The organism is Curtobacterium sp. AC272 (genome assembly GCF_979258155.1).
This window is the reverse complement of sequence record NZ_OZ409838.1, coordinates 2888553-2946223: the sequence shown is the minus strand read 5'-3', so window position 1 is coordinate 2946223 and position 57671 is coordinate 2888553. Positions and strand designations below refer to the sequence as shown.

Below are 57671 nucleotides of genomic sequence, written 5' to 3'. Positions count from 1 at the left end.
TGCTCAGCGTCGCGCTTGAGCTTGCCGAGAGTGCGGGCCGAGATCTCCTGCGGCGTGTACTTCTTGCCGTCGATCTCGACGGTCCAGTCGGTGCCGACGTGACGCTTGACCGACGCGATGGTGCGGTCGACGTTCGTCACGGCCTGGCGCTTGGCGGTCTCGCCGACCAGGACCTCGCCGTCCTTCGTGAAGGCGACGATCGACGGCGTGGTGCGGAGGCCCTCGGCATTCGCGATGACGGTGGGCTCGCCGCCCTCGAGAACGCTGACGACCGAGTTGGTGGTTCCGAGGTCGATACCTACTGCACGTCCCATGTGTGGTGCTCCTTCTTGCTCGAGGTAAGTCGTTGGACTTGCGTCCGATGGACTCAACTCTACTCACCTGGTGGCAGACCGCAAGTCCGTCGGCCAAAACTTGCGTCGAGCGGACTCAAGCACCGGGATGACAGCGCAGGCCAGTAGGGGCGCTGTGCATGTGATATTCTTATATCAACGGTGTAGGGCTCAGCCTCTCGCCACCCTCCCTTCTCCGCGACTCGACGTCGCTCCTCGTTGTCGAGCCCAGACAGAAAGCATCATCATGCGTACATCCTTCAAGGCGATCGGTGCCGCGGGTATCGCGGCAGCCACCCTCGTCTCCGGCCTCAGCTTCGGCACCGCCGCAAACGCAGCAGCCGACACACCCAAGGCCTCCGCTGCAGATCAGGTTCCGTTCGTATTCTCCACAAAGGCGAACGACTCCTTCTGGGCAATGTCATCGACCGGCACACAGACCGACTTCAAGGAGTACTCGAGCCGAACCGAAGCGATCGCCAACGCCCGGAAAATCGACGTGGCGTACGACTCGTGGTCGCTCTTCAGCTACAAGGCTGGAACCACCACAGAGTGCCTCTACGTGAATCCGAACAAGCTCATTTTGTCCAGCTCGAATTGCTCTGGCGATCACTACCTGTTCAAGATGGTCGGCGGTCACTTGGTGAACAAGCAGAACCCAAATCTGCACATCGACGGCTTCCAATACAACTACGGAAAGCATTACGCGCGTTTCGGTTCGGGGGCGGCGGACTACTCCCTCAGCCCGCTGTGGGCTGAGGTGGCGTCGGTAGATGTTCCTGGGCGGTCTGCGGTGCTGAAGGGCACGGCGGAGCCGGGTGCGGATTTGATCATCAATGACACGATCCCGGCGGAGGCTGATGGTGACGGGAAGTGGTCGAAGCAGCTCACCGGGTTGAAGCTCGGGAAGCAGACCGTGAAGGTCGAGCAGTGGAAGGACGGCGAACGACTCGGGGAGCCGATCACCGTCGTCGTGGACCTCGCGATCGCGCCGTTGACGGTGAAGAACACCTTCACCGGCAACACGAACGAGCGTGTCCAGCTGTCCGGGACCGCAGACAAGGCCGCTGACGTCGTGGTCCGCACCCCGGATGAGCAGACCCACGTGGCCCCGGTCGGCACGAACGGCACGTGGAACCTGGACCTGCCGGCACCGAACAAGGCCGGCGACTACACGGTCACGGTCGCGCAGCGGCTGGCGAAGACCGGTGGCGGTTCGGATGAGACCACCCCGGTGGAGCACACCATCAACTACGGCGCCGGGGTGAGCATCTCGTCCCCGGAGCAGGACTCCGACTTCCCCGGCGGCCCGCTTGAGATGAGCGGCCGCGGCCAGATCGGTGCGACGGTGTCGGTGACGGAGAAGGGTTCCACGAAGGAACTCGCCACGGGTTCGGTCCTGGGCAACAACATCTGGTCCGTCACGACCGAAGACCTCGCCCCGGGCAAGCACACGCTCGTGGTGTCGCAGCAGTCCAAGGGGCAGAACACCACGACCGCGGAAGTGACCGTGAACCCGGGCGCGTCCACGATCGCCGACCCCACCGGCACCGTCACGTTCGATGAGAACGACATGTCGAAGAAGGCGACGGTGGCTGGGACTGGTGTCGATGGGGCCACGATCACCCTGTTCAACGGCGCCGAGCGGATCGGGACCGCGACCGTCCGCAACGGCACCTGGTCGACCCAGATCGACCCGATCGGTCCGGGTGAGCGGACGATCCGGATCGAGCAGTCCGGGATCGAGGGCGTCCAGACCGCCACGACCACCGCCGACTACGGTCAGGCAGCCACGATCGGTTCCCCGTCCGCGGGGAAGGTCACCCCGGGCATGGTCACCGTCGAGGGCACCGGCCAGACCGGCGCGCAGATCACCGTGAAGGCTGGCGGCAAGACCGCCACGACGACCGTTGTCGATGGGGTGTACTCGACCGAGATCGAGATCCCGGCATCCACCGACGCGACCCGGATCACCGTCGAGCAGCACTCCAAGGGCAACCTGCGCACCACCACGGACGTGCAGGTCACCGGCGACGGCGACCAGCAGCTGCTGCCCGTCGTGATCAACGGCCCCGCCACCTACGCCAACGGCAAGACCATCGAGGTCACCGGCACCGCGACCCCCTACGCCACCGTCGACATCGCCACGCAGTGAACACCATCAAGACCGTCACCGCCGACAAGAACGGCAACTGGTCCTTCTGGCGCGGCTTCGGACCCAACGTCATCTACACCCTCACCGCAACCCAGACCCTCAGCGACCGCCAGACATCCACATCCGAAGCATTCACGCTGAGCCCCGAGGGCAGCGACTTCACCGCACCCGTCGCGATCACCGGCCCCACCGACGGCTTCTACGACCCGACCAGCGGCGGCAACAAGGTCTCCGGCACCGCCGCGTCCAACGCGACCGTCGTGATCAGCACCCAGTGGGGTCCGATCAAGACCGTCACGGCCAACGCGCTCGGCGAGTGGGAGTTCTACCGCGGCTTCGGCCCCGACGCGGTCTACCAGCTCACCGCAACCCAGACCCGCGTCGATGAGAGCACCAGCACCTCGGAGACGTTCACCCTGTCCCCGAAGCCGTCCCAGACCGCACCCGTCGCCATCGCCGGCCCGATCGATGGCTACAACGCCACCGGCGGCACCCGCGTGCACGGCATCGCCAGCCCCGGCGCAACCGTGACCATCAGCTCCCAGTGGGGCACCCTCACCACCGTCACCGCCAACAACAACGGCGTCTGGGAGTTCTACCGCGGCTTCGGACCCAACATCACCTACACCCTCACCGCGGAACAGACCCGCACCGACAACACCACCTCGAAGTCCAGCCCCTTCACCCTCACCCCCAAGCAGTAACACCCACGGACACGGGGACGCCCTCGCGCGACGAGCTGAGGGCGCCCCCGTTGTCCCATATGCTGTCGTGTGATATATTTATGCCAACCAACCCGATCTGCAGCACTCGACCCCGGGAGCCCCCGTGACCCTTCTGGACTTCTTGCACCTCTGCCAGCGCTCCTGGCGAAGTCTCGTACTGATCGCCACCGTCGGCCTCGCCGGCGGGATCGCCGCGACGATCTTCGTCGCCCCGCTCTACCAGGCACAGTCGCAGCTCTTCGTCTCGGTTCGTGCCAGCGGGGACGACACTTCGCAGGTCGTCCAGGGGAACAGTGCCGCGCAGCAGAAGGTGACGTCCTACGTCGAGGTCGTCCGGAGTGCGAGCGTGCTCCAACCCGTGATCGACGAGCTCGGCCTGGACACGGACGTCGAGTCCCTCGCTGACCGGGTCTCCGCCACCTCGCCGGCGAACAGCGTCCTGATCGACGTGTCCGTCCTCGACGAGCAGCCGAAGGACGCGCAACGCATCGCAGCCGCTGTCTCCGAGAGCCTGGCGCACGTCGTCACCGCCGAGCTGGAGCGCTCGACGGAAGGCGGCCCCTCGCTCGTCGGCATCAAGATGATCCAGCCGCCCGCACTCCCCACGACGGCGGCCTCTCCGAGCCTCGTGAAGAACCTCGCGCTCGGCGTGGTCGGGGCGCTTGCCCTGGGCGTCGCCTTCGTGCTCCTGCGCCACCTGCTGGACAACAAGGTCCGGTCGCGAGCCGACGTCGAGTCGGTGACGCCCACGCCGATCCTCGGGGACATCGCGCTCGACGCGACGGCCAAGACGTCGGCGCTGATCGTCCACTCCGACCCCCGCAACCCCGGCGCGGAGGCATTCCGCGCGCTGCGCACGAACGTCCAGTTCGTCGACCTGGGCGGCACGCGACGGGCATTCACGGTCACCTCGGCGCTGCCGTCGGAAGGCAAGTCGACGACCGCCGCCAACCTGGCCCTCGCACTCGCGGAGACCGGAACACGCGTCGCGCTCGTGGACGCCGACCTCCGGCGACCACGCATCGCCGAGATGCTCGGTGTCGAGGGAGCCGTCGGGCTCACCGACCTCCTCATCGGTCGCGCCGAACTCGACGACGTGCTGGTGCCCTGGGGTCGCGGTGAACTCCGAGTGCTCCCGTCCGGCAGCATCCCGCCGAACCCGAGCGAGCTCCTCGCGAGCGAGGCGATGCTCCAGCTGGTCGAGGTGCTGATCCGCGACTACGACGCCGTCATCATCGACGCGCCCCCGCTGCTGCCGGTCACGGATGCCGCGATCCTCAGCCGCCTCACCGATGGCGCGCTCGTCGTCTCGGCAACGGGCCGAGCCACCCGCCCACAGCTCCGGAGCGCGCTCGAGACCCTCGAGAACATCGGGGGCCGAGCGATGGGGATCGTCCTGACGATGCGCCGACGAGAACACCACTCCGCTGCCACCTACTACAGGTACTCGAGCGACGAGAAGAAGGGCAGCGCGACGGTCACGCCCGACCACGGCCGTCGCGCCGCCGACGAACCAGCGTGACCGACCATCCGTCGAACACTGCTCCTGATCCCGACCACCATCCGAACCGAACACCCTGGAGGAAACCATGACCCCCACCGCTCCCCTGAAGGCACTCGCCGTCGTCTGCCTCGGAGCAGCCGCCGCACTCACGCTCGCCGGTTGCTCGACGGCCGATGACGACAAGGCGTCTGCGAAGCCCAGCGCCAGCGCGACCGCTGAGACCGTCGACTACGGCAAGTGCATCGATGGACAGCTGACGGTCCTCGCGTCGCAGGCTGCCGCCGGCAAGACCGTCGAGGTCGCCGACTGCGCGTCCATCGCCATCGTCGACGCCCCGAAGAAGGGCGTGACGTTCACGGTCGGGACCACCGACAAGCTCGTCATCGAGGGCAGCAAGCTCACCGTGAAGGTCCAGTCCGCCAAGTCGATCATCGTCCCGGGCAGTGGCAACTCGATCACCCACGGCGGTGAGTCGGCGGTCGAGGACCTCGGCAGCGACAACACCGTGACGAAGGGCTGACCGCAGCACCCGAACTCCAGGAGGCCGTCCACGATCGTTGGCGGCCTCCGCCGTTCCACGGGCAGCGATCGGGGCGCGGATCGGTATCGTCAAGAGGTGCAATGGAGTCACCTGAACTGGCCGAGTCCCGGTTACGCCTCGATCGAGGACGTCCCCGGTTACCAGGAGCACCTCGCGCGCTTGGTCTCCGACGCGCCGCCGTCGGTCGCGGCCCTCGCGTCCGTCGCCTGGGACGGAGCGCGCTTCGAGTCGTGGGAGATGACGGACCGGCGCGTGTCGTTCGCGGTGATCGTCCGCAACGATGAAGTACTCGACACCGAACACGGACTGTGGCGACGCTGGAACCACGCTCGGATCTCGCTCCGCCTGACAGGTGCCTCGGCCAGCCCGGCGGCGTCCGGACCGCTGGACCTGTTGGGTGGTGACGTCCACGTCGTCCGCGGTGAGATCGGCCACGTCGGGGATTCGCTCTGGGAACTCCGACTCCTCGTCTCACCAACGGGTGAACTCGCGATGTCGTTCGCAGAACTCTCGCTCACGGTCGACCCGGTGGACGAGACCGTGTGGTCCGGGCTCGAGGAACGTCCCACCCACGGCTGGCGCGGGCCCTTCGCCGACGGCTGGGTCGACTGGGCGACGCCGGCGGTCCGCGCAGCTGCTCTCGGCGACATCGGCGGGCTGTCGCTCGCACTCGAGGGCTTCAGCGCCGAGCGTGAGGACCACGACGCCCTCGATCCCCGGTGGGGCTTCGCACCCCTCCACGCCGCTGCATGGTTCGACCAGATCGCCACCGCGGAGGTGCTCGTCGACCGGGGTGCTCGAGTCGACCTGCCCGACGCCGAAGGGCGCACCGCGCTCGAGATCGCGGTCCTCAGGGGCGCGAGACGCATCAGCGCACTCCTCAGCACCCTGCACACGGCGGAAGGGGAGAACGTCAGTTCATCCCCAGAAATCTGAAATACTTTGTGCTGACACGGGGGGTGTGACAGGTTCGCATGGTCGCCCGTCCACCAGCACCGAGGAACCACCATGACGATCAACACCTACCGGGGCGTCCAGGCACTCCGCTTCATCAGTGCGCTGGTCGTCGTGGCCTTCCACGCCTGCTACTGGTTCAACCGCGACTCCGGGTCGAGCGGTGCAGCCCCGGAGATCAAGCTCATCGGCGATCTCTGCGTCTGGACCTTCTTCCTCATCAGCGGGTTCGTCGTCGTCCACGTCGTGGACTCGGGTCGCGAGCCCGACTGGTCGACCTTCGCGCTGCGCCGTGCGATCCGCATCCTCCCCCTGGCGTGGATCATGACGGGCATCAAGGTCGCGGCGGCGCTGCTCGCTCCCCGTGCCATGTTCGACGGCGACATCACCCCCACCCGGATCATCGCATCGCTCCTCCTCGTGCCGTCACGGGACTCCTCGGGCGACTTCCGTGCGCTGTGGGGTGTGGAGTGGACGCTCATCTTCGAAGCCGCGTTCTACCTCCTGGTGACGCTGGCGATCGCGGTCCGGGTCGACCCGCTCCGACTCGTGACACCCGTCTTGATCGTCGTCGCGGTCCTGTCCATCTGGCGACCCGAAGGAGGCAGCGTGCTCTGGTTCTACGCCGACCCCGTGGTCCTCTTCCTCGCTGCCGGGATGTGGATCGGTCGCGCGGCGCGGACCGGACGGATCCGGCCGGCGGTTCTCGCAACGCTGCTCTGCACGGCCTTGTACGGCGTCATCGAGATGGTCCGGCAGGAGTCGTCACCGGTCTTGGCAGTCGTGGTGTTCGGCGCCCTGACGGCCAGCTTCGGCCTCCTCATCGCCTCCGAGCGCCGGTTCGGCGGCCGCATCCCGACTTGGCTGGTCATCGCCGGCAACTCGGCCTTCGCGCTCTACCTGACCCATCCGCTGGTCGCGCAAGCGCTCCCGCGGCTCATGGGAGCGTCGGGCGTGACCGAGATCCACTGGGCACCGGTGGTGTTGATCTCCGTGGTGGTGTCCGTCGTCCTGGGTTGGGCAGTCCACCGATGGGTCGACACCCCGATGGGACGGTTCCTGCGACGTCGCTTGATCGGGCACCGGCCGGTGGCCGATCAAGCGACGTCCAGGCAGGACTCCCCGCGATCCGAGGATCGGGGAGCCGTTGACGCAGTCCTACGCCAGGGGCTGGACGGCAGCGACGTCGAGGGCGTTCGCCTGGGCCACCCCGCCGTACCAGCGGGCCGAGTCCTTCGGCGTGCGCTCGAAGGTCTCCGGGTCCCACGACACCAGGCCGAAGGTCGGACGGAAGCCGGACGCCCACTCGTAGTTGTCCAGGAGTGACCAGTGCTGGTACCCGAGGACCTCGATGCCGTCCTCGATGCAGCGGTGGATCCCCTCGAGAGCACCCTGCGTGTAGGCCTGGCGACGGGTGTCGTCCGCGGTGGCGATGCCGTTCTCGGTGATCATCAGCGGGACGCCGCCGGACAGCTCCCACGCGCTGCGCAGCCCGTCGGCCGAGGCCTCCGGGTAGAACTCCCAGCCGGTGAGGGTCGTCTCGACGTCGTCCGCCACGGGCAACGGGCCGGAAGCGCCGATGAAGGTCCGGGTGTACGCCTGCACGCCGAGGAAGTCGTCGCCAGCGGCGTTCTCGAGGTACCAGTCGTCGCGCGGGTACCCGTACTCGCGGAGCATCGCGTCCGCGCCGGGCTCACCGTTGGACTTGAACGCCTGCGTCGCGACGGTCCAGCCGCTCTGGATGCCACCCACCTGGGAGAGCACCTCCCGCGAACGCTTGTGGGACTCGAGCAGGGCGTCGGCCACGCCCAGGTCCGGGTTCGGCAGGCCGTAGGCCACCAGGTTCGACGCGTCCTCGCCGCCGGCGAGCATCGCCGCGATGTTCGGCTCGTTGATCGTGCAGACGTACCGGACACCGTCGGACACCACCGGGAGCGCGGCTTCGGTGTAGCGGGCGAACAGGTCGGCCGCGTCGGGTGCGCGCCAGAAGCCGTCGCGTTCGAACCAGCGGGGCACCGTGAAGTGCATGAGCGTGACGATCGGCTCGATGCCGAACTCGTGGCAGGCGTCGACCATGCGCCGGTAGTGGTCGACCTCGGCACGGCTGACGAACCCGCGCTCCGGCTCGATGCGCGCCCACTCGATGCTGAACCGGTACGAGTTCAGGCCGAGCTCGGCGGCGATCCGGATGTCCTCGCGGTAGCGGTGGTAGCTGTCCGCGGCGTCGCCGGACGGCTCGACGATGGTGGTGTCCGGCTCGTGCTCGTGCACCCACCAGTTCGAGTTGATGTTGTTGCCCTCGATCTGGTGCGCGGCGGTGGCGGCGCCCCAGAGGAAGCCCTTCGGGAAGTCGAGCGTGCTGATGACGGGGTCCTTTCAGTGGGCGTTCATGAACGCATCGAAGACGGCGACGGTCCCGAGCGGGTTCTCGATCTGCGGGCCGTGGTAGCTCTCGGCGATCACCTCGTACGACGCACCGAGACGCGAGGCCATGTCCGCCTGCCACGGGATCGGCCAGGCGCCGTCCCAGACGCCGTGCGCGACGAGCACCGGCAGTCCGGTCGCGCGGAGTTCCTCGGTGGTGTCGGCACGGTCCTCGAGGATCGCTGCGCCGCCGAGCACGCTGAGGACGCTCGTGTGGTCGAAGCGCTCGCGGACCATCCGGGCGTCGTCGGGGAGCTCGGCGTCGGGGCGGCCGGCCCAGAGCGGGTTCTGCGCGTCGAACAGCGCGCGGTTGGAGCACGTGTCGGCGACGATCGTCTTCTCTGCTGCCTTGCGGTACGACCAGCCGTGCGGGCCGGAGCAGAACATCGTCACGTCGCGGAACGACGTCGGCGAGGCGATCGCTGCGGCGCGGACGATCACGCCGCCGAGCGAGTGGCCGACGAGGTGGACCGGAGCGCCGTCGTAGAGCAGTCCGGCGACGCGGACGACGTCGGCGGCCTCCTGCTCGAGCGTGTACGCCGTGCGGTCGTCGGGCGAGACCGAGTCGGCCTGTCCACGACGGCTGATCGCCACCGCCGACCACCCGGCATCGCGGAGGAGCGGCAGGAACGTGCGCCAGTCCTCCTTCGAGCCGGTGTACCCGGGGACGATGAGCACGACACCCTTCGACACCCCGGACGGCACGATCCGGTAGGCCGTGAGGCGGCCGATCGGCAGGTCGATCCCGACGACGTCGACACCCTCCGGCGTCGGCAGGTGGCCGAACGCCGACACCGCCGGGAAGTCGTGCAGCGTCGTCACAGCCGGCCCTCCGCGAGGGCGCGACGGGGGTTCGGCACGGCGTCGAGCAGGGCGATCGTGTACGGGTCCTGCGGGTTCTGCAGCACCTCGGCCGTGCGTCCCCGCTCGACCACGGCACCCTCGTGGAGCACCATGATGTCGTCGGTGATGAGCCGCGCGCTGAGCAGGTCGTGCGTGATGTAGAGGAGCGAGACGCCCCACTGTTCGCGCAGGTCCTCGAGCAGGGCGAGCACGCCGGCGCGCAACGTCACGTCGAGCATCGAGACCGGCTCGTCGGCGATGATCACCTGCGGGTCGGACGCGAGCGCGCGGGCGATGACGACGCGCTGCCGCTGCCCACCGGACAGCTGGTGCGGGAGCTTCTGCGCGAACTGCTCGACCGGGGTCAGGCCCACGGTCTCGAGGAGCTCGAGCACGCGGCGTCGGGCGTCCTGCCCCTTCAGGTCCGTGTAGTTCGCGATCGGGCGGGAGAGCGTGTACTCCACGGTGTGCAGCGGGTTGAGCGCCGCGTACGGGTCCTGGAACACCATCTGCACCTCGGACCGGAGGTCCCGCAGGCCGCGCTTGCCCAGGCGCGCGACGTCGAGGTCACCGAACCGGACGGTGCCGGTCGTCGGCTTCTCGACCCCGGTCAGGAGCTTCGCGATGGTCGACTTGCCCGAACCGGACTGGCCGACCAGGGCGAGCGACTGCCCCGGCTCGAGGGTGAACGACACGTCGCGCACCGCTTGCACAGGCTGCTCGCCGCGGCGCGGAGCCGGGTAGGTCTTCACGATGTTCGAGACGACGATCGGGTTCTTCGCCGCCGACCGCTCACGCGACCCGACGGTGCTGAACGACGACGTGGCCTCCTGCCGCTTCTCGCCGGACGTCGCGCGCTGCGACCGGTCCGGGAACCCGGGCAGGGACACGATCTCGGCCCGCGGGTCGGCGTAGTGCGACAAGAGCATCTGCGTGTACTCGTCCTGCGGGTTGCGCAGGAGCTCCTTCGAGCCGCCGTCCTCGACGATGCGGCCCTCGTGCATGACGAGCACGCGCTCGGTGGCCTCGAGCACGATGCCGAGGTCGTGGCTGATCAGGATCGCCGTGAAGCCCTCGGCCTGCTGCAGCTCGATGATCGTGTCCATGACGGCGTGCTGCACGAGCACGTCGAGTGCCGTGGTCGGCTCGTCGAACACCATGAGCTGCGGTTCGAGCGACAGGGCCAGGGCGATCGAGACACGCTGCCGCATGCCGCCGGAGAGCTCCCCAGGGAACCGGGCGAGCATCGACGTCGGTAGCTTCACCTTCTCGATGAGCTCCTTCATCCGGGCGTCCCAGCGGTCGCGCGACACGTGGCCGTGCGCCTTGAAGATGTCGATGAAGTGGTTCCGCACGGTGCGCACCGGGTTGAGCGCGTTCATGCCGGACTGCAGCACCATCGCGAAGCCGCCCTGGCGCTGCTGCCGGAGCGCTTCCTCGTCGAGGTCACGGATGTCGTGACCGTTGAAGACGATGCTGCCGCCGTTCGTCCGCGCCGGCGGCTTCTGCAGACGCGTCAGCGCGTAGCCGAGCGTCGACTTGCCCGAACCGGACTCGCCCACCAGGCCGACGAACTCGCCCTTCCGCAAGCTGAACGACACGTGGTCGACCGCCTGCACGGCCGTCTGGCCGGCCGATTCGTACACGACCGACAGGTCGCGGACGTCCAGCAGGACGCCCTGGGCGTCACCACCGTCGGACGGGAGGCCCGTGGCGGCGCCGTCCCGCGCCTCCAGGCCGTCTGCTGGTTGCGTCGTACGCGAGCCGCTCATGCGGTCGCCTCCTTGCGCTTCGGGCGCGCGCCTTCGCGCAGCCGCGGGTTGGACACGGCGTCGACGCCGAAGTTGATCAGGGTGAGGCTCATCGCGAGCAGCGCGATGCAGAGGCCGGGGGCGAAGAGCAGGATCCACTGGCCGGTGAGCAGCGCGTTGGAGTTCTGCGCCCAGTAGAGGATCGTGCCCCAGCTGACGATCGACGAGTCGCCGAGCCCGAGGAACTCGAGGCCCGCCTCGGCCAGGATCGCGCTCGTGGCCGCTCCGAAGAACGAGCCGACGATGAGCGAGGTCATGTTCGGCAGGATCTCGCGGAACACGATGCGGGTCGCACCGTCGCCGGAGAACTGCGCGGCCGTCACGAAGTCGCGACCGCGCAGGGACTGCGTCTGGCTGCGCAGGACGCGTGCGCCCCAGGCCCAGCCGGTGACCACGATCACCGCGATGATGACCGCGATGCCGCCGTTCTGCAGGTACGCCGCGATGACGATCATCAGGGGCAGGCCCGGGATGACCAGGAACAGGTTCACGATGAAGCCGATGACCTCGCCGATCCACCCGCGGACGTAGCCCCAGCTGAGGCCGATCGCGACGGCGACGAGCGTCGACAGGATGCCGGCGACGGCACCCACCATCACGGAGATCCGTGCGCCGTAGATGATCTGGGACAGGACGTCCTCGCCGGCGGCGGTGGTGCCCATCCAATGGTCGGCGGTCGCGTCGGCGGACCGGGCGAAGCCGTTCTGGCTGGCACCGTACGGGGCCAGGAGCGGCGCGAAGATCGCGACCAGCACGAAGACCGCGAGGATGATGATGCCGATCCGGGCCTTCGAGTTCGACCAGACGACGCCGAACTGGCGGGCGATGCTCTTCCACTTGGAAGGTGCCTGTTGTTCGTCGGTGTCCTGGGTCCGTACAGCGACAGTGGCGTTGTTGGTCATCGGCGCGTCCTCGGGTCCAGGACGCCGTACATGACGTCCACGATGAAGTTGGCGATGAGCACCGACACGGTGATCATCAGGAAGAGGGCCTGCATCAGCGGGTAGTCCTGCCCGATGACGGCGTTGAACAGCAGGTAGCCGATGCCGGGGTAGCCGAAGACCTGCTCGACCAGCACCGAACCGCCGACCACGCCACCGAGTGCCAGACCGAAGCCGGTCAGGTTCGGCAGGATCGCGTTCCGCGCCGCGTACCGGACGGCCACGGTGCGGCCACGCAGACCGTTCGCCTCGGCGAAGGTCACGTAGTCGTCACCGAGCGTGTTGATCATCGCGTTGCGCATGCCGATGATCCAGCCGCCGAGGCTCGTCACCAGGATCGTCACCGCTGGCAGCACCGCGTGCTGCAGGGCATCGGCCGCGAACGCTCCGTTGAGCCCCGGGGTGGTGGTCGCCGAGTAGGCACCCGTGGTCGGGAACCAGTGCAGCACGTAACCGAGGAAGAACAGCAGGAGCAGGGCGGTCCAGAAGTACGGGAACGTCGACATGAACGACCCCGACAGCGTCGGGAGCGAGTCCAGCCAGGTGCCGCGCTTCCACGCCGCCGCGACGCCGATCAGGGTGCCGAGGACGAACGCGAGGATCGTCACGACGCCGACCAGGATGAGCGTGTACGGCAGGGCCTTCGACACGAGGTCGCCGACCGGCTGCGGGTAGAACGTGTAGCTCACCCCGAAGTCGAGCGTGACGACCTGGTGCAGGTAGTTGACGTACTGGTCCCACAGGTTGCCCGTGGGGACGCCGAGCTGGGCCTCGATGGCCTTCTTGGTGGCTTCGGTGACGGGGCCGTTCTGGCTGAGCTTCGCCAGCGCGGCGTCCGACGGGCTGCCCGGCATGAGGCGCGGGAGCACGAAGTTCAGCGTGACCGCGGCCCAGAGGGTCAGGACGAAGAGGACGAGTTTCTGGAGGATGTACTTCACTTCTGGTCCTCTTGCTGCTTCAGGATCTCCTGGCCGGCTGCGCTGTCCCGGAGCCGGAGCTTCGAGAAGATGAGCAGCGGTGCGGAGTCGTAGTTCTGCGGGGCCATGTACGGGTCCTCGGCGCTGGGCCAACCGACGAACTTGCCGGTGTTGAACAGCCCCCAGAGCCCGCCGTAGTACATGCCGATCACGGGCAGCTCGTCGTACACGATCTCCTGCAGCTGGTTCAGGATCTCCTGCTGCTTCGCGGTGTCCGTCGTCGCCTTGTACTCGTCGAGGAGCTTCTGGGTGTCGGCGTTCTTGTAGCGCTCGTAGTTGTTCACCGTCGACTTGCCGACCGGCTGGTAGAAGTCGCTGCTGAGCAGGGAGTTGAACGCCTGGTAGACGTCACCGTTGCCCATGCCGCCCATCGCCATGTCGAACGTGCCGTTGTTGATGTTCTGCTGGTACCCGGCGGGCTGCGGTGCCTGGATGGTCACCTTCACGCCGATGGCCGTCAGGTCGCGACGGACCTCCTGCGCGGCGCGGAGCCAGTCCGAGTAGCCGTTCGCGGTCATGATGGTGATGGACAGCTGCTTGCCGTCCTTCATGATCTTGCCGCCCTGCTCGGTCCAGCCGGACTTCGCGAACGCGGCCTTCGCAGCGTCGACGTCCTGCGTGATCATGCCCTGGTCCGGGATGTCCGGGTTGAGGTACTTCTCCTGGTTCGGCAGGATCAGGCCGGTCTGGCCCGCTGCTGCCAGGTTGCCCTCGGACGCGGTCTCGGCGATGTCGTCACGGTTCAGCGCGAGCGAGATGCCCTTGCGGACGTTGACGTCGTTGTACGGGGCCTTCGTCAGGTTCGGGATGAGGCCGATCACGCCACCGGCCGGGAACCACCACTGGTTCGTCTTCGACGCGGCGCCCCAGGTGCCCTTGACGTCCGAGATGAACGAGTACGCCCAGTCGTAGCCCCGGGTGACGGTGTCGAGCTGCGTGTTCGTCGCCGGCAGGATGAGGTGCTTGATGGCGATCTTGTCGGCCTGCCAGTACGTCGGGTTCTTGTCCATCGAGTACTGCTGGTCGGTGTAGTTGCCGAGCACGAACGGACCGGTGCCGACCGGGTTCGGGTCCCGCCAGGTGGTCGGGTCCTTCACGCCGCCCCAGTGCTGCTCACCGAGGATGTACGTCGCGCCGATGATGTTCAGGCTGGGCACGTCGTCGCTCTTGAGGTGGAAGACGACGTGGTCGCCGTCCACCTCGATGCTCTTGATGTGCTGCCAGGCGCCCTTGACGTCCATCGCCGGGAACTTCTTCAGCAGGTCGAACGTGAAGACGACGTCCTTCGCCGAGAACGGCGAGCCGTCGGACCACTCGACGCCCTGGCGGATCGTCATGTCGATCGTGCTGGCGTCCGGCTGGCTCCACTTGCTGGCGAGCCAGGGTGCCCTTGCCGTCGAGGGGGTTGATCTCGATGAGCGGCTCGTACATCCACTTGGAGGCCGTGCGGGCGTTCGCGATGTACGGATTGAAGTTGCGGTCGAACAGCGGGTTGCCGTGGTCCGCGTTGATGAGCATCGTGTCCTTGCCGATCGTGGGATCGGGTTCGGACCGGACCTGGATGCTGCAGCCCGTGGCCATCAGGGCCACGGCCGCGAGCCCGGCGATCGCCGCGACGAGGCGTCCGCGTCGTCGGGTGCTGCCGGGGCGCGTTCCGGGAGCGCGGGTCCCGGGGTCGCGCTTGCCGCGCGTGCGCTGTGGGGGAAGCGTCATTGCTCGGTCGACCTCCGTGTCGAATCGGTACTGCGCCAATGTATGCGCTTGCCATCGCGTCGCGCAACACCGGGGTTCCGTGCCGGGGTGGTACGCAGCTGCGGGCGGCGGCAGCGAGGGGCGGAGTGAGGGGCGGAGCGAGGGTCGCTGCGCACGGTGCGCGTTCCGTCGCCGGGTGCGAGGCTGCCCGCTCCGTGCGCGGTTACAGGCCCGCACCGGGCGGTCAACGTCGCACGGGATGAGCAACGCCGCACGGTGCGGACGCACCGCCGCTCGCCGCGCCGCTCGCGGCACCGCTCGTCACAGCGCCGGCGGGCAGCTCTCGCGCAGCAGCACCTCGACCGGCAGGCGGACGGCGCGCGGCGGTCCCTCGCGGCGGTCCAGCCGGTCGACGATCGCCCGCACCGCTGCACGCCCGAGCTCCCCCATCGGCTGGTGCACGGTGGTGAGCCGGGGCGACGAGAAGCGCCCGGCGTCGATGCCGTCGAACCCGGTGACGACGACGTCCTCGGGCACGCGCAGGCCCCGGGCGGTGGCGGCGTCGAGCACCCCGAGCGCCGACTGGTCGTTCGAGCACACGATGGCCCGGGGCACGTCGTCCGCCAGCAGCGTCGCCGCCAGCTCGCGCGCCCGCGCCCGACCGAAGTCACCGTGCACCACCCGGACCGACGACGCCGGCACCCCGTGGTCCGCCAACGCCGACCGGAAGCCCGTCGAGCGCTCCATGTCGTCCGGCGAGTCGATCGGGCCTGCGACGTACGCGAGCGACCGGATGCCGAGCCGCCCGATCACGTGCGACGCGAGCGTCCGCATGCCAGCGCTGTTGTCCACGCTCACGGAGTCGAACCCGTGCGACCGCCGGTCGTCGGCGAGCACCACGACCGGGATACGACGGGCGACGTGCTCGAGCAGGTCGTCCGGCACGGTCTGCGCGAGCACGGCGAGGCCGTCCACCCGGCCGGCGACGTCGTTGACGATCACGTCGCGCGAGGACCCCCGACCAGCGGCGACCATGAGCGCGAGTCCGCGCTGCCAGGCTTCGGTCTCGGCGCCGCGCAGGACCTCGTCGAAGTACAGGTTCGAGGAGAACGGCTGCGTCACGTGGCGGCGGTCGTCGACCACGCGGACGCCCTCGTCGGTGACCAGGTCCGGCCGTTCGTCGGGCACCACGTCGAACCCGGGCAGCAGCAGTCCGACGACGCCGGTGCGCTTGCCGGCGAGGGCTCGGGCGTTGCCGGAGGGGACGTAGCCGAGGCTGCGGATCGCCGCCTGGACGCGGTCCCGGGTGCCCTCGCGGACGGCGTCCGGCGTGCGGAGCACGCGCGAGACGGTCGCGATCGAGACGTTCGCGGCACTGGCCACGTCGTAGACCGTGGGAGGTGCGGTACGTGGTGCAGCCAAGCCGTGCCTCCCGTCCGACGTCCGCTGGTGCGCACCGGGGCGGCGCGGCCGCACCATCCTAGGCACGGTCCGTGACGGCACTTCTCCACATGTGCCGAAAGCCCTTGCGGCGGCCGGAGCGACCGCGCGACACTGTCACGACCTCAGTACGTCCCGTGAGGAAGCGCACCGGCGGGCAGGATGCCCGCGAACACCACGATGCCCACACGCAGGGGAAGGACACCGACATGTCACAGGCGACACGATCCGGAAGCAAGCTGGCGAACCGCGCGAGCCACGACGAGGCCGAGGTGCGCGACGCGCTGCTCGAGCGCACCGACGGCGATGGTTCGACGTTCGACCAGCTCGACGCGACGAAGGAACGCGCGGACCGCCCGTAGCGGCTCACGTCCGGCGTCGACCGGGCGACGGCCAGGAGGCGCGACCCGGCAGCTGCTGTCGGGTCGCGTCTCCGGGGCGGTCGCGTCCAGGGCGCTGCTCGCGTCACGGCGGACCGGATCACGCGCCGCGCGTCCCGCCAGGCCCGCGGTTCGGGCTCCGTCAGGTCACGCGGTTCGCGTCAGCGCTCGGTGGCCCCGACGATCGTCATGCCCGCGCCGCGCAGTCGGCGGCGCTCCTGTGCGATCCAACTGAGCAGCCGGTCGTTCGTCCCGGCGACGTGCGCTGCGACGAGCCCGGCCGCACGGTCGGCGTCACCGTCGCGCACGGCGTCGATGATGGCGCTGTGCTCGTCCCACGCGGCGTCGCGGGCCTCGGGCGTGCGCACCTCGATCCACCGGGTCCGCTCGAGACGGGTCAGGGCATCGGCGATAGCGTCGGTGATGAACCGGTTGCCGCCGAGCGCCGCCAGGTCGAGGTGGAACGTCGAGCCCATCCGGATGCCGGCCTGCTGGTCGGGTGTCGGGCGCAGTGCGTCGAGGTGCCCGCGGACCTCGGCGAGCTGTTCGGCGCTCGCCCGCTCGACCGCGAGTCGGGTGGCGGCCGGTTCGAGCACGCCGCGGAGTTCGGCGAGCGAGGCGATCTCGTCGAGGTCGATCGGGGTGACCGTCCACGAGCGCCCCTCGTGCAGGATGAGGCCCTCGCGCTCGAGCCGCGACAGTGCGGCACGGACGGGGTCCGCGAGGCGTGGAACCGCGCCTCGAGACCGCGCTCCGAGATGCGCTCGCCCGGCGCGATGTCGAGCGTCAGGATCGCGGCACGCAGGTTGTCGTAGAGCTGGGCCGTCTGCGACACCGGGGTTGCATCGGTCGTGTCGGTCACGGCCAACAACTCTAGCGGGGACATCGTCGGAATGGTATACCGTTGTGGTATACCAATTGCTTCCGACATGAAACGATGCGAGCCACCACGATGACCGCGACCGCCGCACCCCCGACGACCACCACGATCGGCCGCCGAGCGTGGACGATGCTCGCGCTCGGGGTCGCCGCGCAGGCCGCCGGGACCCTCGTGGTGACGGCTCCCGCTCTGCTCATCCCGTACCTGCACGCGAACGGTACGTCGCTGACCATGGCGGGCGTCCTCGCGGCTGCGCCGACGTTCGGCATGGTCCTGACGCTCATCGCCTGGGGCGCGATCACCGACCGGATCGGCGAACGGATCGTGATCGCCGGCGGACTCGTGCTGACGACCCTCGCGGTGGGCGGGGCCTGGCTCGCCGCGGGCGACCCGGTCCTGCTCGGGCTGGCGTTCCTGCTGGGCGGCATGACGAGCGCGTCGACGAACGCCGCGAGCGGCCGGGTCGTCGTCGGGTGGTTCCCGAAGGAGCGGCGCGGGCTCGCGATGGGCATCCGGCAGATGTCGCAGCCGCTCGGGGTGACGCTCGCGGCGGTCACGGTCCCGCAGCTCGCCGAGGGGTCCGGGATCCGCGCGGCCCTCGTCCTGCCGATCGTCCTCTGCGCCGTGCTCGCGGTGCTCTGCGCCGTCGGCATCCAGAACCCGCCCAGGCCGGCCCGGCACGGCGCCGGCCGAGGCGACGGCGAACCCGTACCGAGCGAGCGGCTTCCTCTGGCGGATCCACGCGGTGTCGATCCTGCTCGTGGTGCCGCAGTTCACCCTGTCGACCTACGGGCTGGTGTGGCTCGTCGGACTGGGCTGGTCGACGGCCGCGGCGGGGCTGCTCGTCGGGGCGTCGCAGTTCGTCGGGGCGATCGGGCGGATCCTGGTCGGGGTGTGGAGCGACCGGGCCGGCTCACGCGTCGGGCCGCTGCGGATCGTCGTCGTGAGCGCCGCCGTCGTGATGGGGCTGCTCGCGCTCGTCGACGTCACGCACCTGGCTGCCGGAGCCGTGTTCCTGGTCATCGCGACGAGCGTCACCGTGGCGGACAACGGGCTGGCCTACACGTCGGTCGCCGAGGCGGCCGGGCCGTTCTGGTCCGGTCGGGCCCTCGGCACGCAGAACACCGGGCAGTTCATCGCGGCGAGCGCAGTCGGTCCGGGCATCGGCGCCCTGGTGACGGCGCTCGGGTTCGCGGCGTCGTTCGGCATCGTGGCCGTCCTGCCCCTGCTGGCCCTGCCGCTGGTCCCGCGCGCGGACCGGTCGCACGACTGACCCGAGCGGTGTCGGGCCGCCGGGGTCCCAGGACTGACCCGCGCGGTGTGGGGCCGCCGAGGTTCCACGACATGCCGCCCGCGGTTCGCCGAGGTTCCAGCGAGCGGCGGCGCGAGCCCCGAGATGCCGAGATTTCGGAACCTCGGGGCGCGCACTCCCGGGGCGGGGGCGGGGGCGGGGGCGGGAGCGGGAGAGAACGGCCGCTAGGCGGGGACGACCGGGCCCACGGGCCAGCGCAGCAGAGCGGCGGCGGGAGCGCCACCGGGCAGCGACGCCGCGTTGACGAGCACGAGCTCGGCGTCGGTCAGTACCGCGGCCCGCACGAGCGCGCACACCGCCGGCACCGCCCCGATGACCGGCGTCCCCGCGGCCTGCTCCGGTGCGGTCGCGACCCACGGCGCCCCGGCGAGCGCGAGCAGCGTCCGGTCGCCGATGGCCACGGCGTCGAGGGCGACGGTCGCACCCTGGGCCTGCTGCAGCGCCTCGACGACGGGTCCGAGGCCGGTGACGACCTGGTTGTCGCCACGGCCGACGTGCGTGCGGAGCGAGTCCTCGAGGTCGTGCCGGCGGGTGGCGACGACGCGGGCGAGTGCGGTCTCGACGTGCTCGACGAACGCCTGCTTCGAGCCGGCGTCGGCTCGCGGGTCGCCCGGGAACACCGAGACGAGTGCACGGGTCTCGGACGAGAGTGCCTTCACCAGGAGCTCGCGCGCGGTGACGTCACCGGCGACGACGACGAGTCCGGGCCGGATCGTCCGCACGGCCTCGTCGACGGCGGCAGCGGTCTCCGACGAGTTCTGCTTCCAGATCTCCTCGGTGTGCTGCTGCCAGTGCGGCTGCTTCCACCCGGTGCCGGCCTTGGCGTAGTGCAGGGTGTCGTTCCGTCCAGCCACCTGCTGCTCGGACGCGTCGGCTGCGACCGGTGCGTGCCCGAGGCGGTAGGCCCGGAACGCCCCGCCCTCCTTGCCGGCGTGGACCACCAGGAACGGCAGGTCGACGGGACGGTGGGCGACGAGCGGCACCAGGTCGGGCACGGCTCCGACGCCGACGGACTCCGATCCGTGCAGCGGCCCGGGCAGGACCTCGCTCAGCACGACCTCGCCGTCGTGCACGAGCACGTACCGGGTGACGGGCGAGGGGACGCCGGGCTCCTGCTCGAACTCGGTGGCGACGGCGTCGACGACCTCGTCGGACGCACCCTGTGCCCGGAGCCCCTCCTCGACACCGCGGAGCTTGAGCGCCGCCTGTCGTCGGGGATCCTCGACGTTGCCGGAGACGTCGGCGTAGGCCCAGGCCCAGGTGCCGCCGCCCTCCAGTCGCTCTCCCAGGATCCGGTGCAGTTCGCTCGTCGCGTTGGTCGACGTCATGGCAGCTCCTCTCGGACGGTTGCCGGAGCCGATGAGCCCCGGCGCTCTCACGTGCGACCACACTCCACCTCGCCGCCACCGGGCGTCCACAGTCGGGAGCGAACACCCAGGCGCGAATCTGCAACGACGCTCGGTTTTGTGGTTGGCTGACCTGGACCCCGAATCGACGACGAACCGGAGTGCGGCAATGACGCCACGACCACGACCCATCTCCAGACGACAACTCCTGGGCTTCGGCATCGGCACGGCGGCGGCAGGACTGCTCGCCGGCTGCGCGGTCCCCGGTTCCACCAACGTGAACAAGGCCGCCCTCGTGCCGGCCGCCGCGTCGGGCGAGACCGTCCAGCTCACCTACTGGGCCTGGTTGAAGGACCTGCAGAAGGTCTGCGACGTCTGGAACAAGACGCACCCGAACATCCAGGTGTCGGCGAACTGGATCCCCGGCGGCAACAGCGGCGGGTACCAGAAGATGTACTCCGCGCTCGCGGCCGGCGGTGGTCCGGACATCGGTCAGGTCGAGCTCCGGCAGATCCCCGAGTTCATGCTCGCCAACGGCCTCGTCGACCTCGCCCGCTACGGCGCGAAGGACCTCGAGTCGAAGTACGACGAAGCCGCGTGGGCGCAGGTGTCGTTCGTGGACGGCGTCTACGGCATCCCGCAGGACACCGGCCCCATGGGGTTCTACTACCAGACCGCCCTGCTCGAGCAGGCCGGCGGCGAACCCCCGACGACGTGGGACGAGTGGCGGGACCTGGCCGAGAAGGTCCGGAAGACCGGCAAGCAGAACTACCTCGAGGTGTTCCCGGTCTCGGACGCGTCGCCGTTCGCCGCGTACGCGCAGCAGGCCGGCGCCCGTTGGTTCAAGGTCGACGGTGACGAGTGGGTCGTCGACATGACCGACGACAAGACCCTGATGGTGGCGGACTTCTTCGACGGGGTCATCGACGACGAGCTCGTCGACACCAGCGCCGGTGCGTACTCCCCCGGCTGGTACGCCTCGGCCGCGAGCGGCAAGATCGCCGCGGTCACGAGCGCGAGCTGGGGCGACGCCCTGATCGAGTCCGTGCAGGGCGGCGAGGGCAAGTGGAAGGTCGCCCCGATGCAGAAGTGGGGCGCCGACGGCTTCGGCTCGAGCGCCATCGGCGGCTCGACGGCGGCGGTCCTGGCGAACGCGAAGCACCCGAGGGAAGCGCTCGAGTTCATCACCTGGATGACCACCTCGAAGGAGGGCATCGACGCGATGATCAAGTACTGCGGCATCGGCTGGTCGCCCGCGGTCGACTACATCGGCAAGCAGCGCGAGCAGCCGTCGAAGTGGTTCTCCGGCCAGAACTACAACGAGGACGTCTTCGTGCCGGCCTCGAAGGAACAGAACATCGACTGGTCGTGGTCCCCCGTGACCCAGTCGGCGTTCACGAGCCTGCAGAACCAGTTCCGCCGGAAGCTCACCTCCGGCCTCAAGCTCTCCGACGCGGTGGAACTCGCGCAGCGGGAGATCGTCCAGTCCTTCAAGGACAAGGGCCTCAGCGTCAGGACGGCACGATGAGCCAGCAGACCAGCACGCGACCCGCCTTCCGCACGAGCACGAAGGCCACGAGTGCGCAGAAGCGCGCCCCGTGGATCCTGCTCGCGCCGTTCCTGGCCCTGTTCCTGCTGACGTTCATCATCCCGATCATCAGCGCCCTGTTCCAGTCGTTCACGACCGTCGACCGCGAGGGCCTGTTCGGCGAGGACGGCGTCGTCGGCAAGTTCGCCGGCTTCGACAACTACGCGATCGCCCTGCAGGACTCCGGCTTCGTCGCCTCGATCGGCCGCATGCTGCTCTTCGGCATCGTGCAGGTCCCGGTGATGATCATCGCCTGCACGATCCTCGCGCTGCTGCTCGAGTCGGCGAGCGCCCGCTGGCCGGGCTTCTTCCGCGCGATCTACTTCATGCCGTACGGCGTCCCCGGCGTCATCGCGACGATCCTGTGGTCGTTCCTGTACGTGCCCGGCCTGTCGCCGATCGTGTCCCTGCTGCAGTCGATGGGGCTGCAGCCGGACTTCCTCGGCGCCAACAGCGTGCTCTGGTCGATCGCGAACATCGTCACGTGGACCTACACGGGCTACAACATGCTCATCATCGTGGCGCAGCTGAAGTCGATCCCCGGCGAGGTCTACGAGGCCGCCAAGATGGACGGCGCCGGCCCGTTCCAGGTCGCGTGGCGGATCCAGATCCCGCTCATCGCGCCGGCCTTGGTGCTCACCACGGTCTTCTCGATCATCGGGACGCTGCAGCTCTTCGCGGAGCCGCAGATCCTGTCCACGGTCGCCCCGGCGATCGACACCGAGTACACGCCGAACTACGCCGCGTACACGAACGCGTTCGCGTTCAACGAGTACGGCGTCGCGAGTGCGCAGGCGGTCATCATCGCGCTGGCCGCGTTCATCCTGTCGTTCGCGTTCCTCGCGTTGACGAACCGCGCGCCGAAGGACGAACGCGACCGGCGCAAGCGCGCCAAGCGTGACGGCCTGGAGGCCCGCACCGCGCTCCAGACGCGCGCTGCGGCGGGCAGCACCGGTACTTCCCAAGCCGCACCGGGCCTCCAGGCCAGGTCCGGTCTGCAGAACGGAACGAAGGGGGCGGACGCATGACCGTCGAAGCACCGACCAAGCAGCCCGCCGTCCCCGTGGACACCACGTCGATCTCGGCGCACCAGCGCCGCAAGCTCGACCGGTCCCCGCGCTCGCAGATCGTCGTGACGGGCATCCTCGTCGTCGTCGCGCTGTACTTCCTGGTCCCGCTGTACTGGGTCGTCATCGCCGCGACGAAGACGACCGGCGCGCTGTTCTCGACGAACGGGTTCTGGTTCGGCGGCGAGTTCGCGCTCTGGAGCAACCTGCAGCAGGTGTTCACCTACGACGGCGGCATCTTCGTCCGGTGGATCGCGAACAGCATCCTGTACTCCGGCGTCGGTGCGGTCCTGGCGACCTACTTCGCCGCGGCCGGCGGGTACGCGCTGGCGAAGTACGACTTCAAAGGGCGGCAGTTCGTGTTCGGCACGATCCTCGGCGGTGTGCTCGTGCCGGGGACCGCGACGGCGCTGCCGCTGTTCCTGCTGTTCTCGACGCTCGGCCTGACCGACACGTACTGGAGCGTGCTCATCCCGAGCCTCGTCTCCCCGTTCGGCCTGTTCCTGTGCCGGGTGTACGCCGCGGCGTCGGTGGACACCACGCTGCTCGAACAGGCACGCATCGACGGCGCCAGCGAGCTGCGGATCTTCCACACCGTCGTGCTCCGCCAGATGACCCCGGCCCTGGTGACCGTGTTCCTGTTCCAGGTCGTCGGCATCTGGAACAACTTCTTCCTGCCGCTCATCATGCTGGCAGACCAGAAGCTGTACCCGATCACACTGGGGTTGAACAACTGGCGCTCGCAGGTCGACCGCCTGCCGGAGTTCTACCAGCTCACCACCGGCGGGGTGCTCGTCTCGGTCATCCCGCTCGTCATCGCCATCATCGTCCTGCAGCGCTTCTGGCGCGGGGGCCTCACGGAAGGATCGGTCAAGGGTTGACCAACTCCGCACTCGACGACCTCCACTCGACCTCGCCGGGTTCGGCATCACGGCTCCTCCGCGGGCCGCGCTCCACACCGACGCACCCTCGCTCTCGCTGAACGGCGACTGGCGCTTCCGGTGGTCGCCGGTCGCGTCGGTGTCCGACGCGTTCGCCACCGACGCCGCCGTGGAGGACGACCCCGCGTGGGGCGAGCTGCCGGTGCCGTCGCACTGGGTGCTGCACGGGCACGGGTCGCCGAGCTACACGAACCTGCAGTACCCGTTCCCGATCGACCCGCCGCACCCGCCGGACGAGAACCCCACCGGTGACCACCGGCGCACGTTCGAGCTGCCGGCGTCGTTCGCGGCGGCCGGTCGGGTGCTGCTGCGGTTCGACGGCGTCGAGTCGCACTTCCGGGTGTGGCTGAACGGCACGCTCGTGGGCTGGTCGACCGGGTCCCGCCTCGCGACCGAGTTCGACGTCACGCAGCTGCTCCGACCGGGGTCGAACGACCTGGCCGTGCGGGTGCACCAGTGGTCGGCGGCCTCCTACCTGGAGGACCAGGACCAGTGGTGGCTGCCCGGGATCTTCCGCGACGTCACGCTGCTCGCCCGTCCCACGGCTCCGATCGACGACGTGTTCGTCAGGGCTTCCTGGGCGCCCACGTTGGGCAGTGCCGCGACGGCCGGGACGGCTGCGTCCGGACGCCCGGCGACCGGCAGCGGGACCATCACGTTCCCGACGCTGGACGCTGGCTTCCCGGTGCGGTTCGCGGTGCCCGACCTCGGCGTCGACGTGACGTGGGCGACGGCCGACGAGGTCGCGCCGATCGAGGTCGAGGGCGTCGAGCCGTGGAGCGCGGAGCTGCCCAAGCTGTACGACGCCACGCTGTCGACCGACTCTGCCGCGACCAGCACGGCGGCGGGTGGCACCGACGGCGGTGAGACCGTGTCGCTCCGGCTCGGGTTCCGCACGGTCTCGATCGAGGGTGACCGGTTCCTGGTCAACGGCGAGCGCGTCGTGTTCCACGGCGTGAACCGACACGAGACCCACCCCGTGCGCGGCCGCGTCTTCGACGAGGAGCACGCCCGCGCGGACATGGCGCTCATGAAGCGCAACAACGTCAACGCGATCCGCACCTCGCACTACCCGCCGCACCCCCGCGTGCTGGACCTCGCCGACGAGCTCGGCTTCTGGGTGATCCTGGAGACCGACCTCGAGACCCACGGGTTCATCTTCACCGGCTGGGTCGGCAACCCCTCCGACGACCCGGCCTGGGCGGACGCCTACCTCGACCGCGTCGCACGGACCGTCGAGCGGGACAAGAACCACCCGTCCATCGTGATGTGGTCGCTCGGCAACGAGTCCGGCACCGGCCGGAACCTGGCGGCGATGTCGCAGTGGGTGCACGACCGCGACGCCGAGCGGCCCGTGCACTACGAGGGCGACTACACGGGCGAGTACACAGACGTGTACTCGCGGATGTACCCGTCGCTGCAGGAGACCGAGTCCATCGGCGGCGGCACCCCGACACCCCTGCTCGGTTGCGGCCCGGCCGAGGCCGCACGGCAACGCTCGAAGCCGTTCATCCACTGCGAGTACGTGCACGCGATGGGCAACGGCCCCGGCCAGATCGCCGAGTACGAGGCCCTGGTCGACCGGTACCCGCGCCTGCACGGCGGGTTCGTGTGGGAGTGGCGCGACCACGGGCTCCTGGCGCAGACCGCGTCCGGCCAGGACTACTACGCCTACGGCGGCGACTTCCACGAGGTCGTGCACGACGGCAACTTCGTGATGGACGGCCTGGTCCTGCCCGACGACTCCCCGACCCCGGGGCTCGCCGAGTTCGCGGCCGTCGTCGCCCCGATCCGCCTGGCGGTGTCGGACACCACGATCCTGGTCGAGAACCGGTACCACTCGGCCTCGACCGCCGGGCTCCGGTTCTGCTGGACCCTGTCGCGGAACGGCGTCGTCGAGGCGTCCGGCCGGTTCGCCGCCGGCGTGGTGGCGGCCCGCGAGTCGGCGACCGTCCCGGTGCCGTCCGAGGTGCTCGACGCGGCCACCGCCGAACTCGCACCCGGCGACGAGCTCTGGCTCGACCTGACCGCCGAACTGGCGGGCCCGACCGCGTGGGCGGACACCGGCCACGTCGTCGCACGCACCCAGCGGCTCGTCGCGAGCCGTGTGGCGGACGCACCACGGGCCTCCCGGCAGGGGTGGGAGGGCGACCGTCTCGGCGACGGGACGTTCTCGGACCGCGGCGACCTGGTGTCCTGGAAGGGACACGAGGTCGCAGGGCCCCGTCTCGAACTCTGGCGCGCCCCGACCGACAACGACCGCCTGGCGTCGCAGGGCGGCTACGAGACGGCGGACCCGGTGCTGACGCACGGTGTCGGTGACCCGGACGCTCCCCCGTCGGCCTCGCGCTGGCGGGACCGTGGACTGGACCGTCTGACCCACCGCCTGGTGTCGGTGGAACGGACCGACTCCGGGCTGGAACAGCGGGTGCGGGTGGCGGCGGCGAACAGCGGGTGGGGCCTCGAGGTCACGCACCGCTGGACCCTGACGTCGGACGGGCTGGTGCTGCAGACCGACGCGGTGCCGTTCGGGGCGTGGGACGTCACCTGGCCGCGGATCGGGGTGCGGTTCGACCTGCCGGCCGGGTTGGCCGACGAGACGGCCACGTGGTTCGGCACCGGGCCGCTCGAGTCGTACGCCGACTCGTCGCACGCTGCCCGGGTCGGCCGGTTCACCGCTCCGGTGCGGTCGCTCGGGGTCGAGTACTCGCGGCCGCAGGAGACGGGGCACCGGCCGTCGTTGCGGGAGCTGTCGGTCGGGCCGTTCACGGTGTCGACCGTGGGATCGCACCGTGCCGGCTTCACCCTGTCGCCGTGGACCGCGCAGCAGATCGACCGCGCCGAGCACCCGTACGAACTGCCGACGTCGGACCACCTGCACCTGTACCTCGACGCCGCGCAGCACGGGCTCGGCAGCCGGGCGTGCGGCCTCGACGTGCTGCCGGAGCACCAGCTCTGGCCGCAGGCGTTCTCGTGGAGCGTGGTGCTGGCGTAGGGCGGGCGCGCGCGCCGCCGGGCGGGACCGGACAGGTAGCCCTGGCTACTGTTATTCCATCGTGTAGTATGTGAATATCAGTTGCCAGGGAGGCTCGTCGTGATCGTTTTCGTCCAACCCCATCTCCGCTTCGGCGGTGCCGAACGCCAGACGGTCAGCGTCGCCAACGCCCTGTCGGAACGCGGGCACGACGTCGCGGTCGTCCTCCACTCGGGCGGCGGGGGTCTGGAGAGCACGCTCCGGCCCGAGGTCGAGCTGCACGTGCTCGGTGTCGATCACCACCTCGCGACGCCGGAGATCGCGCGACGTCTGTACGCCGTGCTCCGCCGCATGCCGCCGTCGTTCGTCGTCGTCAAGTTGTGGTCGTCGATCCTCGCGTGCGCCCTGATCGATCGGCTCCCCGGCGCGCGCGATCACACGTACAACTACTGCGAGGACCTCGACCCTCGTGACCACGCCACGTACATCGCGCTCGGCCGGGCGAAGCAGCGGCTGATCGGTCGTGTCTTCCGATCGCGGGCGCACCTGACCGCGAACACCGAGACCGTCGCATCGTCGATGGTCGACGTGTACGGGCTCCGACGCACGCCCGCGGTCATCCCGAGCACGATCGACGCCGACGAGGTCCGGCGTCTGGCCGCCGGCTCCCCCAGCAGCGGGACGACCGGTTCACGGTGGTCTCCGTCGGCAGCCTCATCGAGCGGAAGGGTCTCGACCGCACCTGGGCAGCGCTGCAGCAGCTCGATCGTCCGGTGCACTGGCGCGTCGTCGGGGAGGGACCCCTCCGGACGGAGCTCGAGGCACTCCGGCGGCGGAGCGGGCTGGTCCAGGTCAGCATCGAGGGCGGCCACGCCAACCCGTACGGGTACATGGCCGCCGCCGACGTCCTGGTGCACGGCGCGCGGAGCGAGGCGTGGGGCATCGTCCTGCTCGAGGCGATGGCTGTCGGCACCCCCGTCGTCGCCACGGGCTCGATCGGCCCGTTGGAGATGCAGCGGGCGTTGGGCGAACAGCCGGACCTGATGCAGACCGTGCCGCTCGACGACGTCGACGGCCTCCGCGAGGCGATCGAGCGCAGTGCGGCGACCGCCCGCCCGGCGCTGCGGTCCTTCGACTCCTACATCGCCCCGTTCTCGGTGACACGCGCCACCCGCATGTGGGAAGACCGTGCGGCGCGTCTCCTCGGAACGAGCCGCTGATGCGCATCCTCTTCGTCTGCAGCAGTGGGGGTCACCTCGACCAGCTGCTCACGCTCATGCCACCGCCGGAGGGCGTGGACGTCGCGTTCGCCACGTTCCTGAAGCCCGACTCGATCCCGAAGCTCGAGGGACACCGCACGCACGGACTGTTCTGGCCCACCAACCGGAGTCTCCGAGCGCTGGTCGTGAACCTCGGCATCGCCCTCCGAACGCTCCGCGCAGAACGTCCGGACCTCATCGTGAGCAGCGGAGCCGCAGCCGCCGTTCCGTTCTCGTGGGTGGGCAAGGTGCTCTTCCGGACGACGAACGTCTTCATCGAGTGCGTCGACCGCATCGACAACCCGACCCTCACCGCGCGACTGGTCCGACCGGTCACCGACACGTTCGTCACGCAGTGGGACGCACAGCTCGACGGTTTCCCGCGGTGCACCAAGGTGCGGAGCAGCAAGTGAGGATCCTGGTCTCCGTCGGGACGCACGAGCAGCCGTTCCAGCGACTCCTCGACGCCGTCGCCGCGACGATCGAGCAGCGCCCCCAGGACGAGTGGATCGTCCAGTTCGGCGTCGGTTCGTGGCGGCTGCACGCGGATCACGTCACCGCGGCCGACTACCTCGACGCCGTCGCCATGCGCCAGGCGTTGGAGTGGTCCGACCTGCTCGTGTCCCAGGCCAGTCCGGGGAACGTGTTCGGCGCACTCGCAGCCGGTACGTGGCCGATCGTCCTCGGCCGGTCGCACGCCGCCGGGGAGCACGTGGACGACCACCAGATCCGGTTCGCCCGTGCGCTCGAAGAACTCGGCTACGCCACGGACGTCGTCCGACCGGAGCGTCTCGATGCCCTGCTCGGTGCGGAAGCGTCGTACTCACCCGACGACCGTGCCGATCGGACGCGCGAGGCGGCACGGACCGCCCGTGACAACGAGCGCGCGTTCCGCCGAGACGTCTGGCGCGTCCTCGAGGAACTCGCGTGACCGCCGTCGCCTCCTCCGGGATGTTCGCCCGCGGCGTCACCGGCACCGTGGTGACCGGCATGTCGCTCGCTTCCAGGGTCCTCGCGCTCCTCCTGCTGGTACCGGCCGCACGGCTCCTGTCGACGAGTGACTTCGGCGTGTTCTCCCTGGCGCTCGGTCTGGCCATCGCCGTCGCGAACGTGGTCGGCGGCGCCCCGGCGGACCTGACGGCGACCGCGGCGTCCTCCGCCCCCGCGCGCACGTGGCGCCTGGTGACGCGGGTGGTCGCGACCCTCACGCTCGTCGAGGCCGCCCTCGTGGCGGTGGTCCTGGTCGCGCCGGTCCCGGCTCCGCTCGTCGTGCTGTCCGCGGTCGTGTGCCTCAGCGCGATCGGCCCGGTGCTCGCGATGAACCTGCTCCGCGGCCTCGACCGGCCTGTCCTCGGGGCCGCGCTCCCCTACGCGGTGCTCCCCGTCGGGCGCGCCGTGGTCGCCGTCGCCGCGCTGCACGTCGGAACCGACCTCACCGGACTCATGACCGTGCTCGCCGCCGTCGGTACGGTCGTCGGACTCCTGACGCTGACCGCGCTGGTCCTGACCCGACCGGCGGCAACGGCCGCGCCCGCCGTCCTGGCGACGGGCGGTCGGACGCGCCGTCCGCTGCTCGCCGTCGTCGCCGGGGCGACGGTCAGCGTCGTCTGGTTGACGATCGGTCAGAGCGGCGCGATCGCCCTCTCCGCGGCAGCAGGACCCGCCGTGCTCGCCGCGTTCGTGCCCACCGCCCGGCTCTGCGACGCGCTGACGGCGATCGGGATCGGCTACAAGGCCGCCGCGAACCGTGCGCTGCAACAGACACCCGACGGAGCGCTGCCCCGCGGGCCGTGCTCGGTGTCCTCGGGTCCTTCGCGGTCGCCGCCGTGGCGATGTGCTGCGTCGCCCCGTCGCCGTCCCGGCGGTGTTCGGACCGGAGCTCCGTTTCCTCCCGGGGCCCGCCGCAGCGCTCATCGGCGCAGCCGCGCTCTCGTCGCTCGTCGCGGTGAAGATCCAGTTGCTCTTCGCCGCGCGCCGGTACCGCCGGATCGTCGTGTCGTCCGCGGTCGCCTGTGTCGTCGCCGTGGGCGGGATCGGGGCGTGTGCCGCAGTGTGGCACACCGAAGGCGTGGCGGCCGCGACGCTCGCCACCACGGCAGCCTGGTTGTCCGCCCTCACGGTGCCCGCCACCGCGCTCCGCACCCGATCGGCTGGTACCCCGTGCTGACGCTCCTGGTCTCCGGCACGGTGGCACTCGCGTTCATCGTCGCGCTCTGGGTGATCCCGACCTCGTGGCTCCTCCCGGTGGGCCTGCTCACCGCTGCACTCGTCCCGGTCGGTCGGTTGCCGCTGCCCGAGGTCGTCACCGTGCTGAGCCCCGGTGCGGTGGTCGTGCTCGCGTGGGTCGTCCGACGCGACCGGACGGCACTCGCGCGACCGGCCAGGATCGTGGTGACGATCGCCCTCGTGCTCGCCGGGTGGCTCGTCATCGGAGTCGTGTCGGGCATCTCCGTGCAACGCGGACTCGGGTGGGGGGCCGCCTTCACCCTGCTCGTGCTCGTGTTCACGTTCGAGCGCCGCATCCCGACCCTGGAGGTACGCCGGGTGCTCGACACGTGGATGTGGACCCGCAGCGGCGCTGTCCCTCTTCGGAGTCGTCGAACGGTTGCTCGGATCGAACCCGCTGTACGGCGGCGTGTTCGCATCGGGCGACTACCCGATCGTCCAGTACTGGAGCGACTACCGGATCACCACGACACTCGGCCACCCGTTGAACAACGCGCTCTTCCTCTCGGTCGGCACGGTCATCGCGGTCGCCCGGTTCGTCGAGCGCGGACGAACCAGCTCGCTCGTCGCCGCGGGGATCGGTCTGGTCGGCGTCTTCCTGACCATCAGTCGCGGCGGCCTCGTGGCCGTGGCGGTCGGTGTGGCGGTCATCGTCGTCGGACCGTTGTTCCGGCGAGCGAGCGGCGCGCGAGCCACGACGGCGAGCACACGAGCGTTCGTCGCCCTCGGCGTCACCGGTGCGGGCCTCGTCGGCGTCGCGCTCTCGCCGGTCTTCCAAGAGCGTCTCGGTTCGTCGAACGGCATCGCGTCTGCGCGCGCGCGGGATGAACTCGCCCCGCTCGTCTGGACGACGTCTGAGCACCTCGGGCACCTGGGTTCCGGTCCGGGCACGTCGAACCTCCTGCTGGTGGAGCGTGGCACACCCGTCGTCGTGGAGAACTCCTGGTTCCAGCTCCTCCTGAGCCTCGGGCTCCCCGGGGCGTTCCTGGTGGCCGCGCTCGTCGTGACCGCAGCGGTCCTGGCGCTCCGTTCCGGGTCCCTGAGCGCAGCAGCGGCCCTCGCAGCCCTGTCCACGTCGGCGGCGGGGTTCAACTGGATCGAGGCCGACCGGCCCGGGATGCTCTTCCTGGGCCTGCTCGTCGCCGCAGCGATCAGCGCGGAACAGCCGGCCGCGGCGCCGCCCGGTTCCGGGCCGAGGGCATCGAGGACCGCCCCGTCGCGCTACCCCTCGAGCGCGCGGATCGCCTCCGGGTCGGACGCGTCGAGGAAGTCGGTCAGGCGCTCCGGCTCGCCGGCCTCGCCGATCGCCTCGGCCGCCCGCCGCAGCGCGAACAACGCGCGGAGCACGCCGCGGTTCGGTTCGTGCGACCACGGCACCGGGCCGGCACCGCGCCAGCCGGCGCGACGGAGGGCGTCGAGCCCGCGGTGGTACCCGACGCGGGCGTAGGCGTAGGACTCCAGGCTCGCGCCGCGCTCCCAGGCCTCGTCGGCGAGCAGGGCCCACGCCAGGCTCGACGACGGGTGCGCCACCACCACGCTGGCGATCGGGGTGTCGGCAGCGAGCGCCGCGGTCACCTCGGGTTCGGCGGGGAGCAGGGTCTCGGGGTTCGTCGACGGGTTCGGCAACAGGTTCTCCGGCATGCCCCCAGCCTGTCATCCCTTGCGCGTCCCCGTGGCCGGGATTACCGTGGGAGGCACCTCGTCGTCATCACGAGGCCCCGGGGCGGGAGACCGACCGGCGGCACGGGTGGCGGACACGGGGGTCCCCGACGGAAGAAGACGGATTGCTGTCGATCACCGGTTCTGCTCAGCCCACGCGCTGACACCGTGATCGCGCGCCCCGTCGGGCGCTCCACCGCACAGCGGTGGGTCCGGTGTCGTGCGCCCAGCATCGACACCGGGAGGCATCCCATGCCCAGCAGTCCATCCGTCGTCCTGCACGACGTCACCTTCACCTGGCCCGACGGCTCCGTCGCGCTCGACCACCTCACCGCAGCCTTCGGGCGTGGCCGGACCGGCCTGGTCGGGAGGAACGGGGCCGGCAAGTCCACGCTGGTCCGGCTCGCGACCGGCCGGCTCCACCCCACGTCGGGCACCATCTCGACGTCCGGTCCCGTCGACCACCTGCCGCAACGCCTGGCGACGGGGGCCGACGACGCCGTCGCTGACCTGCTCGGCATCCGCTCGACACTCACCGCGCTCCGGGCCGTGCTGTCCGGCGAGGCGTCGCCCGAGCACTTCGAGGAGGTCGGCGACGACTGGGACCTCGAGGAGCGGGCCGCCGCAGCGATCGCGAGCGTCGGACTCGACGGCGCCGACCTGGAACGTCCGGTGTCGACGCTGTCCGGCGGGCAGTCCGTGCTCGTCGCCGTCGCCGGGGTGCGGTTGCGCGGCCGTCCGATCGCGTTCCTCGACGAACCGACGAACAACCTGGACCGTCGGGCACGCGGGCTCCTGCTCGACCTGGTCGACGACTGGCGCGGCACCCTCGTGGTGGTCAGTCACGACCGGGAGCTCCTCGAGCACGTCGACGAGACGTGCGAGCTCCGCGCCGGTGCGATGACCGTGTTCGGCGGGACGTTCAGTGCGTTCGAGGAGCACGTGGCCGTGCAGCAGGCGGCCGTCGAGCGCGAGGTCCGGGTCGCCGAACAGCGGCACCGCACCGAGAAGCGGCAGCGCATCGAGGCCGAGACGAAGATCGCCCGACGCGCTCGCGCCGGGGTGAAGGCCGTCGAGAACATGCCGAAGGGCTACGCGAACGAGCTGCGGAAGAAGGGCGAGCAGACCGCCGGCCGACTCCGCATCGGGTACGCGGACGACGAGGCCGTCGCACTCGCCACGAAGCGTGAGGCCGAACTCCGCCTGCGCGACGATGAGTCCATCCACGTGACCCTGCCCGACCCGGACGTACCGGCGTCTCGGCAGATCGCGACCGTGACGGTGCGTGGGCGGGACGTGATCGTGCGGGGACCGGAGCGGATCGCGGTCACCGGGGACAACGGCGTCGGGAAGTCCACCCTGCTCGAACAGCTCGTCGGTGCGCCGGAAGCCCGGGAGCACCCGCTGCCCGACACCGGTGCCGTCGCCCACGTCGAGCGGATCGCGTACCTGCCGCAGCGGAAGGACACCCTCGACGACTCCGCCACGGTGCTCGACAACGTGCGCCAGGACGCCCCGCACGTCCCCGTCGCCGAGGTGCGGAACCGGCTCGCGAAGTTCCTGGTGCGCGGCGACACCGTCGACCGACTCGCCGGGGCGCTGTCCGGCGGGGAGCGCTTCCGGGTGGCGTTGGCGAGCCTGGTGCTGGCCGATCCGCCGCCGCAGCTGCTGGTGCTCGACGAGCCGACGAACGACCTCGACCTGACGAGCGTCGACCAGCTCGTCGACGCGTTGCGGGCCCACCGCGGCGCGCTCGTCGTGGTCAGTCACGACGAGACGTTCCTCGACCGGCTCGAGCTCGACGCCAGGATCGAGCTCGGTGACGGTCAGCGTCTGCCGGGACGGTTCCGGCCAGCGCCGAGGAGGAGCGCGCCGACCACGACGAGCAGGACCGCGCAGGCGATGCCGATCGAGAGCCCCGTCGAGCCGGTGAAGGCCAGTGCCCCGTCGCCGCCGTGCCGCACGCCCGGTCCGGCAGCGGCGGACGAGGCCGCCGGACCGTCGAGCTGGTCCGGTACGGGTCGGCCCGGCGTGGCGTCCTCGACGGGGACGACGGGGACGACGCCGGCGTCGACGGTGCTGTCGCGGGTGACCGCGGTCCGACCGCCTTCGGCGTCGTGCTCCCACACGATCGGTACGGTACCGGAGACACCACGGGCATCCACGTCCGAGTCCGCCGCTGGATCGTCCCCGACGTGCTCGGTGGTGAAGGCGCGGTCGTCACGGTCCTCGACGGTGACCGTGTAGTCGCCGGGACGCAGCCCTTCGAAGTGGTACGTGCCGTCGGCGTCCGAGGTGGTGTCGCGTTCGACGTCGTCACCACGGTCGTCGGTGCCGTCGAGGTGGACCTGCACGTCGGCGATGCCGGGCTCGCCGTGGTCCTGGAGGCCGTCACCGTCGTCGTCGGACCAGACGCGGTCCCCGATCGCACCGGCAGCCACGCGGACGGTGGCGGGGTTGGACTGCACCGGCAGCGCGAGGTTCGAGGCACGCACGCCGAACCGGTTCGTGTAGCGGTCGCCGTCACGCTCCCCGATCGTCGAGACTGCGACGGTGTGCGTGATGGTCTCGCCGCCCGCCACCGGCGCGGCGCGCTGGATGCGGAACGCGGTGACGTCCTGCAGTGCCGCCGGGCAGCCGTCGGCACCGAATGCCTCGGCGTCGCACCACTTCGTGGCACCGCCTGGCTCGTTGGACGGCGCGTCCCCGTCGAGCTCGACACCCGAGGGAGCGGCGGACGTGTAGGTGACGGTCTCACCCGCCGCGGAGTGGACCTCGACCGACCTGGCGAGTCCGACCGAGCCGTGGAACGACGAGTTGCGGGCGTCACCCCGGTGCGGGAGGACGTCGATCACGTCCAGGTCGGCGATCGGAGCGGCGTCGGTGTTGGTGTACGCGAGTGACCACTCGGGATCGTCACCGACCGCGACGACGGGCGCCAGTGCCCGCTTCTGCACGCCGACACCGCCGGTGGTGATGACCTGGACGGCGCGGACGGCCGTGCGGTACTCCGCGTCGGATGCGTCACTCGGCGACGCGACCTCGACGACGTTCCGGATCGCGCCAGCTGGTGCGAGCTCGGACACGGCCGCGGTGTAGGTGATCGGGTCGACCGGGGCGTTCGGCTGGACCCTGTGCAGGGTCCACGTCAGCCGTTGGCGTCGCGTGCCGTCGTCCCCGTCGACCGTGTCGATCTCCGGATCGACCGAGGCGCTCCCGGCGACGTACGAGACGTGATCGGGCAGGACGTCGCGCACGGTGACGTCCGACGGCTGACCGGTCGCCTCGCCGTTGGTCAGCGTCGGGTACAGGGCGTAGTCGACGGCGTTCCCGGGCACGGTCACGCTGGTCTCGTCGGGGGTGTCGTCCGCGTCGTGCCCGGGGTCGACGATCTTCTTCTGGATGCGTGCGAGGTTCTCGGTGATGATGACGCTGTCGGACAGGGGGCCCGCTCCGAGTTCGGGGTCGGACCAGACGTCGTGGGTCCAGGCGGTGGCGCGGTCCCCGAACCACGCGTGTCCGAAGTCGTGGGCGCGCGTGCCGTTCGGGGCGTCCCGGGTGGTGACGGAGGTGGAGAGCGTGGCGGTGCCACCACCGGGGACGTCGCCGGTCACGCGGACGGCTCCGACGGCGCCCGGACCGCCGGGCACGTCCTCGGGGGTGTCGTACCAGGGACCGTCGCCCTCGCCGCATGCCTGCTGCTGTCCGCTGCCGGGTGACGGCATGTCGTAGGCCGCGTACTGGATCGTCGCCCCGTCGATCCCGGTGGAGTACGCGGCCGTCCTCCCACCCACACGGTGGAGCCGCTGGGTGTCGCGGTCGAAGGTGTCACAGAGGATCGCGTGGTCGTAGGGCCGGAGTCCGTGGTTCCACGCGCGGACCTCGCTGCGGAGGACGGTCCCCGCAGTCAGCCACGGGTCGCCCTCCTTCGCGGACCCCGTCTCGGCGCCGGCGCCCAGCCCGGCATCGCGGTAGATCTGCTTCTGGACACCGCCCGGCGCGTACTCGACGACGTTGCGCTTGGCGCTGTTGTCCTCGGTCGGCTCGGTGCTCCCCGGGAAGTTGTCGGCGCCGCTGACCGAGCTGGCCTGGAGCGGAGTGTAGGTGTTCACCGACTCGACGGACGTGCCCGACGGCGGGTACGGCATCCAGAAGCTGATGAAGCCGCTGACGAAGTACGGCTTCACCCCGCCGACGACCGGTCCGTTGGTGACGCTCTTCGACGGCACGCGGGACGGGTCCGTCACCGTCCCGGTGATGGTCACGTCGACGTCATCACCGGGGGCGCGCTGTTCGCAGGCGAAGCTCCCCGAGTCCACGACGGCGGCGTCTCCGCCGCCCTTCCCCGCCGGGAGGCCGCCCATCCGCCACGCGGTGTCGGCGTTCGGACCGCAGACGGGCTGGCCGCCGTTCCAGAGCACCGCGTTCGACGGGACGTCGCCGAGGATCCGGGAGACGTCGTCCGTGAACCGCATGCGACCGGCACTCTTCTCGAACCCGAACATGCCCTGACCGGGCACGACGGGTTGCCAGTCGACCGCGATCGGGTAGACCAGCTGCAGACCGGCGCTGCCGTCCGGACCGATGACGTCCGTCCGGAGGATCGACGCATGGACGTTCTTGCTGAGGTTGTACCGAGCGGCGGCGGAGACGGTCGTCGCCGGGGACGTCGTGGTGATCGGTGCGGCACCATCGGCAGTACCGGTGACGTCGACGGCGATGCGGTCGCCGTTCTTCCGGTCGGCGGAGACGTTCAGCACGGCCGGGACGGCGACCGCGTGCCCTTCCGCGACGGTCCCGAGGTTGCAGGTGAGCACGTTCCCGCTGACGGAGGAGCCCGCACCGGTGCACGGGGTCGGGAGTCCGACCCAGGACGTCTTCTCCGGAGCCGCCACGGTGAACGTCTCGTTGGACGAGGGGCCGCCGGTGGAGTTCATCGTGACGCGGTACGTGACCGAGTCGAGCGTCCGGACGATGCCGTTCGCGTCGCCGGAGTCGCCGCCCGGTTCGTCGTTCGGGGTGAACGGACCGTAGCCGTCCTTCGCGATCTCGACCGCGACGTCGATCCGCGCCGCGGCGGGCGAGGGAACCGGTTCCCCCGACCCGCGCTCCTCGTCCGGCGTCGGGAGTGCGGCCGCCGCCGGACCGGCCAAGCCGAGCACGACGCTCAGCGCAACCAACGGCATGGGCACGGCGAGGATCCGGGTGCGCGATCGCATGGGGTCTCCAGGTGAGAGGGCGCGCGAGCGCCGTCGGTCACCTGGACAGTAGAATACTGATGCGTTACACGCAAGCCGCAGGTCGTGAATATACCACATGCACGATGAACGGCCTCGGGATCAGCGCCGCTTGGTCGGGCGGATCGCGAGCGACTCGATCGTCCCGCGCTCCGGCAGGTCGACGACCGTCCGGACGGCCGCGGCCACGTCCTCCGGCGCCAGGTAGTACGCGGTGTCGTAGTCCTCGCCGAGCTTCTCGGTCAGCGCCCGCTGCATGTCCGAGTCCGTCCGGCCCGGGTGCACGCTCGAGACCCGGACGCCGTTCGCCCGCTCTTCTTCGCGCAGGGCGTCAGCGAAGGCCCGCAGTGCGAACTTCGACGCCGCGTACACGCCACCGCCGGGGCCGGAGTGGAAGCCCGAGCCGCTGTTGATCGGCACGACGATGCCCCGAGCCGCCCGGAGTGCCGGCAGCGCCACCCGGGTGAGCTCGGCGACCGCGAACAAGTTCGTGGCGAAGACCTGCTCCCACACGGCACGCGGGGTGTCGGCGATGGTCGTGCCCTGCTCGACGCCGGCGGAGTGCACGAGCACGTCGAGCCGGTCGGGCAGCGCCGGCAGGTCCCCCGCGCCGAGGTCACCGACGAACGGCGCGGCGCTCGGCAGTTCGGCGACGAGGGCGTGCACCGCCTCGGCGTTCCGTCCGCCGACGAACACGTGGTGGGTGCGACCGAGGTCGGTCGCGATCGCGCGGCCGATGCCGCGGGTGGCACCGGTCACCAGGGCGACCGGACGGTTCTGGAGCTGTTCTGTCGTCACGTGGGCCAGCCTACGGAAGCCGGGCCGGGCCTCCCGTCCGGTTCCGGGATCTGTGGAGAACCGTCACCGCGACGACCACCGCGACCACCAGGACGGCCACCGCTGCGATGCCCCACGGCGAGCCGGCCAGCGCGGCGACGACCGCCCAGAACACCGCGAGCCCGACGGTGGCGTAGAGGAAGGCCCACGCGACGCACCCCGGCACCATCGCGATCGTGTACCGCCACCACGCCACGCGGGCGAGCCCGGCGGCCGCGTTCATCACCGTCTGCAGCCCGACCACCACGAAGCTCACCGTCACCACCGGCAGGCCCCAGCGTTCGAGGAGCACCGAGCCGCGGCGGACCGCCGGCGAGTGCAGCCAGCGACCCCAGCGGGAGCGCGAGGCACCCGTCACCGCGAGACGCGCGACCCAGTACGTGGCCTGCGCGCGGCAGAACACGATCACGAAGAGCGCGAGGACGAGCTGCCAGAACGGCAGCCCGTCGAGGAAGGCGGGCACGGTCGCACCGTAGCGCCTCCGTCCGGAGGAACGCCCCGTCCGTCAGTCGCCGTCGGCGCCCTGCCGGATCCTGATCCCCTCGAGGACGTCCTGCGCCCGCTTCTCGTCCTGCTTCTCGATCTGGCGAGTGTCGCGCTCGGGGAGCTGGATGTCCTCCTCCGCCCGGATGCCCGCCTGCAGCTGCCGACCGCGCTCGAGCTCGGCGTCGAACTCGGCACCGAACAGCAGCGCGTTGTTCGTGATCCAGAGCCACAGCAGGAACACGATGACGCCACCGAGGGAGCCGTAGGTGGCGTTGTAGTTCGAGAAGTTGGCGACGTAGAACCCGAAGCCGACGCTCGCGATGATCAGGATGAGGATCGCCAGGATCGACCCACCGCTCACCCACCGGAACTTCGGCTGCTTGACGTTCGGCGCCCAGTAGTAGAGCACCGCGACGACGATGATCGCGACGACGAGCAGGATCGGCCACTGCACGATCAGCAGGACCGTCGCGGCGGCGTCGCCGAGTCCGATGACGTCGCCGAAGCTCCGGGCGAGCGGGCCCGAGACGAGCACGAGCAGGCCGACGACGAGCATGACGACGGTGAACACCGTCACGCCGAGCATGGTCGGACGGAGCTTCCAGATCGGTCGGCCCTCGCGGACGTTGTAGATCCGGTTCATCGCCCGGCCGAAGGCGCCGACGTACCCGGAAGCCGACCAGATCGCGCCGACGATGCCGACGACGAACGTGATGCCGGCGGCGGGCGACCGGACGAGACCCTCGATCGGGTCCCTCAGCAGGTCGACGACGCTCTGGGACCCGACGTTGCCGATGATCGTCAGCAGGGAGTCGATGGTCTTCTGCGGATCGGACACGAGGCCCAGGATCGAGACGATCGCCAGCAGTCCGGGGAAGAGCGCGAGCACCGTGTAGTAGGTCAGGCTCGCCGCGAGGTCGGTGCACTGGTCGCCGGTGAACTCGCGCAGCGTCTTCTTGAGCGTGTAGACGAGCGTCGGCTTGGTGAGGTCTGCGGGGCTGTCCGGCTTCCGGGAGTCGTCCGGGTCCGGCTTCTGCTGCTCCTGCGCCATCGGACTACCCCGCGCCTTCAGGGCCTGCTTCGACCGCTTCACGGCGGCCTTGCGGTTCTTGTTCGCTCGTCGCTGGACCGCGGCGATGCCGGTCTGCTGCTTCACGCGGGCCTTGTGGGCCGGGTCACGGTCCAGCGCCTGCTCGGCGGCCTTCGCCCGGGCCTTGCGACCCTTGCGACCGGACTGTGCCTGCTCCTTCGCCGAGGGGCCGTCGCCGCGCGCTCCGAAGGGCAGCAGCGCGGTGATCGCCGAACTCGCCGGTGGAGTTGCCAGGTGTCCGGCGGGGCGGTTGCGGATCGCGATGCCGGTGATGATCGCCGCGATCCCGGTGAGACCGGTGATGCCCATGGCCACGAGGGGCGTGGGGTCACGGTGCCAGCGCTGGCGGGTCTTCGCGGCTGCGAGCCGTGCCCGCGCCGGGAGGTTCGCACGGCGCTTGAGCTCGGTGACGGTGTCGGTCATGCGCTCGCGCGTGCGGACGTTCGCGAGTTCGAGCTCGGGGAGACTGTCCTTGGCCATTCCCCAGTTTCTACACGGCTGGGCCGGGGGCGCGCCCAGATGGCCGCGGCGCGGCCACCCGGTCGGTGTCGCTCCCGCGGCAGTGGGCGCGGCCGCATGGCGGACGGGAGGCCCGTGGCGGGCCCGCCACGGGCCTCCCGTCCGTCGGTCACGGCGTTCAGGACGGGACGACGACGTCCTCGGGCTGGCCGCTGGCAGCCGAACGACCAGCTGCCTCCATGAGTGCGAGGCTGCGCAGGTTGTCGCGGCCGCTCGTCGCCGGTGCCGGGCCGCCCTCGACCGAACGGGCGAAGGCCTGCAGCCCGCCCTGACGGTCGGTGTGCTCGAGCACGGGCAGCTCGACGGGCTCGGCCTCGTCGTCCTGGGTGCGGCGGAGGGTGACCACGTCGCCGTCGACCGCGTTCGGTGCTCCGTCGCGGCTGGTGAACCAGAGTTCGCCGTCCTCGCCCTGGATGCTCCACTCGCCGGCCCACGCCGTGCGGGGGCCGCGGCTCAGCCAGCTGCCGCGGTAGCTGACGACCAGCCCGCCGTCGAGCTCGATGAGCATCGAGGCGATGGCTTCGTCCTGGTACTTGCTGTACGACGGGAAGGTCGCCTTGGCGAAGACCCGGACGGCCTCTTGTCCGGTGACCATCCGGAGCAGGTCGAAGTGGTGGATCGCCATGTCGTTGATCATGGCGTGCGGGAACTTGTAGTGCGGGTGCTCCTCGAACGCCAGGTCGTTGTCCCACTGCCGGAAGTCGACGTTGATCGCGGAGAGCTCGCCCACGGTGTTCGCAGCGAGCAGGTCCTGCACGGCGCGCGGTGCCGGGTACCAGCGGTAGTTCTGGCTGACCTGCAGCACGAGGCCGAGCTCCTCGGCACGGCGCACGGCGGTGACGGCCTCGTCCGTGGTGTTGGCGAAGGGCTTCTCGACCAGGACGTGCTTGCCGGCGTCCAGGGCTTCGAGCGCGAGCGGTACGTGGGTGACGGCGGGGGCGGTGATGACGACGGCGTCGGCCTCGACCCCGGCGAGCGCCTCGGTGAGGGACGCGAACGCGGCGGACGCGGGCAGCCCGAGGTCCTGCTGCACGGCGGTCAGCGTTGCCGGCACCGGGTCGACGATCCCGACCACCTCCACTTCGGAGACCTCTGGGATGGCGGTGCGGGCCCAGTTGCCGCCCCACCCTCCGAGACCGACGTGGATGATCCGGACCGTCATGCGTGCACTCCTTCGTGGCTGCCGCGTCACGACTCCCGTGACGCGTCCGTCCAGTCTGTCAGTGCTGCGCGCGGCGGGCGTCGTCGGTGCCGCGCGCGGCGGGCGCCGAGGTTCCACGCGCGGCGGCGCCGAGGTTCCACGACATGCCGTGTGCGCGGCGCCGAGGTTCCACGGAGTGCGTCGGGCGACGTCGAGATGCCGAGATTTCGGAACCTCGACGGGACGCCGACGGGACCGGCGGGACGGGACGGGACCCGGGCGCTCAGTGCGTGAAGGCGTAGGCGATGAGCGCCATCGTCACGATGAACCCCGCCAGGTAGTTGATCCAGAGGAACCGCTTCCACCCGGCGTTCGCGGCCTCGGCGCCCTGGTCCGTGATGTTCCACCACGGCAGCACGTTGAGCGCGTACGGGATCACGACGACGGCGGCGATCGGCCCCGGGAACGCCGAGAACAGCAGTGCGACGCCGGCGATCAGGTACGCGACGAACGCGAGTCGCACGGTCGCCCGCGCCCCGATGACGGTCGCGACGGATCCGATGCCGCCGGCCCGGTCGGCCAGGACGTCCTGCACGGCGCCGAAGGCGTGCGAGGCGACCCCCCACAGGAAGAACGCGATGCAGACGGCGACGAGCTGGCCGGTCCAGTGCGGTCCGGCGAGCGCCAGGCCGTAGATCGCGGGCGAGACGAAGTGGGTCGACGAGGTCAGGGAGTCGAGGAACGGCTTCTCCTTGAACCGCAGCCCCGGCGCCGAGTACGCGATGACGGCGAAGACGCTGATCGCGAGGACGAGCCACGACCACGGCCCGTTCCCGCTCACCGCCCCGAGGACGACGAGCGCGACCAGGAAGGGCACGTTCGTGACGACGACGGCCCAGAGCGTGGTGCGGTGGACGCTCTTGTCGAGCAGCGCCCCCTCGACGCCGCCCTTGCGCGGGTTGCGCAGGTCGGACTCGTAGTCGAAGACGTCGTTGATGCCGTACATCGCCAGGTTGTAGGGCACCAGGAAGTACACGACGCCGACCAGGAACGCGACGAGCGAGAACCCACCGCCGCCCTCGACGCCGACCCCGCTGCCGAGCAGGTACGCGGCACCGAACGGGTAGGCGGTGTTCACCCAGCTGATCGGGCGTGACGACACGAACAGGGCGCGCAGGGTCGACGGCCTGGAGGCAGTGCTGGCGTTCACGGGGCGTCCTCCGGTGGTGCGGTGGTCGGGTCGGGCGCGGGGCGCGCGGCGGCCGGGTCGCGTGGGCCCGTCCGGTCGAACAGGACCCACAGGCTGGGCAGCAGCACGATCGCCGCCATCGCGTACGCGAGGTCCTCGACCGGGATCGCCCCGATCTTCGCCCCGCTGATGAGCGAGGGGTCGTAGGCGACGATGCGCAGGGTCACGATGACGTTGTCGAACACGATCGTCATCACGAGGAGCGCGATCCCGGCGACGAGCGACGTGACCAGTGCGACCCGGCGGCCGGGCCCCGGTGGTCGTCCCGCTGCTCGCGCACGGCGCGCGGCCACGATCCCGGCGACGACCGCCACCACCGCCACGACGGCGAAGAACGGCAGGGCCAGGAGGGCGTAGGCGCCGGAGCCGGTCACGGGCGCCGCCGTCCGAGCGACCGCTGCACGACGGGTCGGACGAAGCCGACCAGGTCCATCGTCGAGTAGCAGAGCAGCAGCAGGAAGAAGAGCTCCTCGAGCGGGACCTCGGGGGCGAGCAGCACGCCGGTCAGCAGGTGCTGCGGGCCGATGAAGAAGATGCCGTACGCGACCCCGGCGACGTCCCACACCATGAAGAACGCGACGCCGACGACCATCACCGCAGCCGCACGCCACGGCGCCCGCCAGAAGAACAGCCGGAAGCGGGCGTCGAGCACGGTCATGCCGATCAGCGACACGACCAGGCCGGCGAGGTACAGCCCGGGCATCAGACGGTGCCGGCCTGGTTCCGCGGGGTGCCGAGCGGCGTCGGCAGCGGTTCGGTGCTCGTGTCGCCGTGGATCCGCTTGAGCAGGACCTCGGCGCTGATCAGGCACATCGGCAGACCGATGCCCGGGATCGTGGACGCCCCGGCGTAGTACAGGCCCTCGACCTTGGCCGACGCGTTCTTCTCGCGGAAGAACGCACTCTGCTTGAGCGTGTGCGCGGGGCCGAGCATCGACCCGTTCCACGCGTTGAGGTCGTCGGCGAAGTCGCGCGGGCCGATCGTCCGGCGGACCCGGATGCGGTCCCGCAGGTCGGGGACGCCCGAACGCTCGGCGACGACGTCGATGGCGCGGTCGGCGATCTGCTCGACCTCGTAGTCGCCGGCACCGTCGATCCCGCCCTTGCCGATGGACAGGTCGGCGGGCAGGGGCACCAGGATGAAGAGGTTGCTCGAGCCGCGGGGCGCGACGGACGGGTCGGTCTCCGACGGCGCGCAGACGTAGATCGACGCGGGGTCGGGGACGTGCCGGTCCTTGCCGAAGATCGCGCCGAAGTTCGCCTTCCAGTCCTCGGTGAACACCAGCGTGTGGTGCAGCAGGCCGGGCGTCGGCCCGTCGATGCCGAGGTAGACGAGCACGGCGCTCGGTCCGGGGTCGCGGGTCTTCCAGTGCTCAGCACCGTGGGTGCGGTGCTCGCGGTCGAGCAGCTGCATCTCGGTGTGCTGCAGGTCGGCGGCGCTCACGACCAGGTCGGCCGGAGCCGTGTGCTGCACGCCGTCGCGGTCGCGGTGCACGACCCCGGTGGCGACGCCGTCCTCGACGACGATCCGTTCGACCTTCGCGCCGGCGATGATCCTCGCGCCCTCTGCACGGGCCACGCGTTCGACCGCGGCGATCACCTCGGTGATGCCGCCCTTCGGGTAGAGCACCCCGTCGGCGAGGTCGAGGTGGCTCATCAGGTGGTACATGCTCGGCGCGGCGTACGGGCTCGTGCCCAGGAACACGGCCGGGTAGCCCAGGATCTGCCAGAGTCGCCGGTCCTTGACCGCCGAGGCAGCGCGGGACGACAGCGGCTGCAGCAGGAGCCGGGCGAGCTTCGGCAGGCGACGGAGCACGTCGGGGGCGGCGAGCTTCGTGAGGTCCTGGAACGTCGTGTACAGGAACCGGCGGATCGCCATCGCGTAGGTGTCCTCGGCCGAGGCGAGGTACTTCCGGATCCGCTTGCCGGCTCCGGGCTCGACGGACTCGAACAGCGCGATGTTCGCCTCGGCGTCGGCGCGCAGGTCGATCGGCTCGTCGTTGCCCTCGCTGTAGACGCGGTACCCGGGGTCGAGCTTCACGAGGTCGAGTTCGGCGTCGGCCGAGGTGCCGAGCAGCTGGAAGAAGTGGTCGAACACCTCTGGCATGAGGTACCACGACGGCCCGGTGTCGAACCGGAAGCCGTCGCGCTCCCACGAACCGGCACGGCCGCCGAGCTGCGACCGCTGCTCGAGCACGGTCACGGCGAAGCCGTCCCGCGCGAGCAGCGCCGCGGACGCCAGTCCGCTGATGCCGCCGCCGATCACGACGGCGCGTCGGGCGGGCACCTTGCGCCGGGTGGTGGCGGCGACGGCCGTCGGACGGGAGGCGCGGGGCGGGGTCATGACGTGCCTCCTGGCCGACGGGTGGCCACCTTCGACCGCACGGGGGCGCGTCCGGCGAGCACCTGTGCGGCCAGGCGCGCCTTCACCGGGTTCGGGACGCGCACGCGCGTCGTCACCAGGCGCGTCGCCGGCGTGCGGGCGATGCGGTCGTTGAGTTCCTGGAACAGGGCGTGCGCGAGCTCGACGGCGTTCCGGGCGTCGGGCGGCAGCAGCCGGATCGTCCGGGCCGCGTGGTCGAGGTCGGCCTGCACGTCGGCGACCAGGCGCTCCTTCGTGGCCTCGTCGAACGAGCGGATGTCGACCCCGGGAAGTACGAGCGACCGAGCACCTCGAAGTCGGCGTGCAGGTCGCGCAGGAAGTTCACCTTCTGGAACGCGGCACCGAGCGCACGGGCTCCCGCGATGAGCTCCGCCTGGTCGAAGGTCGGGCGGCCGGCGCGGTACACGAACGCACGCAGGCACATCAGCCCCACGACCTCGGCCGAGCCGTACACGTACGCCGCGAACGAGGCGTCGTCGTGCTCGGTGCGCTCCAGGTCCATCCGCATCGAGGCGAAGAACGGCTTCGTGAGCTCCGCGCCGAAGCCCGTGACCCGTGCACTCCGGGCGAACGCGTGCACCACGGGGTTCACCGAGAAGCCGAGGGCGATCGCGCGCTCGGTGTCGGCCTCGAGCTCGTCGAGGACCGTCCGTGCCAGGTCGGGGTCGAGCCCTGCCTCGGTCGCGGGACCGTCGACGACCTCGTCGGCGACGCGCACCAGCGCGTAGACGTTGCGGATGTGCTCGCGGGTGTCCTTGGCGAGCAGCCGGCTCGCCAGGCCGAACGATGTCGAGTAGCGGTCGATGACGACGCTCGACGCTGCCTCGGCCGTGGCGTCGTACAGGGGGAGCCGACCGGACGGCGCACTGCCGGTCCGGGTGGTGTCGGTCGTCACCGGGCGCGCTCCACGAGTTCGGTCACGAGGCCCTCCAGGCGGTCGGCGAGGTCGTACGGCAGTCCGGAGAGCTCGGCACGGGCGAGTGCGACGTGGTCGGCGATCCGGGACTCGGCTGCGGCACGGGCGCCGCAGGTGACCAGGGTCGCACGGAGTTCGGCCGCGCGTTCCTCGGTCAGGTCCGGGTCGCCCAGGTAGGGAGCGATGTCCGGCCAGCAGTCGGTCGTGGCCGCGTACGCGATGAGCATGGTCCGCTTGCCCTCGCGCAGGTCCCCCAGCACGCTCTTGCCGGTGGTCGTCTCGTCGCCGAACACCCCGAGCAGGTCGTCGACGATCTGGTAGGCGATGCCGATCTCGCGGCCGAAGGCGCCGAGCGCGGTGACGACGGTCTCGGGCGCGCCGGCGAGCACGGCACCGGACTGCAGCGGCGCCTCGAACGAGTACACGCTCGTCTTCGCCCGTTCCATCGCCAGGACCTCGTCCACCGTCGGCATCACGCCGAGGGCCAGGTCGACGTCGGTCATCTCACCGGCGGCGCTGGCGAACACGGCTTCGTCGAGCAGTTCGAGCAGACGCCCACGACGCTCGCCCGTCACACCAGAGGATTCGATGAACCGCGGTGCGCCGGAGAGTGCGAGGTCGCCCGCGATCACGGCGGCGCTCATCCCGCGGTGCTCGGCGGTCGGCAGCGGCAGCCCACCGGTGGTGCCGGCGTCGCGGTAGGAGCCGGCGACGTTCGGCTGGCCGCGGCGGGCCCAGTCGCGGTCGATGACGTCGTCGTGCACCACCAGCGCGGTGTGCAGGAGTTCGTAGGCCGCGGCGACGTGCGCAGCAGCGTGCACGTCGTCCCCGCCGAGGCCGAGGTACGCGGTCAGCACCATGCGCGGTCGGAAGCGCTTGCCGCCCATGCTCGCCTTGCGGAGCACCCGCCAGAGTTCCTCGGACGGACGGCCGTAACGCGCGGCACGAGCCGAGGACACGACGAAGAAGCGCTCGAGACAGTCGTCGACGAGCGCGAGGTCGATGTGCGCCACGGTGGCCGCTTCCTCGCTCATTGGCCTAACCTATCGGTGCAGATGAGCGCTTTCCCGGAAACCGTGGTCCTGCTGGCCGACGACCGTACCCCGATCGGCACAGCGGACAAGTTCACGGTGCACACAGACCACACGCCCCTCCACCTGGCCTTCTCGTGCCACGTCCGCAACACCGACGGGGACGTCCTGGTGACCCGTCGCGCCCTGTCGAAGAAGACGTGGCCCGGTGTCTGGACGAACACGTTCTGCGGGCACCCCGGCCCGGATGAGTCGTTCGAGGACGCCATCGCCCGCCGGGCATCACGCGAGCTCGGCATCACCGTGCGCGACGTCGAGCTCGTGCTGCCGGACTTCCGGTACCGCGCGGTCGACGCCTCGGGCATCGTCGAGAACGAGGTCTGCCCGGTGTTCCGCGCCGTGACCGACGACCTGCCCGCACCCGCGGACGACGAGGTCGCCGAGTACGCCTGGGTCTCCGAGGACTCGCTGCGGGCCGCCGTCGCCGGTGCGCCGTTCGGCTGGAGCCCCTGGCTGGGCTGGCAGCTGACCGAGCTCGAGGCCGCGGGCCTGCACATCACCCGCTGACCCGGGCGGCCGCCTGGGCCGAGACTCGCGCTCCGCGACACTCCTCGTGCCCGCGAGCACGAGAACCGTCGCCCAGGCCGAGTCTCGGACGAGCGCGGCCGAGCGCGGCCGAGCGCTTGGCTCCCCCGTGCGTCCGGAGTAGGGTCGGACGTCGGCCACGGTTGTGGCGACGAGGCTGCGCACCGCGGCCGCACGACCAGGAGAAGGGCAGGTGAGGCGCGATGTCGGGTGACCATCCTCGCGCGGGCCGGCAGCCCCTCCCCCTCGCCGCCGCGCCCGTGTCCTAGATCTCCTCCGCCCGCTGCGGTCCGCCCGCGGCATCGCGCCTGCCTGCTCCCGACCACGAGGAGCACGCGCATGGCAATGATCGACAACGCGATCTACGTCGAAGGACGTCGCATCGAGTCTCCGTCGACCCTGTCGCTCGGCGCACGCCACGAGGTCGCACGGTGCGACCTGGCGTGGATCGGGCTGCTCCGTCCGGACCCGCACGAGCTCGACGCCGTCGCGACCGAGTTCGACCTGCACGAGAACGCGGTGGAGGACGCCCGCAAGGGGCACCAGCGCGCGAAGCTCGAACGGTACGGCGACACGCTCTTCCTGGTGCTCCGCCTGGCCTGGTTCGACCGCGACGAGGGCACGGTCGAGTTCGGCGAGGTGCACCTGTTCGTCGGCGACCGGTTCGTGGTGAGCGTCCGGCACGCCGAGCGCCTCGACCTCGCTGCGCTCCGCGCCCAGGTCGAGGCCGACCCCGAGTTCCTGGCACTGGGCTCCGAGGCCGTGACCGCCGCGGTGCTCGACGAGGTCGTGGACGGCTACGCCCCGGTGGTCGAGGTGCTGCAGGACGGCATCGACGCCATCGAGGACCAGCTCTTCGCCGGCCAGGTCGACCCCGGTGTCTCGAAGCGCATCTACCAGCTGCTCAGCGAGGTGCTGTCCTTCCAGCGCGCCACGAAGCCGGTGCCCGCGATGGTGAAGGGCCTGCTTCGCGGGGCCGACAAGTACGGCGTCGACGACGAGGTGCAGCACCGCCTGCGCAACGTGCTCGACCACGCCCTGCGCGTGACGGAGCGGGTCGACTCGTTCCGGTCCCTGCTCGAGAACGCCCTGACACTGCACGCGACCCTGGTGTCACAGGAGCAGAACGAGGCGATGCGGCGGATGACCAGTGCGAGCCTGGCGCAGGGCGAGGAGAGCCGGCAGCTCGCCCGCGCCGCGCACCGCCAGGGCGAGGAGGTCAAGAAGATCTCGTCGTGGGCGGCGATCCTGTTCGCCCCCGGGCTGATCGCCGGTGTCTACGGGATGAACTTCGACCACATGCCTGAGCTGCACTGGCGGTACGGCTACCCGGTCGCGATCCTCGGCATGCTCGCCCTGATGGGTGTGCTCTGGGCGATCTTCCGCAAGCGCAACTGGCTCTGACGCGCCGCGAGGGCGCAGCGAGGCTGCGGCCCGGCACGCCGCCGGGCCGCAGCCTCGAGGACGTTCAGGTGGCGTCGATCCGCCGGACGTGCATAATGATCTGGCCCGGAATGTGAACGTGCACATCGGCGTGCCACGGCCCCGGGCGGAAACGAGCAGCAATGGCGTCATCGCGGGCACAGCAACCGCGTTCGCCCAGCATCCGTGACGTCGCACGGATCGCGGGCGTCTCCCACCAGACCGTCTCGCGGGTGCTGAACAACTCCGACGCCATCCGCGACGCCACGCGCGACAAGGTGCTGGCGGCGATGGAGCAGCTGCAGTACCGGCCGAACCGTGCGGCGCGCGCCCTCGTCACGAGCCGGACCCACACGATCGGCGTCCTGACCGCCCGGCGCGCCCACTACGGCCCGGCGGTCGCACTGCAGGCGATCGAGGACGCGGCGATGCAGCGCGGGTACTCGGTGACGACGGCGAACATCGCGGAGGCGACCGACACCGCCGTGCGTGAGGGGCTCGGGCACCTGCTCGACCTGGACGTCGAGGGCATCGTCGTCATCGCCCCCCAGCAGCGGGTGTTCGACCTGATCGAGGAACTCGGCATCCGCACGCCGTACGTGACGATGCGGGCCAGTGTCGGCGAGGACCCGACGGCCCTGTGGGTCGACCAGATGGAGGGCGCGCGGCTCGCGACCGAGCACCTGCTCGACCTTGGCCACGAGTACATCCGGCACATCGCCGGCCCGCAGGACTGGATCGAGGCCGACGCCCGCATGCAGGGCTTCCTCCGTGCCATGTCGGACCGCGACATGTCCGTCGTCCCGCCGATCCTGGGCGACTGGACCGCGGACTTCGGCTACCAAGCCGGCCGAGAACTCCTGCGGTGGCGGGACTGCACGGCGGTGTTCTGCTCGAACGACCAGATGGCCCTGGGCGTCATGCACGCGGCCCGCTCGTACGGGCTCGACGTGCCGGGCGACCTGTCGGTGGTCGGCTACGACGACATCCCCGAGGCGAAGCACTTCTGGCCGCCGCTCACCACCGTGCAGGTCGACTTCGCCGAGCTCGGCCGCCGCTGCGTCGACCTGCTCCTGCCCGGCGAGGACGAGCTCCTGCGGCCGATCGACATCGTCCCGCAGCTCGTCGTGCGCGCGTCCACGGGAGCCCCGCGCGGCCGGTGACGCGCCGCTGCACACCTTGCCGGAACGGGCATACCTGGTCGAAAGAACGCACCAGGTACGCCCGATTCCGCCAGGTACGCCCGGCTCCAGACGCGACCGACAGGCGGACTGGAGGCCCGTGTGGACGCCGCCACGGGCCTCCCGTCCGCCCAGTGGGAACGCACGCACCGCGTGCGGAACTCCGCACGATCACCCCAACGCGGGGGACGTGATCAGCCTGCTTCCGCCAGATCACGCAGGACGTTACGAAAACGCGACCAATCCGAATTGACAGCCGCACCGGGGCTGTGCGTAAATTACCTCCGTCCAGCCGATGTGACCGTTCACATGAGCGTCACACCAGCGGGGCACCGGACGCGACAACGAAGTCCACGCAGGCCACCTGCGCCCATTCGCTGCCGCAGCAGAACCACCCGAACAACTGCCGCATCGCAGCGGCAGAAGGAGATGCACTGTGGCGTCAACCCCGATCGACACCGGCCTCGAGACCCGGTCGATCACCGCACCCGAGACCATCCTCGAGATGCGCTCGATCACCAAGGAGTTCCCTGGTGTCAAGGCGCTCTCCGAGGTCTCCCTCAACGTCCGCGCCGGTGAGATCCACGCGATCTGCGGTGAGAACGGCGCCGGCAAGTCGACCCTGATGAAGGTCCTGTCGGGCGTCTACCCCTACGGCACCTACGACGGCGAGATCGTCTTCGAGGGCGAAGAGGTCCGCTTCGCGAACATCAAGCAGTCGGAGCAGGCCGGCATCGTGATCATCCACCAGGAGCTCGCGCTGATCCCGGAGCTCTCGATCACCGAGAACCTGTTCCTCGGAAACGAGCCGGGACGCTTCGGGCGCATCGACTGGACCGCCGCGCAGCTCCGCGCCCAGGATCTGCTCGCCCGCGTCGGGCTCGCCGACGACCCGGACACGCAGATCAAGAACATCGGTGTCGGCAAGCAGCAGCTGGTCGAGATCGCGAAGGCCCTGCACAAGGACGTCAAGCTCCTCATCCTCGACGAGCCGACCGCGGCCCTGAACGAGAACGACTCGCAGCACCTGCTCGACCTGATCGTCGGGCTGAAGGCCAAGGGGATCTCGAGCATCATCATCAGCCACAAGCTCAACGAGATCGAGCAGATCGCCGACGAGATCACGATCATCCGTGACGGCAAGACCATCGAGACGCTGAACGTCAAGGGCGACGGCGTCAACGAGGACCGCATCATCCGCGGCATGGTCGGCCGGTCGCTCGAGAGCCGGTTCCCGGACCGCACCCCGAAGATCGGCGAGACCTTCTTCGAGGTCCGCGACTGGACCGTGCAGCACCCGCTCGACGCCAGCCGCCTGGTCTGCAAGGGCTCGAACTTCCACGTGAAGCGCGGCGAGATCGTCGGGTTCGCGGGCCTGATGGGTGCCGGTCGTACCGAACTCGCGATGAGCCTGTTCGGTCGTTCCTACGGCACCTGGCTCGGCGGCGAGATCATCAAGGACGGCCACGAGATCAAGGTCACCAACGTCCAGCAGGCGATCCAGCACGGCATCGGCTACGTCTCCGAGGACCGCAAGGCCCTCGGCCTCAACCTGCTCGACACGGTGAAGCGGTCCACGGTCTCCGCCGACCTGCAGAAGATCTCGAAGGCCGGTGTCGTCGACTCGCTCGAGGAGTACTCGGTCGCCGAGAAGTACCGCAAGATGCTCCGCACCAAGGTGCCCAGCGTCGAGGAGAACGTCGGCAAGCTGTCCGGCGGCAACCAGCAGAAGGTCGTCCTGTCCAAGTGGATGTTCACCGACCCGGACATCCTGATCCTCGACGAGCCCACCCGCGGCATCGACGTGGGCGCCAAGTTCGAGATCTACGGGATCATCCAGCAGCTCGCGGCCGAGGGGAAGGGCATCATCCTCATCTCGTCCGAGCTGCCGGAACTCCTCGGTCTCTCCGACCGGATCTACACCATCTTCGAGGGCCAGATCACCGCTGACCTCCCGGCCGACCAGGCCGATCCCGAATCGCTCATGCGCAGCATGACCTCCGCGCGGAAGGGCGCCACCGCCTCATGAACAACCTGAAACTGCTCTTCGGCAAGGGCAACAGCATCGGCCAGTACGGCATGATCATCGCGCTCATCGTGCTGCTCGCGTACTTCGCGATCACCACCCAGGGGCTGATCCTCGAGCCCACGAACGTGATCAACCTGTTCCTGCAGTACTCCTACATCCTCATCCTGGCGCTCGGGATGGTCATGGTGATCATCGCCGGCCACATCGACCTGTCGGTCGGCTCGGTCGCGGCAGTCGTCGGCATCATCGTGGCCCAGTCGATCGCGGTGTGGAACTTCCCGGTCTGGGCCGCGATCCTGCTCGGCCTGGTCGTCGGCGCCGTGATCGGTGCCTGGCAGGGGTTCTGGGTGGCCTTCGTCCGCGTCCCGGCGTTCATCGTGACGCTGGCCGGGCAGCTCATCTTCCGTGGCGTCAACCAGATCATCGGCAACTCGACGTCGGTCCCCGTGCCGGACAGCTTCACCCCGATCGGCGCCGGCTTCCTCGGTGACTTCGGGCCCGACTTCGGCTACAGCAACGGCACGCTCCTGCTCGGCCTCGCCACCATCGCCGCACTCATCATCATCGAGGCGCGCGGACGCGCACGGCGCCGCAAGATGCAGGCCGAGGTCCCGCCGCTGTGGGTCTCCGTCGTGCGCACCGGCATCCTGGTCGCCGTCACGCTCGTCGCCACGTACCTGTTCGGCGCCGGCCCGGTCGGTACCTCGGTCCCGATCGTCGCGATCATCCTCGGTGTCCTGACGATCGTCTACGGCTTCGTCACGAAGAACACGATCTTCGGTCGCCAGGTCTACGCCGTCGGTGGCAACTCCAGCGCCGCCGTCCTGTCCGGTGTCTCCGCGAAGAAGGTCAACTTCTTCGTCATGATGAACATGTCCGTCCTCGCCGCCGTCGCCGGCATGGTGTTCGTCGCCTACTCCGGTGCGTCCGGACCCGCGGACGGCACCGGCTGGGAGCTGGACGCAATCGCCGCCGTGTTCGTCGGTGGCGCCGCCGTGGCCGGTGGTGTCGGCACGATCTCCGGTTCCATCATCGGTGGTCTCGTGATGGCGCTGCTGTCGAACGGCCTGCAGCTGATGGGCCTCGAGTCCAACAAGGTGCAGATCATCCGCGGTCTTGTCCTGCTCGTCGCCGTCGCCTTCGACGTCTACTCGAAGTCGCAGGGACGTCCGTCACTCATCGGCGGCATGATGCGGCAGTTCCAGCGGAAGGACACCGAGCAGAACACGGTGGCCGCCCAGCAGCCGCGGTCCATCGAGGACCAGCCGGACAAGATCACCCTCCCCTAGCTCACACCTCCCCACAGCGGGGCCTCAGGCCCCACCCCTCCTCAACGAAGAGAAAGCAATCACATGCGCAAGAAGATCGTCGCCGGCCTCAGCCTGGCGCTCATCGCGGGCCTCGCCCTCAGCGGCTGCTCGTCGCGCGGCTCGTCCGACGACGCCGGCAGCGGCAGCTCCACCACCATCAAGAAGGGCGACCTGATCGGTGTCGCCCTGCCCGCCAAGACCTCGCAGAACTGGGTCCTCGCTGGTGCAGCGTTCAAGAAGTCGATCGAGGACGCCGGCTTCAAGGCCGACATCCAGTACGCCAACGCCGGCAACCCCGTCCCGGACCAGCAGTCGCAGATCTCGGGCATGATCACCAAGGGTGCGAAGGCCGTCATCATCGGTGCGGCCGACGGCTCGCAGCTGACCGCGCAGGTCAAGTCGGCGAAGTCCTCGGGCGCCGTCGTCATCGCCTGGGACCGCAACATCCTGAACACGACGAACGTCGACTACTACGTCGCGTTCAACAACTTCAAGGTCGGTCAGCTGCAGGCCGAGGCGCTGCTCAAGGGCCTGAAGGAGAAGAAGGGCGACGGACCGTACAACGTCGAGCTCTTCGCCGGTTCGGCTGACGACGCGAACGCGACCGTCTTCTTCAACGGTGCGATGGACGTCCTGCAGCCGAAGATCGACGACGGCACGATCAAGATCGTCTCGGGCCAGACCACCTTCCAGAAGGTGCAGACGAAGGGCTGGCTCGCGCAGAACGCCCAGTCCCGCATGACCGACCTGCTCTCGCAGTACTACTCGGGCAGCACGAAGCTCGACGGCGTCCTGTCGCCCAACGACACCCTCGCCCGTGCCATCCTCACAGCGACCAAGGCCGCCGGCAAGGAGAACCCGGTCGTGACCGGGCAGGACTCGGAGACCGCTTCCATCCCGCTCATCATGCAGGGCACGCAGTACTCGACGATCTACAAGAACACCACGGAGGAGGCCCAGGCGGCCATCGACCTGGTGTCCGACCTCGCCGACGGCAAGACCCCGAAGACGACGAAGGACAAGAACAACGACAACGGCAAGAAGATCGTGCCGGCCGTCGAGCTGACGCCGATCCTCGTCACGAAGGACAACGCGGTCGAGGCCTACAAGGGCAACGACGCACTCGAGGAGCTCGCCAAGAAGGGCTGATCTCGCCAGTACACACGGACGGCCCCGTCTCGCTTCGGCGAGACGGGGCCGTCCTGCGTCGTCGTGGGGCTGCGGTGCGGGCTGCGGTGCGGGCTGCGGTGCGTGACGCCGTCGTCTTCGCACGGCGCCGCCATGTGCTCGAGACGCCGCAGTATTCGGCGGCGTCTCGGCGGGATCCGGGCGGGGAGCGACGACGCCGGCGTGTTGCGGAACCCGGTCCGCCCGAAGACGCCGGCGTGTTGCGGAGGGTCAGGGCCGGGTCGCGCGCAACCGCCGCGCCGCGTCGGCCAGGTGCGGTACGTCCGTGTGGGCCGTGCCGAACACCACCGCGCGGGTGGTGTCGAAGTAGCGCCGAGTCAGCCGGTCGCCGAGGTCGGACACCCTCGACCACGGGATGTCCGGCTCGCTCGCGGTGACGGTGCTCGGCAGGACGCGGACCGCCTCGCCGATCTCGACCAACCGCATCCGGACGGCGTCGTGCACCAGGTCCTCGGGCAGCCGCTCGTCGCCGACGTACCGACCGATGGCCTCGCACGCGCCGATGACGTCGTCGAGTCGATCGCCGACCAGCCGGGGCGTCACCGGTTCCTGGCTCACAGCGGCACCGCGCATCGGACGACCTCGGGGCTCATGCCGGCGGCGTCCACGACGTCCACGCGCACGCCGAGCAGTCGCTCGGCGCCGTCCTGGATGCGCATGAGCGCGAAGATGCCGAGCCCGGCGTCGACGTCGATCATCAGGTCGACGTCGCTGCCCGGGCCGTCGTCCCCACGGGCGACGCTGCCGAACAACCGCGGGTTCCGACCGCCGAAGCGCTCGACGACGGCGATCAGGTCCTGTCGCGCGGCGGCGACGCGTTCCCGCAGGGGCGGTGGGTCCTCGACCGGCAGCAGGTCGATCGACGTGGTGAAGCCCGCCGCCCGGAGCATGCGCTGGAGCGCGGCGAGCGAGGGTTCACGGCGGCCGTTCTCGTACGTGCTGATGACGCTCTGCGTGACACCGGCCCGACGAGCGAGCTGCACCTGCGTCAGTTCGGCGCGGTCACGGGCGTCACGGATGAGCGCGGCCGCCGACACCGTCGGCACCGGACGTGGAGGGACTGCGGACATGCTGCAACGATACACAGAATGCGACATTTCGTCCGCCGGGAGACATGGCGGTGTCGACTCGGAACGACGTCATCGATGTCGCACGACGTCGATGATGCCGTTCCGGGTCGGGTGAACCGCGGTCAGGGGCGTGCTGAGACGTCCGCGCGGTGGAAGTTCTGCGCCGAGCGCGACGGGGTCGGCCCACGCTGGCCCTGGTAGCGCGACTGGTACTCGGCCGAGCCGTACGGCTTGTCGGCAGGGCTGGACAGCTGGAAGAAGCACAGCTGCCCGATCTTCATGCCGGGCCAGAGCTTGATCGGCAGCGTCGCGACGTTCGACAGCTCGAGCGTCACGTGGCCGGAGAACCCGGGGTCGATGAAGCCCGCGGTCGAGTGGGTCAGGAGTCCGAGGCGTCCGAGCGAGCTCTTGCCCTCGAGCCGCGCGGCGATGTCGTCGGGCAACGTGACGACCTCGTAGGTCGAGCCGAGCACGAACTCGCCGGGGTGCAGCACGAAGGCTTCGTCCGGGTCGGTCTCGACCAGCCGGGTCAGGTCGGGCTGGTCGACCGCGGGGTCGATGTGCGGGTACTTGTGGTTGTCGAACAGCCGGAAGAACTTGTCGAGCCGGACGTCGATGCTCGACGGCTGGACGAGCGAGGCGTCGTGGGGGTCGAGACCGATCCGGCCCTCGGCGAGCTGGGCGGTGATGTCGCGATCGGAGAGCAGCACGCCGTGCAGCCTAGCGGCAGCGGACCCCGCCGATATGCTGCGAGGCTGTCCGGAGCCGGGCGGCGTCGCACCGCCGGGAGGAACCGACATGACCGCGTACACCGTCCACGAACTCGTGGTCCCCGCCACGATGGACGACGACCCGGGGACCGTGCAGGCGTTCCGCGAGTGGCTCGCCGTGTCCGACGCCGCCGAGGTCGCGGTGCACGGGCTCCGTGAACTCGTGTGGGTACCGGACGAGTACCTGCCGATGTGCCACGAGCCAGGAGCTCCGAGCCGCCTGTTCGCGGTGCGCGACGAGACCGGCGCGACGGTCGCCGCCGGGTCGTACGACACCAAGCAGGGACCGGGCACGAGCAACTGCTGGCTGGCCGTCGGTGTCGCGCCCGAGCACCTGCGTCGCGGGGTCGGGACACTGCTCGCCGACCACCTCGAGGGCATCGCCCGAGCCGAGGGACGCACGCAGTGCAAGACGTACGCCGTGTCCCGCCAGGTGGGTTCGGCGTCCGGACCCGGGTACGTGCAGGCGCCGACGGGATTCGGTGCCGTGCCCGAGGACGAAGCGGGGGTCCGGTTCCTGACCGGCCGCGGCTGGCGGTTCGGGCAGGTGAACCGGATCAGCCGGCTGCCACTGCCCGCCGACCACTCCGTCGTGCGCGAGCTGCACGACCGGGCGTCGGCCGTTGCCGGACCGGACTACGCGGTGCACGCCTGGACGGGCCGGACCCCCGACGAGTGGCTCGAGGGCATCGCGCTGCTCGAGACCCGGATGAGCACCGATGCGCCGTCCGGCGACATGGACGAACCCGAGGACGTCTGGACCCCCGAACGACTGCGTGCCCACGAGGACGAGCTCGCCCGGGCACCGCGCACCATGCTCACCGTCGCGGTCGAGCACGTCCCGAGCGGGATCCTGGCCGGCTTCACGCAGGTGGCGGTGCCGGACGACTCCGCACGCGCCGCGATGCAGTGGGACACCCTGGTGCTGCGGGAGCACCGCGGCCACCGGCTCGGGTGGCTGCTCAAGGTGGTCGGGATCGAGGAGCTGGAGCGGCGCTTCCCGGGCCGACCGTCGATCATCACCTTCAACGCCGAGGAGAACCGCCCGATGCTCGACGTGAACGAGGCCGTCGGGTTCGTGGGCGTCGGCAGCGAGGGGATCTGGGAACACCGCCCGGCGTAGGGTTCCCCCATGGCGCGCTCACGGGGGATGGACGATCTGGTCAGCGACGGGGTCTTCCTGGCCTGGGAGGCGCAGCTGCAGCTCGCCGACCGGTACGACGACCACGAACGCTGGAACGTCGACCTCGCCGCCGG

General features: G+C 70.2%; 46 protein-coding genes and 5 pseudogenes (2 of these 51 cut by a window edge). 26 read left to right on the top strand and 25 right to left on the bottom strand.

What is annotated here, in order from left to right:
• On the bottom strand, nt 1-314 hold the 5' portion of the coding sequence (gene dnaK, locus ACZZ0J_RS15155) for a molecular chaperone DnaK (RefSeq protein ID WP_194648419.1). 1546 nt of this gene lie to the left of the window's left edge; the window shows 314 of its 1860 coding nt (coding positions 1-314); it begins with the start codon at nt 312-314; its stop codon lies beyond the left edge, outside the window.
• Nucleotides 315-579: 265 nt separating this feature from the next.
• Here dnaK and ACZZ0J_RS15150 point away from each other — a divergent pair, with 265 nt between their 5' ends.
• The 6 genes and pseudogenes from ACZZ0J_RS15150 to ACZZ0J_RS15125 all read left to right on the top strand — a co-directional run.
• The gene (locus tag ACZZ0J_RS15150) at nt 580-2487 is read left to right on the top strand and encodes a hypothetical protein (RefSeq protein ID WP_463437563.1); all 1908 of its coding nucleotides are present in this window, start codon (nt 580-582) and stop codon (nt 2485-2487) included.
• On the top strand, nt 2484-3191 hold the full coding sequence (locus ACZZ0J_RS15145; protein WP_463437562.1) for a hypothetical protein: 708 nt from the start codon (nt 2484-2486) through the stop codon (nt 3189-3191). Before ACZZ0J_RS15150 ends, ACZZ0J_RS15145 begins: the two co-directional genes overlap by 4 nt.
• A gap of 124 nt (nt 3192-3315) precedes the next feature.
• Complete coding sequence (locus ACZZ0J_RS15140) at nt 3316-4734, top strand: tyrosine-protein kinase domain-containing protein (protein WP_463437561.1); 1419 nt, start codon at nt 3316-3318, stop codon at nt 4732-4734.
• A 67-nt stretch (nt 4735-4801) separates the two neighbouring features.
• Nucleotides 4802-5236, top strand: a complete 435-nt coding sequence (locus ACZZ0J_RS15135; RefSeq protein WP_194648416.1) for a DUF3060 domain-containing protein — start codon at nt 4802-4804, stop codon at nt 5234-5236.
• 96 nt (nt 5237-5332) lie between these two features.
• Complete coding sequence (locus tag ACZZ0J_RS15130) at nt 5333-6193, top strand: hypothetical protein (protein ID WP_463437560.1); 861 nt, start codon at nt 5333-5335, stop codon at nt 6191-6193.
• A 72-nt stretch (nt 6194-6265) separates the two neighbouring features.
• Nucleotides 6266-7228 (top strand): annotated as a pseudogene (locus tag ACZZ0J_RS15125) (acyltransferase family protein); the annotation flags it as partial.
• A gap of 141 nt (nt 7229-7369) precedes the next feature.
• Here ACZZ0J_RS15125 and ACZZ0J_RS15120 read toward each other — a convergent pair.
• The 7 genes from ACZZ0J_RS15120 to ACZZ0J_RS15090 form a co-directional block, all read right to left on the bottom strand.
• On the bottom strand, nt 7370-8575 hold the full coding sequence (locus tag ACZZ0J_RS15120; protein WP_463438202.1) for a glycoside hydrolase family 1 protein: 1206 nt from the start codon (nt 8573-8575) through the stop codon (nt 7370-7372).
• A gap of 12 nt (nt 8576-8587) precedes the next feature.
• Entirely contained in the window at nt 8588-9457 is an 870-nt protein-coding gene (locus tag ACZZ0J_RS15115; RefSeq protein ID WP_463437559.1) for an alpha/beta fold hydrolase, read from the bottom strand.
• Nucleotides 9454-11250: an ABC transporter ATP-binding protein gene (locus ACZZ0J_RS15110; protein WP_228510407.1), complete on the bottom strand. Its 1797-nt coding sequence runs from the start codon at nt 11248-11250 to the stop codon at nt 9454-9456. The genes ACZZ0J_RS15115 and ACZZ0J_RS15110 overlap by 4 nt, the downstream gene beginning before the upstream one ends.
• Nucleotides 11247-12191 carry an ABC transporter permease gene (locus ACZZ0J_RS15105; protein WP_123293511.1) on the bottom strand — a complete coding sequence of 315 codons (945 nt, stop codon included), beginning with the start codon at nt 12189-12191 and terminating at the stop codon, nt 11247-11249. The genes ACZZ0J_RS15110 and ACZZ0J_RS15105 overlap by 4 nt, the downstream gene beginning before the upstream one ends.
• Nucleotides 12188-13168, bottom strand: a complete 981-nt coding sequence (locus ACZZ0J_RS15100; protein WP_111085432.1) for an ABC transporter permease — start codon at nt 13166-13168, stop codon at nt 12188-12190. The genes ACZZ0J_RS15105 and ACZZ0J_RS15100 overlap by 4 nt, the downstream gene beginning before the upstream one ends.
• A complete protein-coding gene (locus ACZZ0J_RS15095) occupies nt 13165-14544 on the bottom strand; it encodes an ABC transporter substrate-binding protein (protein WP_463437558.1) in 1380 nt (459 codons plus the stop codon). Before ACZZ0J_RS15095 ends, ACZZ0J_RS15100 begins: the two co-directional genes overlap by 4 nt.
• Nucleotides 14545-15220: 676 nt before the next feature.
• The gene (locus tag ACZZ0J_RS15090; RefSeq protein ID WP_463437557.1) at nt 15221-16282 is read right to left on the bottom strand and encodes a LacI family DNA-binding transcriptional regulator; all 1062 of its coding nucleotides are present in this window, start codon (nt 16280-16282) and stop codon (nt 15221-15223) included.
• A gap of 194 nt (nt 16283-16476) precedes the next feature.
• Here ACZZ0J_RS15090 and ACZZ0J_RS15085 point away from each other — a divergent pair, with 194 nt between their 5' ends.
• Nucleotides 16477-16701 carry a hypothetical protein gene (locus ACZZ0J_RS15085; RefSeq protein ID WP_463437556.1) on the top strand — a complete coding sequence of 75 codons (225 nt, stop codon included), beginning with the start codon at nt 16477-16479 and terminating at the stop codon, nt 16699-16701.
• Between the two features lie 179 nt (nt 16702-16880).
• On the opposite strand, the gene ACZZ0J_RS15080 is transcribed toward ACZZ0J_RS15085, so the two are convergent.
• Nucleotides 16881-17315, bottom strand: a complete 435-nt coding sequence (locus tag ACZZ0J_RS15080; RefSeq protein WP_463437555.1) for a GntR family transcriptional regulator — start codon at nt 17313-17315, stop codon at nt 16881-16883.
• A gap of 341 nt (nt 17316-17656) precedes the next feature.
• Between ACZZ0J_RS15080 and ACZZ0J_RS15075 the strand changes: the two are divergent.
• Nucleotides 17657-18872 (top strand): annotated as a pseudogene (locus ACZZ0J_RS15075) (MFS transporter).
• Nucleotides 18873-19075: 203 nt separating this feature from the next.
• Here ACZZ0J_RS15075 and ACZZ0J_RS15070 read toward each other — a convergent pair.
• Nucleotides 19076-20239, bottom strand: a complete 1164-nt coding sequence (locus ACZZ0J_RS15070; protein ID WP_123293507.1) for a baeRF2 domain-containing protein — start codon at nt 20237-20239, stop codon at nt 19076-19078.
• A 187-nt stretch (nt 20240-20426) separates the two neighbouring features.
• On the opposite strand from ACZZ0J_RS15070, the gene ACZZ0J_RS15065 reads away from it, so the two are divergent.
• From ACZZ0J_RS15065 to ACZZ0J_RS15025, 9 genes and pseudogenes are all read left to right on the top strand, one after another.
• Nucleotides 20427-21785, top strand: coding sequence for an ABC transporter substrate-binding protein (locus ACZZ0J_RS15065; RefSeq protein ID WP_463437554.1), 1359 nt, complete (start codon nt 20427-20429; stop codon nt 21783-21785).
• Nucleotides 21782-22702, top strand: a pseudogene (locus ACZZ0J_RS15060) (carbohydrate ABC transporter permease); the annotation flags it as partial. The gene ACZZ0J_RS15065 and the pseudogene ACZZ0J_RS15060, both read left to right, overlap by 4 nt.
• Nucleotides 22703-22869: 167 nt before the next feature.
• The gene (locus ACZZ0J_RS15055) at nt 22870-23793 is read left to right on the top strand and encodes a carbohydrate ABC transporter permease (protein ID WP_194648409.1); all 924 of its coding nucleotides are present in this window, start codon (nt 22870-22872) and stop codon (nt 23791-23793) included.
• A 139-nt stretch (nt 23794-23932) separates the two neighbouring features.
• Nucleotides 23933-26848 (top strand): glycoside hydrolase family 2 TIM barrel-domain containing protein, encoded by a 2916-nt coding sequence (locus tag ACZZ0J_RS15050; protein ID WP_463437553.1) that lies wholly within the window; start codon nt 23933-23935, stop codon nt 26846-26848.
• A gap of 99 nt (nt 26849-26947) precedes the next feature.
• Nucleotides 26948-27409 (top strand): annotated as a pseudogene (locus tag ACZZ0J_RS15045) (glycosyltransferase family 4 protein); the annotation flags it as partial.
• A complete protein-coding gene (locus ACZZ0J_RS15040; protein WP_463438200.1) occupies nt 27361-28047 on the top strand; it encodes a glycosyltransferase in 687 nt (228 codons plus the stop codon). The pseudogene ACZZ0J_RS15045 and the gene ACZZ0J_RS15040, both read left to right, overlap by 49 nt.
• A complete protein-coding gene (locus ACZZ0J_RS15035; RefSeq protein WP_194648406.1) occupies nt 28047-28499 on the top strand; it encodes a polysaccharide biosynthesis protein in 453 nt (150 codons plus the stop codon). Before ACZZ0J_RS15040 ends, ACZZ0J_RS15035 begins: the two co-directional genes overlap by 1 nt.
• Nucleotides 28496-29017, top strand: a complete 522-nt coding sequence (locus ACZZ0J_RS15030; RefSeq protein WP_194648405.1) for a glycosyltransferase — start codon at nt 28496-28498, stop codon at nt 29015-29017. The genes ACZZ0J_RS15035 and ACZZ0J_RS15030 overlap by 4 nt, the downstream gene beginning before the upstream one ends.
• Nucleotides 29014-31140 (top strand): hypothetical protein, encoded by a 2127-nt coding sequence (locus tag ACZZ0J_RS15025; RefSeq protein ID WP_463437552.1) that lies wholly within the window; start codon nt 29014-29016, stop codon nt 31138-31140. Before ACZZ0J_RS15030 ends, ACZZ0J_RS15025 begins: the two co-directional genes overlap by 4 nt.
• Before the next feature lie 393 nt (nt 31141-31533).
• On the opposite strand, the gene ACZZ0J_RS15020 is transcribed toward ACZZ0J_RS15025, so the two are convergent.
• Entirely contained in the window at nt 31534-31953 is a 420-nt protein-coding gene (locus ACZZ0J_RS15020) for a DUF3151 domain-containing protein (RefSeq protein WP_463437551.1), read from the bottom strand.
• Between the two features lie 270 nt (nt 31954-32223).
• Here ACZZ0J_RS15020 and ACZZ0J_RS15015 point away from each other — a divergent pair, with 270 nt between their 5' ends.
• Nucleotides 32224-34218, top strand: coding sequence for an ABC-F family ATP-binding cassette domain-containing protein (locus tag ACZZ0J_RS15015; RefSeq protein ID WP_463437550.1), 1995 nt, complete (start codon nt 32224-32226; stop codon nt 34216-34218).
• On the opposite strand, the pseudogene ACZZ0J_RS15010 reads toward ACZZ0J_RS15015, so the two are convergent.
• The 11 genes and pseudogenes from ACZZ0J_RS15010 to ACZZ0J_RS14960 form a co-directional block, all read right to left on the bottom strand.
• Nucleotides 34158-35696: pseudogene (locus ACZZ0J_RS15010) on the bottom strand (SdrD B-like domain-containing protein); the annotation flags it as partial. The gene ACZZ0J_RS15015 and the pseudogene ACZZ0J_RS15010 sit on opposite strands and share 61 nt — an antisense overlap.
• A gap of 1614 nt (nt 35697-37310) precedes the next feature.
• Complete coding sequence (locus tag ACZZ0J_RS15005) at nt 37311-38006, bottom strand: SDR family oxidoreductase (protein ID WP_463437549.1); 696 nt, start codon at nt 38004-38006, stop codon at nt 37311-37313.
• A gap of 10 nt (nt 38007-38016) precedes the next feature.
• Nucleotides 38017-38508 (bottom strand): DedA family protein, encoded by a 492-nt coding sequence (locus ACZZ0J_RS15000; protein ID WP_123340009.1) that lies wholly within the window; start codon nt 38506-38508, stop codon nt 38017-38019.
• 42 nt (nt 38509-38550) lie between these two features.
• Nucleotides 38551-40101: a YihY/virulence factor BrkB family protein gene (locus ACZZ0J_RS14995; RefSeq protein ID WP_463437548.1), complete on the bottom strand. Its 1551-nt coding sequence runs from the start codon at nt 40099-40101 to the stop codon at nt 38551-38553.
• A 157-nt stretch (nt 40102-40258) separates the two neighbouring features.
• Complete coding sequence (locus ACZZ0J_RS14990; protein ID WP_111085419.1) at nt 40259-41302, bottom strand: Gfo/Idh/MocA family protein; 1044 nt, start codon at nt 41300-41302, stop codon at nt 40259-40261.
• Nucleotides 41303-41564: 262 nt separating this feature from the next.
• The gene (locus ACZZ0J_RS14985; RefSeq protein ID WP_463437547.1) at nt 41565-42491 is read right to left on the bottom strand and encodes a prenyltransferase; all 927 of its coding nucleotides are present in this window, start codon (nt 42489-42491) and stop codon (nt 41565-41567) included.
• Nucleotides 42488-42904 carry a lycopene cyclase domain-containing protein gene (locus ACZZ0J_RS14980; RefSeq protein ID WP_463437546.1) on the bottom strand — a complete coding sequence of 139 codons (417 nt, stop codon included), beginning with the start codon at nt 42902-42904 and terminating at the stop codon, nt 42488-42490. The genes ACZZ0J_RS14985 and ACZZ0J_RS14980 overlap by 4 nt, the downstream gene beginning before the upstream one ends.
• Nucleotides 42901-43233 (bottom strand): lycopene cyclase domain-containing protein, encoded by a 333-nt coding sequence (locus ACZZ0J_RS14975; RefSeq protein WP_111085416.1) that lies wholly within the window; start codon nt 43231-43233, stop codon nt 42901-42903. Before ACZZ0J_RS14975 ends, ACZZ0J_RS14980 begins: the two co-directional genes overlap by 4 nt.
• Nucleotides 43233-44873, bottom strand: a complete 1641-nt coding sequence (crtI, locus tag ACZZ0J_RS14970; protein WP_463437545.1) for a phytoene desaturase family protein — start codon at nt 44871-44873, stop codon at nt 43233-43235. Before crtI ends, ACZZ0J_RS14975 begins: the two co-directional genes overlap by 1 nt.
• Before the next feature lie 112 nt (nt 44874-44985).
• Nucleotides 44986-45807, bottom strand: coding sequence for a phytoene/squalene synthase family protein (locus ACZZ0J_RS14965; RefSeq protein ID WP_463437544.1), 822 nt, complete (start codon nt 45805-45807; stop codon nt 44986-44988).
• The gene (locus tag ACZZ0J_RS14960) at nt 45804-46862 is read right to left on the bottom strand and encodes a polyprenyl synthetase family protein (protein ID WP_131844739.1); all 1059 of its coding nucleotides are present in this window, start codon (nt 46860-46862) and stop codon (nt 45804-45806) included. Before ACZZ0J_RS14960 ends, ACZZ0J_RS14965 begins: the two co-directional genes overlap by 4 nt.
• 21 nt (nt 46863-46883) lie before the next feature.
• On the opposite strand from ACZZ0J_RS14960, the gene idi reads away from it, so the two are divergent.
• The 6 genes from idi (at nt 46884) to ACZZ0J_RS14930 (ending at nt 54535) form a co-directional block, all read left to right on the top strand.
• Nucleotides 46884-47426, top strand: coding sequence for an isopentenyl-diphosphate Delta-isomerase (idi, locus tag ACZZ0J_RS14955; RefSeq protein WP_111085474.1), 543 nt, complete (start codon nt 46884-46886; stop codon nt 47424-47426).
• Between the two features lie 357 nt (nt 47427-47783).
• Nucleotides 47784-48848, top strand: coding sequence for a magnesium and cobalt transport protein CorA (locus tag ACZZ0J_RS14950; RefSeq protein ID WP_463437543.1), 1065 nt, complete (start codon nt 47784-47786; stop codon nt 48846-48848).
• A 161-nt stretch (nt 48849-49009) separates the two neighbouring features.
• Entirely contained in the window at nt 49010-50029 is a 1020-nt protein-coding gene (locus ACZZ0J_RS14945; protein WP_463437542.1) for a LacI family DNA-binding transcriptional regulator, read from the top strand.
• 523 nt (nt 50030-50552) lie between these two features.
• Nucleotides 50553-52076, top strand: coding sequence for a multiple monosaccharide ABC transporter ATP-binding protein (gene mmsA, locus ACZZ0J_RS14940; protein ID WP_185002736.1), 1524 nt, complete (start codon nt 50553-50555; stop codon nt 52074-52076).
• Nucleotides 52073-53365: an ABC transporter permease subunit gene (locus ACZZ0J_RS14935; protein ID WP_123340000.1), complete on the top strand. Its 1293-nt coding sequence runs from the start codon at nt 52073-52075 to the stop codon at nt 53363-53365. Before mmsA ends, ACZZ0J_RS14935 begins: the two co-directional genes overlap by 4 nt.
• A 63-nt stretch (nt 53366-53428) precedes the next feature.
• Nucleotides 53429-54535 (top strand): substrate-binding domain-containing protein, encoded by a 1107-nt coding sequence (locus ACZZ0J_RS14930; protein WP_123339999.1) that lies wholly within the window; start codon nt 53429-53431, stop codon nt 54533-54535.
• Nucleotides 54536-54784: 249 nt separating this feature from the next.
• On the opposite strand, the gene ACZZ0J_RS14925 is transcribed toward ACZZ0J_RS14930, so the two are convergent.
• The 3 genes from ACZZ0J_RS14925 to dcd all read right to left on the bottom strand — a co-directional run bounded on the left by ACZZ0J_RS14925 (nt 54785) and on the right by dcd (nt 56354).
• Complete coding sequence (locus ACZZ0J_RS14925; RefSeq protein WP_123293489.1) at nt 54785-55132, bottom strand: HepT-like ribonuclease domain-containing protein; 348 nt, start codon at nt 55130-55132, stop codon at nt 54785-54787.
• Nucleotides 55129-55644, bottom strand: a complete 516-nt coding sequence (locus tag ACZZ0J_RS14920; protein ID WP_463437541.1) for a helix-turn-helix domain-containing protein — start codon at nt 55642-55644, stop codon at nt 55129-55131. Before ACZZ0J_RS14920 ends, ACZZ0J_RS14925 begins: the two co-directional genes overlap by 4 nt.
• Before the next feature lie 122 nt (nt 55645-55766).
• Nucleotides 55767-56354 carry a dCTP deaminase gene (dcd, locus tag ACZZ0J_RS14915; RefSeq protein ID WP_111085408.1) on the bottom strand — a complete coding sequence of 196 codons (588 nt, stop codon included), beginning with the start codon at nt 56352-56354 and terminating at the stop codon, nt 55767-55769.
• Nucleotides 56355-56442: 88 nt separating this feature from the next.
• On the opposite strand from dcd, the gene ACZZ0J_RS14910 reads away from it, so the two are divergent.
• Together ACZZ0J_RS14910 and ACZZ0J_RS14905 are read left to right on the top strand one after the other, a co-directional pair.
• Nucleotides 56443-57537, top strand: a complete 1095-nt coding sequence (locus ACZZ0J_RS14910; protein ID WP_463437540.1) for an N-acetyltransferase family protein — start codon at nt 56443-56445, stop codon at nt 57535-57537.
• Between the two features lie 9 nt (nt 57538-57546).
• A protein-coding gene (locus ACZZ0J_RS14905; RefSeq protein WP_463437539.1) for a DUF6882 domain-containing protein crosses the window boundary here: on the top strand, nt 57547-57671 show its beginning. Its footprint extends 574 nt past the window's final position; 125 of the gene's 699 nt are visible here — the first part of the coding sequence; the start codon lies at nt 57547-57549; its stop codon lies beyond the right edge, outside the window.

Bases quoted from the DNA above. Each gene is read 5' to 3' on its own strand.
- ACZZ0J_RS15055 (WP_194648409.1), top strand. From the start codon at position 22,870: ATGACCGTCGAAGCACCGACCAAGCAGCCCGCCGTCCCCGTGGACACC.
- ACZZ0J_RS14975 (WP_111085416.1), bottom strand. From the start codon at position 43,233: ATGCCCGGGCTGTACCTCGCCGGCCTGGTCGTGTCGCTGATCGGCATG.
- ACZZ0J_RS14910 (WP_463437540.1), top strand. From the start codon at position 56,443: ATGACCGCGTACACCGTCCACGAACTCGTGGTCCCCGCCACGATGGAC.
- ACZZ0J_RS15150 (WP_463437563.1), top strand. From the start codon at position 580: ATGCGTACATCCTTCAAGGCGATCGGTGCCGCGGGTATCGCGGCAGCC.
- ACZZ0J_RS15065 (WP_463437554.1), top strand. From the start codon at position 20,427: ATGACGCCACGACCACGACCCATCTCCAGACGACAACTCCTGGGCTTC.
- ACZZ0J_RS15070 (WP_123293507.1), bottom strand. From the start codon at position 20,239: ATGACGTCGACCAACGCGACGAGCGAACTGCACCGGATCCTGGGAGAG.
- crtI (WP_463437545.1), bottom strand. From the start codon at position 44,873: ATGACCCCGCCCCGCGCCTCCCGTCCGACGGCCGTCGCCGCCACCACC.
- ACZZ0J_RS14930 (WP_123339999.1), top strand. From the start codon at position 53,429: ATGCGCAAGAAGATCGTCGCCGGCCTCAGCCTGGCGCTCATCGCGGGC.
- ACZZ0J_RS14920 (WP_463437541.1), bottom strand. From the start codon at position 55,644: ATGTCCGCAGTCCCTCCACGTCCGGTGCCGACGGTGTCGGCGGCCGCG.
- ACZZ0J_RS14950 (WP_463437543.1), top strand. From the start codon at position 47,784: ATGGCAATGATCGACAACGCGATCTACGTCGAAGGACGTCGCATCGAG.
- ACZZ0J_RS15015 (WP_463437550.1), top strand. From the start codon at position 32,224: ATGCCCAGCAGTCCATCCGTCGTCCTGCACGACGTCACCTTCACCTGG.
- ACZZ0J_RS15110 (WP_228510407.1), bottom strand. From the start codon at position 11,250: ATGAGCGGCTCGCGTACGACGCAACCAGCAGACGGCCTGGAGGCGCGG.
- ACZZ0J_RS15135 (WP_194648416.1), top strand. From the start codon at position 4,802: ATGACCCCCACCGCTCCCCTGAAGGCACTCGCCGTCGTCTGCCTCGGA.
- ACZZ0J_RS15095 (WP_463437558.1), bottom strand. From the start codon at position 14,544: ATGACGATCCGCCAGGGCGTCGAGTGGTCCGACGGCTCGCCGTTCTCG.
- ACZZ0J_RS15105 (WP_123293511.1), bottom strand. From the start codon at position 12,191: ATGACCAACAACGCCACTGTCGCTGTACGGACCCAGGACACCGACGAA.
- ACZZ0J_RS15035 (WP_194648406.1), top strand. From the start codon at position 28,047: ATGCGCATCCTCTTCGTCTGCAGCAGTGGGGGTCACCTCGACCAGCTG.
- ACZZ0J_RS15020 (WP_463437551.1), bottom strand. From the start codon at position 31,953: ATGCCGGAGAACCTGTTGCCGAACCCGTCGACGAACCCCGAGACCCTG.
- ACZZ0J_RS14935 (WP_123340000.1), top strand. From the start codon at position 52,073: ATGAACAACCTGAAACTGCTCTTCGGCAAGGGCAACAGCATCGGCCAG.
- idi (WP_111085474.1), top strand. From the start codon at position 46,884: ATGAGCGCTTTCCCGGAAACCGTGGTCCTGCTGGCCGACGACCGTACC.
- ACZZ0J_RS14990 (WP_111085419.1), bottom strand. From the start codon at position 41,302: ATGACGGTCCGGATCATCCACGTCGGTCTCGGAGGGTGGGGCGGCAAC.
- ACZZ0J_RS14960 (WP_131844739.1), bottom strand. From the start codon at position 46,862: ATGAGCGAGGAAGCGGCCACCGTGGCGCACATCGACCTCGCGCTCGTC.
- mmsA (WP_185002736.1), top strand. From the start codon at position 50,553: ATGCGCTCGATCACCAAGGAGTTCCCTGGTGTCAAGGCGCTCTCCGAG.
- ACZZ0J_RS14995 (WP_463437548.1), bottom strand. From the start codon at position 40,101: ATGGCCAAGGACAGTCTCCCCGAGCTCGAACTCGCGAACGTCCGCACG.
- ACZZ0J_RS14945 (WP_463437542.1), top strand. From the start codon at position 49,010: ATGGCGTCATCGCGGGCACAGCAACCGCGTTCGCCCAGCATCCGTGAC.